This window comes from Enterobacter sp. ZOR0014, assembly GCF_000798855.1.
Taxonomy (GTDB): Bacteria; Pseudomonadota; Gammaproteobacteria; order Enterobacterales; family Enterobacteriaceae; genus Enterobacter; species Enterobacter kobei.
In genome coordinates this window covers 1-52444 of sequence record NZ_JTLF01000045.1, presented here as the reverse complement: position 1 = coordinate 52444, position 52444 = coordinate 1, and the positions used below count along the sequence as shown (strand labels likewise).

The 52444-nt window shown below is 54.6% G+C and carries 50 protein-coding genes and 1 other RNA gene; 23 read left to right on the top strand and 28 right to left on the bottom strand.

Annotated features, from left to right (window positions below; genetic code table 11):
* The 5 genes from acrB to L977_RS01925 form a co-directional block, all read left to right on the top strand.
* The coding region (gene acrB / locus L977_RS01945) for a multidrug efflux RND transporter permease subunit AcrB (protein ID WP_047624501.1) at positions 1–2963 on the top strand (2963 nt) is incomplete at its 5' end.
* 511 nt (positions 2964–3474) lie between these two features.
* The gene (gene tomB / locus L977_RS01940; RefSeq protein WP_008499288.1) at positions 3475–3849 is read left to right on the top strand and encodes an Hha toxicity modulator TomB; all 375 of its coding nucleotides are present in this window, start codon (positions 3475–3477) and stop codon (positions 3847–3849) included.
* 27 nt (positions 3850–3876) lie between these two features.
* A complete protein-coding gene (locus L977_RS01935) occupies positions 3877–4095 on the top strand; it encodes an HHA domain-containing protein (protein WP_014882802.1) in 219 nt (72 codons plus the stop codon).
* A 209-nt stretch (positions 4096–4304) separates the two neighbouring features.
* A complete protein-coding gene (maa, locus tag L977_RS01930) occupies positions 4305–4856 on the top strand; it encodes a maltose O-acetyltransferase (protein ID WP_014882801.1) in 552 nt (183 codons plus the stop codon).
* Positions 4857–4974: 118 nt separating this feature from the next.
* Positions 4975–5442: a YlaC family protein gene (locus L977_RS01925; RefSeq protein WP_014882800.1), complete on the top strand. Its 468-nt coding sequence runs from the start codon at positions 4975–4977 to the stop codon at positions 5440–5442.
* On the opposite strand, the gene pdxR is transcribed toward L977_RS01925, so the two are convergent.
* Positions 5414–6874 (bottom strand): MocR-like pyridoxine biosynthesis transcription factor PdxR, encoded by a 1461-nt coding sequence (gene pdxR / locus L977_RS01920; protein WP_047624497.1) that lies wholly within the window; start codon positions 6872–6874, stop codon positions 5414–5416. The two genes, L977_RS01925 and pdxR, sit on opposite strands and share 29 nt — an antisense overlap.
* Positions 6875–6975: 101 nt before the next feature.
* Here pdxR and L977_RS01915 point away from each other — a divergent pair, with 101 nt between their 5' ends.
* Positions 6976–7686 (top strand): GNAT family N-acetyltransferase, encoded by a 711-nt coding sequence (locus tag L977_RS01915; RefSeq protein ID WP_032637309.1) that lies wholly within the window; start codon positions 6976–6978, stop codon positions 7684–7686.
* Here L977_RS01915 and ykgO read toward each other — a convergent pair.
* Both ykgO and L977_RS01910 read right to left on the bottom strand, forming a co-directional pair.
* Entirely contained in the window at positions 7683–7823 is a 141-nt protein-coding gene (gene ykgO / locus L977_RS23055) for a type B 50S ribosomal protein L36 (protein WP_003859006.1), read from the bottom strand. The genes L977_RS01915 and ykgO overlap by 4 nt on opposite strands.
* Positions 7824–7825: 2 nt before the next feature.
* A complete protein-coding gene (locus L977_RS01910; RefSeq protein ID WP_010428154.1) occupies positions 7826–8086 on the bottom strand; it encodes a type B 50S ribosomal protein L31 in 261 nt (86 codons plus the stop codon).
* Between the two features lie 221 nt (positions 8087–8307).
* On the opposite strand from L977_RS01910, the gene L977_RS01905 reads away from it, so the two are divergent.
* Positions 8308–9873 carry an EAL domain-containing protein gene (locus L977_RS01905; protein ID WP_047624495.1) on the top strand — a complete coding sequence of 522 codons (1566 nt, stop codon included), beginning with the start codon at positions 8308–8310 and terminating at the stop codon, positions 9871–9873.
* Between the two features lie 37 nt (positions 9874–9910).
* Here L977_RS01905 and L977_RS01900 read toward each other — a convergent pair whose 3' ends face one another.
* The 3 genes from L977_RS01900 to yczE all read right to left on the bottom strand — a co-directional run bounded on the left by L977_RS01900 (position 9911) and on the right by yczE (position 14864).
* A complete protein-coding gene (locus L977_RS01900; protein WP_047624493.1) occupies positions 9911–13003 on the bottom strand; it encodes a beta-galactosidase in 3093 nt (1030 codons plus the stop codon).
* A 102-nt stretch (positions 13004–13105) separates the two neighbouring features.
* Positions 13106–14176: a LacI family DNA-binding transcriptional regulator gene (locus tag L977_RS01895; protein WP_047624491.1), complete on the bottom strand. Its 1071-nt coding sequence runs from the start codon at positions 14174–14176 to the stop codon at positions 13106–13108.
* Positions 14177–14252: 76 nt separating this feature from the next.
* Positions 14253–14864: a membrane protein YczE gene (gene yczE / locus L977_RS01890; RefSeq protein ID WP_047624489.1), complete on the bottom strand. Its 612-nt coding sequence runs from the start codon at positions 14862–14864 to the stop codon at positions 14253–14255.
* A gap of 87 nt (positions 14865–14951) precedes the next feature.
* Between yczE and yczR the strand changes: the two genes are divergently transcribed.
* Entirely contained in the window at positions 14952–16373 is a 1422-nt protein-coding gene (yczR, locus tag L977_RS01885) for a MocR-like transcription factor YczR (RefSeq protein WP_047624487.1), read from the top strand.
* A gap of 81 nt (positions 16374–16454) precedes the next feature.
* Here yczR and L977_RS01880 read toward each other — a convergent pair whose 3' ends face one another.
* The 3 genes from L977_RS01880 to ffs all read right to left on the bottom strand — a co-directional run bounded on the left by L977_RS01880 (position 16455) and on the right by ffs (position 17276).
* Entirely contained in the window at positions 16455–16670 is a 216-nt protein-coding gene (locus L977_RS01880; RefSeq protein ID WP_047624485.1) for a hypothetical protein, read from the bottom strand.
* A 35-nt stretch (positions 16671–16705) separates the two neighbouring features.
* On the bottom strand, positions 16706–16918 hold the full coding sequence (locus tag L977_RS01875) for a hypothetical protein (protein ID WP_052192598.1): 213 nt from the start codon (positions 16916–16918) through the stop codon (positions 16706–16708).
* A gap of 261 nt (positions 16919–17179) precedes the next feature.
* Positions 17180–17276, bottom strand: an RNA gene (gene ffs, locus L977_RS23480) — signal recognition particle sRNA small type.
* A 170-nt stretch (positions 17277–17446) separates the two neighbouring features.
* On the opposite strand from ffs, the gene L977_RS01870 reads away from it, so the two are divergent.
* Entirely contained in the window at positions 17447–17758 is a 312-nt protein-coding gene (locus L977_RS01870; RefSeq protein WP_014882790.1) for an MGMT family protein, read from the top strand.
* Positions 17759–17791: 33 nt separating this feature from the next.
* Here L977_RS01870 and L977_RS01865 read toward each other — a convergent pair whose 3' ends face one another.
* A complete protein-coding gene (locus tag L977_RS01865; protein ID WP_014882789.1) occupies positions 17792–18319 on the bottom strand; it encodes a YbaY family lipoprotein in 528 nt (175 codons plus the stop codon).
* 203 nt (positions 18320–18522) lie between these two features.
* Here L977_RS01865 and tesB point away from each other — a divergent pair, with 203 nt between their 5' ends.
* Positions 18523–19383: an acyl-CoA thioesterase II gene (gene tesB / locus L977_RS01860; protein WP_014882788.1), complete on the top strand. Its 861-nt coding sequence runs from the start codon at positions 18523–18525 to the stop codon at positions 19381–19383.
* A 95-nt stretch (positions 19384–19478) separates the two neighbouring features.
* Here tesB and amtB read toward each other — a convergent pair whose 3' ends face one another.
* From amtB to L977_RS01835, 5 genes are all read right to left on the bottom strand, one after another.
* Positions 19479–20765: an ammonium transporter AmtB gene (amtB, locus tag L977_RS01855; RefSeq protein ID WP_014882787.1), complete on the bottom strand. Its 1287-nt coding sequence runs from the start codon at positions 20763–20765 to the stop codon at positions 19479–19481.
* Positions 20766–20800: 35 nt separating this feature from the next.
* On the bottom strand, positions 20801–21139 hold the full coding sequence (glnK, locus tag L977_RS01850; protein WP_008503304.1) for a P-II family nitrogen regulator: 339 nt from the start codon (positions 21137–21139) through the stop codon (positions 20801–20803).
* A gap of 219 nt (positions 21140–21358) precedes the next feature.
* On the bottom strand, positions 21359–23140 hold the full coding sequence (locus tag L977_RS01845) for a SmdB family multidrug efflux ABC transporter permease/ATP-binding protein (RefSeq protein ID WP_014882786.1): 1782 nt from the start codon (positions 23138–23140) through the stop codon (positions 21359–21361).
* Positions 23133–24905 carry a SmdA family multidrug ABC transporter permease/ATP-binding protein gene (locus L977_RS01840; protein WP_045134720.1) on the bottom strand — a complete coding sequence of 591 codons (1773 nt, stop codon included), beginning with the start codon at positions 24903–24905 and terminating at the stop codon, positions 23133–23135. Before L977_RS01840 ends, L977_RS01845 begins: the two co-directional genes overlap by 8 nt.
* A gap of 30 nt (positions 24906–24935) precedes the next feature.
* Complete coding sequence (locus L977_RS01835) at positions 24936–25394, bottom strand: Lrp/AsnC family transcriptional regulator (protein WP_008503307.1); 459 nt, start codon at positions 25392–25394, stop codon at positions 24936–24938.
* A 115-nt stretch (positions 25395–25509) separates the two neighbouring features.
* Between L977_RS01835 and L977_RS01830 the strand changes: the two genes are divergently transcribed.
* Positions 25510–26556 carry a PLP-dependent cysteine synthase family protein gene (locus L977_RS01830; protein WP_047624482.1) on the top strand — a complete coding sequence of 349 codons (1047 nt, stop codon included), beginning with the start codon at positions 25510–25512 and terminating at the stop codon, positions 26554–26556.
* Positions 26557–26597: 41 nt separating this feature from the next.
* Here L977_RS01830 and cof read toward each other — a convergent pair whose 3' ends face one another.
* Positions 26598–27416 carry an HMP-PP phosphatase gene (gene cof / locus L977_RS01825; RefSeq protein ID WP_014882783.1) on the bottom strand — a complete coding sequence of 273 codons (819 nt, stop codon included), beginning with the start codon at positions 27414–27416 and terminating at the stop codon, positions 26598–26600.
* A 100-nt stretch (positions 27417–27516) separates the two neighbouring features.
* Here cof and L977_RS01820 point away from each other — a divergent pair, with 100 nt between their 5' ends.
* Both L977_RS01820 and queC read left to right on the top strand, forming a co-directional pair.
* The gene (locus L977_RS01820) at positions 27517–29217 is read left to right on the top strand and encodes an SgrR family transcriptional regulator (RefSeq protein WP_047624480.1); all 1701 of its coding nucleotides are present in this window, start codon (positions 27517–27519) and stop codon (positions 29215–29217) included.
* A gap of 66 nt (positions 29218–29283) precedes the next feature.
* Positions 29284–29979 (top strand): 7-cyano-7-deazaguanine synthase QueC, encoded by a 696-nt coding sequence (gene queC / locus L977_RS01815; protein WP_023332238.1) that lies wholly within the window; start codon positions 29284–29286, stop codon positions 29977–29979.
* Positions 29980–29981: 2 nt separating this feature from the next.
* Here the strand turns inward: queC and L977_RS01810 are convergent, their stop codons facing one another.
* The 11 genes from L977_RS01810 to bolA form a co-directional block, all read right to left on the bottom strand.
* Positions 29982–30311 carry an addiction module antidote protein gene (locus tag L977_RS01810; protein ID WP_032637333.1) on the bottom strand — a complete coding sequence of 110 codons (330 nt, stop codon included), beginning with the start codon at positions 30309–30311 and terminating at the stop codon, positions 29982–29984.
* Positions 30283–30648 carry a type II toxin-antitoxin system RelE/ParE family toxin gene (locus L977_RS01805; protein ID WP_023336820.1) on the bottom strand — a complete coding sequence of 122 codons (366 nt, stop codon included), beginning with the start codon at positions 30646–30648 and terminating at the stop codon, positions 30283–30285. Before L977_RS01805 ends, L977_RS01810 begins: the two co-directional genes overlap by 29 nt.
* A gap of 48 nt (positions 30649–30696) precedes the next feature.
* Positions 30697–31095 (bottom strand): YbgC/FadM family acyl-CoA thioesterase, encoded by a 399-nt coding sequence (locus L977_RS01800; protein ID WP_014882778.1) that lies wholly within the window; start codon positions 31093–31095, stop codon positions 30697–30699.
* Between the two features lie 99 nt (positions 31096–31194).
* A complete protein-coding gene (locus tag L977_RS01795) occupies positions 31195–31575 on the bottom strand; it encodes a helix-hairpin-helix domain-containing protein (RefSeq protein WP_047344471.1) in 381 nt (126 codons plus the stop codon).
* 148 nt (positions 31576–31723) lie between these two features.
* Complete coding sequence (ppiD, locus tag L977_RS01790; protein ID WP_047624475.1) at positions 31724–33595, bottom strand: peptidylprolyl isomerase; 1872 nt, start codon at positions 33593–33595, stop codon at positions 31724–31726.
* Between the two features lie 212 nt (positions 33596–33807).
* Complete coding sequence (gene hupB / locus L977_RS01785; protein WP_002444653.1) at positions 33808–34080, bottom strand: nucleoid-associated protein HU-beta; 273 nt, start codon at positions 34078–34080, stop codon at positions 33808–33810.
* 210 nt (positions 34081–34290) lie between these two features.
* Positions 34291–36645: an endopeptidase La gene (lon, locus tag L977_RS01780; protein WP_014882775.1), complete on the bottom strand. Its 2355-nt coding sequence runs from the start codon at positions 36643–36645 to the stop codon at positions 34291–34293.
* 183 nt (positions 36646–36828) lie between these two features.
* On the bottom strand, positions 36829–38103 hold the full coding sequence (gene clpX / locus L977_RS01775; RefSeq protein WP_014882774.1) for an ATP-dependent protease ATP-binding subunit ClpX: 1275 nt from the start codon (positions 38101–38103) through the stop codon (positions 36829–36831).
* A 126-nt stretch (positions 38104–38229) separates the two neighbouring features.
* On the bottom strand, positions 38230–38853 hold the full coding sequence (gene clpP, locus L977_RS01770; RefSeq protein ID WP_014069126.1) for an ATP-dependent Clp endopeptidase proteolytic subunit ClpP: 624 nt from the start codon (positions 38851–38853) through the stop codon (positions 38230–38232).
* 260 nt (positions 38854–39113) lie between these two features.
* The gene (gene tig, locus L977_RS01765) at positions 39114–40412 is read right to left on the bottom strand and encodes a trigger factor (RefSeq protein WP_014882773.1); all 1299 of its coding nucleotides are present in this window, start codon (positions 40410–40412) and stop codon (positions 39114–39116) included.
* Between the two features lie 330 nt (positions 40413–40742).
* Positions 40743–41060 carry a transcriptional regulator BolA gene (gene bolA / locus L977_RS01760; RefSeq protein ID WP_013095855.1) on the bottom strand — a complete coding sequence of 106 codons (318 nt, stop codon included), beginning with the start codon at positions 41058–41060 and terminating at the stop codon, positions 40743–40745.
* Between the two features lie 305 nt (positions 41061–41365).
* Between bolA and L977_RS01755 the strand changes: the two genes are divergently transcribed.
* The 8 genes from L977_RS01755 (at position 41366) to L977_RS01720 (ending at position 50238) form a co-directional block, all read left to right on the top strand.
* On the top strand, positions 41366–41944 hold the full coding sequence (locus L977_RS01755; protein ID WP_014882772.1) for a lipoprotein: 579 nt from the start codon (positions 41366–41368) through the stop codon (positions 41942–41944).
* Positions 41945–41989: 45 nt separating this feature from the next.
* Entirely contained in the window at positions 41990–43465 is a 1476-nt protein-coding gene (ampG, locus tag L977_RS01750) for a muropeptide MFS transporter AmpG (protein WP_047624466.1), read from the top strand.
* Positions 43466–43942: 477 nt separating this feature from the next.
* On the top strand, positions 43943–44890 hold the full coding sequence (gene cyoA, locus L977_RS01745; protein WP_014882770.1) for a cytochrome o ubiquinol oxidase subunit II: 948 nt from the start codon (positions 43943–43945) through the stop codon (positions 44888–44890).
* A gap of 16 nt (positions 44891–44906) precedes the next feature.
* Entirely contained in the window at positions 44907–46898 is a 1992-nt protein-coding gene (gene cyoB / locus L977_RS01740; RefSeq protein ID WP_014168864.1) for a cytochrome o ubiquinol oxidase subunit I, read from the top strand.
* On the top strand, positions 46888–47502 hold the full coding sequence (locus L977_RS01735; RefSeq protein ID WP_008503324.1) for a cytochrome o ubiquinol oxidase subunit III: 615 nt from the start codon (positions 46888–46890) through the stop codon (positions 47500–47502). The genes cyoB and L977_RS01735 overlap by 11 nt, the downstream gene beginning before the upstream one ends.
* Positions 47502–47828, top strand: a complete 327-nt coding sequence (locus L977_RS01730; protein WP_006176899.1) for a cytochrome o ubiquinol oxidase subunit IV — start codon at positions 47502–47504, stop codon at positions 47826–47828. Before L977_RS01735 ends, L977_RS01730 begins: the two co-directional genes overlap by 1 nt.
* Positions 47829–47839: 11 nt before the next feature.
* Entirely contained in the window at positions 47840–48727 is an 888-nt protein-coding gene (gene cyoE / locus L977_RS01725) for a heme o synthase (RefSeq protein WP_014882769.1), read from the top strand.
* Between the two features lie 149 nt (positions 48728–48876).
* Complete coding sequence (locus L977_RS01720) at positions 48877–50238, top strand: MFS transporter (protein WP_047624461.1); 1362 nt, start codon at positions 48877–48879, stop codon at positions 50236–50238.
* Between the two features lie 30 nt (positions 50239–50268).
* On the opposite strand, the gene L977_RS01715 is transcribed toward L977_RS01720, so the two are convergent.
* Entirely contained in the window at positions 50269–50760 is a 492-nt protein-coding gene (locus tag L977_RS01715; RefSeq protein WP_008503327.1) for a YajQ family cyclic di-GMP-binding protein, read from the bottom strand.
* A gap of 121 nt (positions 50761–50881) precedes the next feature.
* Here L977_RS01715 and panE point away from each other — a divergent pair, with 121 nt between their 5' ends.
* The gene (gene panE / locus L977_RS01710) at positions 50882–51793 is read left to right on the top strand and encodes a 2-dehydropantoate 2-reductase (RefSeq protein ID WP_047027720.1); all 912 of its coding nucleotides are present in this window, start codon (positions 50882–50884) and stop codon (positions 51791–51793) included.
* The gene (yajL, locus tag L977_RS01705; protein ID WP_014882765.1) at positions 51756–52349 is read left to right on the top strand and encodes a protein deglycase YajL; all 594 of its coding nucleotides are present in this window, start codon (positions 51756–51758) and stop codon (positions 52347–52349) included. The genes panE and yajL overlap by 38 nt, the downstream gene beginning before the upstream one ends.
* Positions 52350–52444 lie beyond the last annotated feature (95 nt).

Here is a 52444-nt window from a genome sequence, read left to right as displayed (position 1 = left end):
CCCAGGTTATCGAACAGAACATGAACGGTATCGATAACCTGATGTACATGTCCTCAAACAGTGACTCAACCGGTACAGTACAGATCACCCTGACCTTCGAGTCAGGTACCGATGCTGACATCGCACAGGTTCAGGTGCAGAACAAACTGCAGCTGGCAATGCCGCTGCTGCCGCAGGAAGTACAACAGCAGGGCGTGAGCGTCGAGAAATCGTCCAGTAGCTTCCTGATGGTTGTTGGCGTTATCAACACCAACGGCACCATGACGCAGGAGGATATTTCCGACTACGTGGGCGCCAACATGAAGGATGCCATCAGCCGTACTTCCGGTGTGGGTGACGTTCAGCTGTTCGGTTCTCAGTACGCGATGCGTATCTGGATGGATCCGAACAAACTGAACAACTTCCAGCTGACGCCGGTTGACGTGATTAACGCGATTAAAGCGCAGAACGCCCAGGTGGCAGCCGGTCAGTTAGGCGGTACACCACCTGTGAAAGGCCAGCAGCTTAACGCGTCCATTATCGCGCAAACCCGTCTGACCTCCGCCGATGAGTTCAGCAAAATCCTGCTGAAAGTGAATCAGGACGGTTCGCAGGTTCGCCTGCGCGACGTAGCGAAAGTGGAGCTGGGTGGCGAAAACTACGACATCATTGCGAAGTTTAACGGTAAACCGGCTTCCGGTCTGGGTATTAAACTGGCGACCGGCGCTAACGCCCTGGACACCGCCACGGCGATCCGCGCAGAGCTGAAGAAGATGGAACCGTTCTTCCCGTCAGGTCTGAAAATCGTCTACCCGTACGACACGACGCCGTTCGTAAAAATTTCGATTCATGAAGTGGTTAAAACGCTGGTAGAAGCGATTATCCTGGTCTTCCTGGTGATGTATCTGTTCCTGCAAAACTTCCGCGCGACGCTGATCCCAACCATCGCCGTGCCGGTCGTTCTGCTGGGGACCTTTGCCATCCTTGCGGCCTTTGGATTCTCGATAAATACCCTGACGATGTTCGGGATGGTGCTTGCCATCGGCCTGTTGGTGGATGACGCCATCGTGGTGGTAGAGAACGTCGAGCGTGTCATGGCGGAAGAGGGTTTACCGCCGAAGGAAGCAACCCGTAAATCCATGGGCCAGATCCAGGGCGCGCTGGTCGGTATCGCGATGGTACTGTCGGCGGTATTTATCCCGATGGCCTTCTTCGGCGGCTCTACCGGTGCGATTTACCGCCAGTTCTCGATTACCATCGTTTCCGCGATGGCGCTGTCGGTGCTGGTCGCATTGATCCTGACGCCTGCGCTGTGTGCCACCATGCTGAAGCCCATTCAGAAAGGCGGTCATGGCGAGCATAAAGGGTTCTTCGGCTGGTTTAACCGCATGTTTGACAAGAGCACGCACCACTACACCGACAGCGTGGGCAACATCCTGCGTAGCACCGGTCGTTATCTGCTGCTCTATATCATCATTGTCGTCGGCATGGCCTATCTGTTCGTTCGTCTGCCAAGCTCGTTCCTGCCTGATGAAGACCAGGGCGTGTTCCTGACGATGGCGCAGCTTCCGGCGGGTGCATCGCAGGAGCGTACCCAGAAAGTGCTGGATGAAGTGACGGACTACTACCTCACCAAAGAGAAAGCGAACGTTGAGTCCGTGTTTGCGGTTAACGGCTTTGGCTTTGCGGGTCGTGGTCAGAACACCGGTATCGCCTTCGTCTCTCTGAAAGACTGGGCGGATCGTCCGGGCGAAGAGAACAAAGTTGAGGCCATCACTGGCCGTGCAATGGGGACCTTCTCGCAGATTAAGGATGCGATGGTCTTCGCCTTTAACCTGCCAGCGATTGTTGAACTGGGTACCGCGACCGGTTTCGACTTCCAGCTGATCGACCAGGGCGGTCTGGGTCACGAAAAACTGACGCAGGCACGTAACCAACTGTTCGGCGAGGTGGCGAAACACCCTGACCTACTGGTTGGCGTGCGTCCAAACGGTCTGGAAGATACGCCGCAGTACAAGATCGATATCGACCAGGAGAAAGCACAGGCGCTGGGCGTGTCCATCAGCGACATCAATACCACACTGGGCGCGGCCTGGGGCGGTAGTTACGTGAACGACTTCATCGACCGTGGTCGTGTGAAGAAAGTGTACGTGATGTCAGAGGCGCAGTACCGTATGTTGCCGAACGATATTAATAACTGGTACGTTCGCGGCAGCAATGGTCAGATGGTTCCGTTCGCGGCGTTCTCAACGTCACGCTGGGAATATGGTTCACCACGTCTGGAACGTTACAACGGTCTGCCATCAATGGAGATCCTGGGTCAGGCCGCACCAGGCCGAAGCACCGGTGAAGCCATGAACCTGATGGAAGAGCTGGCGAGCAAATTGCCTTCGGGCATCGGCTATGACTGGACCGGTATGTCCTATCAGGAACGTCTGTCCGGTAACCAGGCCCCTGCCCTGTATGCCATTTCTTTGATTGTGGTATTCCTGTGTCTGGCGGCACTGTATGAGAGCTGGTCGATTCCGTTCTCCGTTATGCTGGTGGTTCCACTCGGGGTTATCGGTGCACTGCTGGCGGCGACGTTCCGTGGATTGACCAACGACGTGTACTTCCAGGTAGGCCTGCTGACAACCATTGGCTTGTCGGCGAAGAACGCGATACTTATCGTTGAATTCGCCAAAGACCTGATGGAGAAAGAAGGTAAAGGGCTTATCGAGGCGACGCTTGAAGCGGTACGTATGCGTCTGCGTCCTATTCTGATGACGTCACTGGCGTTTATCCTCGGCGTACTGCCGCTGGTTATCAGCTCTGGCGCGGGCTCCGGTGCGCAGAACGCGGTCGGTACTGGCGTGATGGGCGGTATGATCACCGCGACCGTGCTGGCTATCTTCTTCGTTCCGGTGTTCTTCGTGGTGGTTCGCCGCCGCTTCAGCCGCAAAAATGAAGATGTTGAGCACAGTCATTCGGTAGAACCGCACTGATACCGGTTTCACATCATAAAAAGGCCGCATTAGCGGCCTTTTTCATTTTAAGAAAAAATCATAAAATACGCTTATTGTGGTTTTATTTATTTTCTGCCAGCGTAACAGGACATATCATAAATAACGGATAACGTAATCCGAGAATACAGGATTTTTTTAAATTCATTTCTTCGGTCAGAGGGTTAGGAATATTCCTAATTAAAAGTTCGGAAAAACAGAACTCCGGATTTGAACTTTTTCTTCAGGCGCAAACCTAAGCTAATGAAACGTAAGGAAGCTAACAAAACAAGCGTTAATCTGGATAAAAATGTTCCGTTCCGGATGAACATTTGCGTAGAGTCTCGCAGCCTGCGGTTTTATTTGTAATTTTTCGTAATAGCGCGGTGAAATCCAGACAGGAGTGGCTTATAGTTAGGTTATCAGGAACACAGCACTCATGTAGCTAAGTCAGTTGTATCCATCCCGACAATGATGTTCGGTGAGTAATAAATCACTCAGAAGGGGATGCGCTATGGACGAGTACTCGCCAAAACGGCATGATATCGCGCAGTTGAAATTTCTCTGCGAATCCTTGTACCATGACTGCCTTGCCAATCTTGATGAAAGTAACCATGGCTGGGTAAACGATCCAACGTCTGCCATCAATTTACAGTTGAACGAGCTTATCGAGCATATCGCTACCTTCGCACTTAATTATAAAATTAAGTACAATGAAGATAATAAGCTCATTGAGCAAATCGATGAATACCTGGACGACACCTTTATGTTGTTCAGTAGTTACGGCATTAACGCTCAGGATTTGCAAAAATGGCGCAAATCGGGAAACCGACTATTCCGCTGTTTCGTCAACGTGAGCAGAGCTAACCCCGTTAGCCTTTCCTGTTAAAATTATTACAATTACTAAGGTGAATTTATGTCTGAAAAACCACTCACAAAGGTCGATTATTTGATGCGCTTACGTCGTTGTCAGTCAATTGACACCCTCGAACGTGTCATTGAAAAGAATAAATACGAGCTTTCTGATAATGAACTGGCGGTATTTTATTCAGCTGCTGACCATCGCCTCGCTGAGCTAACGATGAATAAGTTATATGACAAAATCCCCACATCCGTGTGGAAATTTGTTCGTTGATCTTTGAAGTGTGTCTGTAGAGTTTCTACGCCACGTTCTAAGCTGTATTTACCTGTCCCGTTATGCTCCCTGTGCGAAAGCCAGGTCTCCGTGTTAAACGCGCTCATCAGCAACAATGTTGTGACTCTGCTCACATCGGCTTTTCGGGAACGTTCCCCTCCTGGCCAGTTGCGATTACCCTTCAGGAATCACATCCAGAGAGGTTTACGATGAGCATTGAAAAACAGAAGATGATTTCAGGTGAACATTACCGCCCGGGTGATGAGACACTACGCGCCGACAGACTGCGGGCACGCCATCTCATCCATCGCTATAACCACACTGCGCCTGATGAAAAAACAGAACGCCAGACCATTCTGGCGGAACTGCTGGGGCAAAGTGAAGGGGCTTATATTGAGCCGAGTTTCCGCTGTGACTATGGATATAACATTTATCTGGGCAAAAACTTTTACGCGAACTTCGATTGCGTGATGCTGGATGTGTGTCCTGTTCATATTGGCGATAACTGTATGCTCGCGCCGGGTGTTCATATTTATACAGCAACCCATCCCCTGGATGCGGAGGAACGTAATAGCGGCGTCGAGTTTGGTAAGCCCGTCACTATTGGCAATAATGTCTGGATTGGCGGACGGGCGGTCATTAACCCAGGCGTTACCCTGGGTGACAACGTGGTCGTCGCTTCCGGTGCCGTCGTGACGAAAGACGTCCCGTCTAATGTCGTCGTTGGGGGTAACCCGGCGAAGATCATCAAAACGCTGTAAGATCCCGGGGGAGTCAACTGTTATGGTCTTTTAGCGCCTGACTGTTACTTTTTTCAGCGGGATGGCTCTCCTAAAATTGGCAGACACCCTGTATTGTCTACACGCATAAAGGCAAAAAATGACCGAGATACAGCGCCTGCTTACCGCCACCATCGACGATCTTAACCTCCGCGAAAAGCGCGATAATCGCCCGCGCTTTAGCATCAGCTTTATCCGCAAACATCCCGGACTGTTTGTCGCAATGTATGCCGCCTGGCTGGCAACGCTTATTGTGATGCTGAAGTCCGAGACGCTGGTGGACTCCGTCTGGCTACTGGTTGTGTTATTTGTCGTCTTTAACGCTTTTTTCTTTTTCGACGTGAATCCCCGCTACCGTTATGAAGATATCGACGTGCTCGATTTCCGGGTCTGCTACAACGGTGAATGGTACAACACGCGTTTCGTGCCTGCGGAGCTTATCGAGAGCATCATGCACTCTCCGGCCGTTGAAACCGTGCAAAAAGAGAAGCTGCAAAAAATGGTTTCCACCAAAGGTCAGCTCTCTTTCTATGATGTCTTTACTCTTTCCCGCCCTGCTGCTGCGTAATTAACGCCTGCAGGCGTCGGATACCCGGCACAAACTGCGAAGCAGAGGTATTGCCATAACCTAAAACCAGACCGGTTTGCCCCTGCTTCGCCTCCAGGTAGTACCCGCTCAGCGCAGCGGGTGCCAGCTGAAATGCCCTCGCCTTCTCCACCAGCCTCTGGTCATCAATACCGTTAATCGTCACCGTCAGGTGCATCCCGCCCTCTCCGGCAAGAATACGGTGAGGGGTGTGAAGCGCTGTGCTCAGCGCCTCGCGCAGCTGGCGGTAACGTTTATGATAAAGCCGCCGCATGGCAGCAAGATGACGGGCATAGTGACCTTCTTCAATGAACAGCGCGAGGGTGCGCTGCTCCGCACGATGCCCGCCGCGCAGCAGCGAGCCAATGGCAGCGCGCGACGCCTTCGCCAGTGCGGGCGGCAGCACCATAAACCCCATTCTGAGTGACGGAAACAACGTTTTGCTGAAGGTTCCGAGATACACAACAGGGGCGTTATTCACCATTCCCAGCATGGCCGGTACGGGCTCACCGGCATAACGGAACTCGCTGTCGTAATCATCTTCAATGATCCATGCGTTGTGCTGTCGGGCCAGCTCCAGCAACGCCAGCCGCCGCCGCGCGCTGAGCACGCTTCCGCAAGGGAACTGATGCGAGGGCGAAGTGAAAATCAGCGTGGGGGAAGGCGCACGCAGCCCTTCCCAGCACATTCCCTCATCATCCACCGGCATTCCCGTCATTGTCAGGCCGGTTTTGACAAAGGCACTTTTGGCCCCGGCATAGCCGGGGTTTTCCACCCAGGCAACATCGCCAGGTTCGCTCAATAGCATCGTGCACAGATTAACCCCTTCAAGCGCCCCTTCGGTTATCACTATCTGGCTGGCGTCGCAGTCAATGCCCCGGGAGAGCGCGAGGTGGCGAGCAATCGCCGCACGAAGCGACGGCTCTCCGGCCGGATCGCCATACCCTAGCAGAGCACTCCCCTCCTCGCGCAGGACGCGATCGTACAATCGCCGCCACAGCGGCAAAGGGAAATAGTTGATGGCGGGCGTTCCCGGCGTAAATGCCATGACCGGAGTATCACGCTGCACCGGCGCAGGCAGATGAGTGACCCGTTTTGCCAGCACAACCTCAGGCGCCGGCAATGTCCGGACGCGTGCGCGATGCGCAAATTGAGCAACCTTTGTCCCCTGCCGGTTACGCAGCAAATAGCCTTCAAGCGTGAGCTGATCCAGCGCCGCGTTAACGGTGTTCCGGGAAACCGCAAGCTGCTGCGCCAGCGTGCGCGAGCCGGATAGCTGGCTACCAGACTGAAGTTTCCCGCTGAGGATGGCCTCTCGCAAAGCCAGATAGAGCGCTCGCTGGAGTGTCTCGTCCCCACGCTTTTTCAGTGCAGCATGGAGCAAAGTATAAAATTCATCACCCGGTATATTCATCTCATCTCCTTGTGGTACCAACAAAACATAGCCGAGTGGTGCTTTTTAAGGAACCAGCAATTCACTAGTCTGAAGCTCTTTTCAACGTCACGGAAATGAAGATGAAGACATTCAATGAGTTTGGACAACCCGTGGGCGACGCCCTTATCGACTGGCAGCCTCGACCACATCCGTCCCGGGTGGTGCTGCAGGGGCGTTTTTGTCGGCTTGAACCGCTGCGCGTGGTGCATGCCGAGGCGCTCTTCTCCGCCTATTCCCTGGCCGAAGACACCCGTAGCTGGACGTGGCTGCTGCGCGAACCTGATGCCACGGCCGCCGAGTATGCCGAATGGGTGGCGAGCGTGAGTGATTTATCTGACCCGATGCACTTTGCCGTCATTGATAATCAGACCCAGTCTCCGGTCGGAACGCTGGCCCTGATGCGGATCGATCCGAAAAACGGCGTCGTGGAGGTAGGTCACGTTCATTTCTCACCCCTGTTGAGCCGCACGCCAATGTCGACAGAAGCGCAATACCTGCTGATGCGGTACGTGTTTGATACCCTGGGCTATCGGCGATACGAATGGAAGTGCAACAGCCTTAACGCGCCTTCACGCAAAGCCGCACTGCGCCTGGGTTTTCAGTTTGAAGGGCGGTTTCGCCAGGCGCTGGTCATAAAAGGCCGTAACCGGGATACCGACTGGTTTTCGATTCTCGACAAAGAGTGGCCGGCGCTGGCGAGCGCCTTTGAAGGCTGGCTTGCCACCGACAATTTTACCGCCGATGGCAAACAGAAAAGATCCCTGGAAAGCTGGCGAGAAATACGCGCCTAGCGTCTTTTCTTACGCCCCTGAACCGCCTTAAAGCGCGGATTGGATTTGCAAATCACGTATAAGCGTCCCTTGCGTTTGACTATCTGGCAATCCGGGTGACGCTGTTTCGCACTGCGCAATGAGTTAAGCACCTGCATCATTACCCCCGCTTCGCATTAAGAAAACCGCCAAAACGCTTACGGAAGCGCGCCGCGCTGCCATCCGTGGAGAACGTTTTTTGCTTACCGGTATAAAACGGGTGCGATTTCGAAGAAACCTCGATGGTGATGTATGGATACGTTTCACCGTCGAGTTCAATTTCGCGGTCAGTTTTAATGGTTGAGCCGACTTTAAAGTATTCATTGGCACTGGTGTCGTGGAATACCACAGTGCGATACGCTGGATGGATATCGGGTTTCATCATCAATCTCTCATGTTTTGTTATAACATAACAAAATAATATCCAGCCCTTGTTGAAAAAACAACCCCCCTTTTGCCACTGATATTTTACAGGTTTACCTGAGATAAAATAAAAACCAGGCCGCCCACGTGCTATAACTGTATCATTTCGCGGTAAAATCTTTCTCTTCAGGCAGGGAACTCAGCGTCCGGATTTCGACATATGAGAAAGGAAACGACAGCATGAATACCCGACATCTGGTCAGTCTGGTGACTGGCATACTTATCTTTTCTGTGCTGGTTCCCATTTGCCTGAGCATCTGGCTGGCGCATCGCCAGGCGGAAGAGAAATTTGTCGATGCGCTGGATAACTATGCTTTTCGTGTGCTGATACGAACCGACAGGGTCCTGGCTCAGGCAAAAGATGCGCTTAATCATCTGCAAACGTATGACGGCGTGCCGTGCAGCCCTTCGCATTTAAAAGAGATGCGCCGGGCCGCGTTTTCCTGGCGATATGTCCAGGAAGCGGTCTATACTGACAACCTGAAACCACGCTGCTCCTCGCTGGAGCAATCCAGCCATGCCTCCCCCTTCCCCCCACCAACGCGCATTACCCGGGATGGTTACAGCGCATGGCTGACCGCGCAAAACGATCTTGGATTTCACCGCTACATGGTTGTGCTGGGCAAAGGCCACTACCTTGTCATGATCGATCCTGACTCGCTGGTGGATGTGATCCCTTTCGGGGAAATAGCCATCGACGCCGCCCTGGTCGGAACCGCAACACACCGCATTTTTGCCAGCACTAATCCACTCGCGCCGCATATCCGCGAGATGATTCAGGAACGAGAGGGAGACCGCGTCCAGTACAACGGTTCCATGTACGTGATGAAGCCTGTCCCTGAGTTGGGCTTTACCGTCGTGACCTGGGCTCCGCTCAAACCTTTGGCTGATACCTGGCACAGGCAACTCCTTTTCTGGTTACCGTTTGGCATGTTGATAAGCTTGCTCGCCGCACTGTTTGTCTTGCGGATACTGCGTCGCATCCAGTCGCCCCGCAATCGCCTGCTTGACGCCATTAACAGCCGGGATTTTGTGGTTCACTATCAGCCCATCGTGGCGCTCTGTAGCGGGAAAGTGGTAGGGGCAGAGGCGCTGGCGCGCTGGCCTCAGCCAGATGGCAGCAGCCTCTCGCCGGATATTTTTGTTCCCCTTGCTGAACAAACCGGGCTCATCTCGCAGCTCACGCAGTTAGTCATTGAAAAAGTGTTTGAAGATATGGGCCACTGGTTGCAACACCACCCCGATCAGCATATCTCCATTAATCTCGCCCCTGCCGATTTGACCTCCGGCAAACTGCCACCGTTGCTGAGTCAGTTAATGAATAAATGGCAAATTCATCCCCGACAAATCGCTCTTGAGCTCACCGAACGCGGTTTTGCCGACCCTAAAATCAGCGCCCCGGCTATCGCCGCGCTACGTCATTCCGGTCACCCTGTCTATATTGATGACTTTGGCACGGGCTACTCCAGCCTGAGCTATTTGCAGGATCTGGACGTGGATACGCTCAAAATTGATAAATCGTTCGTGGATGCGCTGGAGTACAAAAACGTCACGCCGCACATTATTGAAATGGCGAAATCGCTGAAGCTGGCGATGGTGGCGGAGGGTGTCGAGACCGAAGGGCAGCTCGCGTGGCTGCACCGTCATGGGGTGCAGTATGGGCAGGGGTGGTTCTACAGTAAGGCGCTGCCAAAGACGGAATTTATTCTGTGGGCAGAAAATAACCTCGGGAAGTATTCTGACTAAGCCCCGCGGACACAAAATATGGCCGCGGGACTGCCCGTCAGACCGCCTTCTGACGCCAGCTGAAGCGATAACGAAGCTGGCGCGTCTGCAGGAGAAATTCCGGCGAGACGCTGGGGCTCCAGGAGTCATCGCCGCCCACGCCCATGTGGAACGCGTCGAGGTTGAGCCAACACCCCGGCTCTTCACGTAACAGGTGGTGATGGGTTGTCTCGCGCAACTGCTGCTGGCTGTAGCGGCTTATTGAGAAGTGGAACTGACCATTCAGCAGATGCGTTCCTGCCACAAGTTCGCGGGTATCGCAGCGCAAACCATTTTCCGTCGGGAAGATATACGGCGTGTGCATCGCCTCCAGGGGCAATGTCCAGCGCCCCTGCTGTGCCGCCAGCTTTCTGTCCGGGTAATTTTCGTGCGGCCCCAGCCCCAGCCAGTGAACGTTTTCCGGCGCTTCGGCGAGATGAACGCTCAGGCCAATCCGCGCGGGTTCCGGGATATCAGACGCCATATCGACCTGAATATCACCATGCAGAACGCCCTGCTCGTCCACCCGCCAGGTTTTACGGCTCAGGAACAGCGCTTTGCCCTGGTACTCCCAGACATGCAGGGTATTGACCACCACCTCGCGAGCATGCTGCTCTGCATCACAGGACAGTACGCGGGAGGTGAGATCGTACATACCCGCTGCTTTCCAGCGTTCAACCCACGCGTTCGGATCGATTTTCGTCGCTTCGCTCACGCCAATGTCATTATCCAACGGCGCGCGGCTGAAGCTATCCGTCACGGGTGAAATCAACAGTGCCACGCCATCTCGCCACCATTGGGTCAGGTTTCCGGAAGTGCAATCGAACTGCCAGCGCTGCTGCTGATGCGTTATCTCCAGCATGAGGTCATGTTGCGTCAACACGGGAGGTTCGCCCGCAGACACTGTCGGCGCAATAAAGAGAGGAACCGGGAGCGGCCACTGCTCCCACGCGCAGCGATGGCCAGCCGGTGACCACGGCGTTGCCCGCGGCTGGCGAACCTCAACATTCAGCCAAACCTCTCCCGGCCCGGCCTTCGGCGCAGGCAGATCGAGCTCCAGACGCTGGGTGCCCTCGGGAGCCATCGCGAGCGTGACCTCGCCCGCGGCCAGCACCTCTCCATCACGTGCAATCGTCCAGCTCAGCACCTCGTTATCGGTGTGGCGGAACAGGTAGCCGCTTTGCACCTCAATCACCAGCGGAGCAGTGCTCACCAGCGTAAAGGTAAAAAACTGCTGGGCGCGCTGCGCTTCGTACAGCGCCGGATGCGGGGTTCGGTCGGGGAATACCAGACCATTGAGGCAGAACTGCCGATCGTTCGGCTTATCGCCAAAGTCTCCGCCGTACGCCCAGAACGCGTTACCCTTTTCGTCTTGCTTCGTCAGGGCCTGATCGACCCAGTCCCAGACAAACCCGCCCTGCAGGCGAGGATGATTGCGAAACGCCTGCCAGTATTTCGCAAACCCACCAAAGCTGTTGCCCATCGCGTGGGCGTATTCGCAGAGGATCAGCGGACGCGTTTCATCCGGCATGCCGATCCATTTCTTGATTGACCATTTAGGTACTGCCGGGAAAGGCTGATCCTGATCGACCCGGGCGTACATCGGGCAGACAATATCGGTCGCTGCCGTATTCGCCCCGCCGCCTTCATACTGCACCGGGCGCGTCGGGTCGGTGGTTTTCAGCCAGCGGTACAGCGCATCGTGGTTCGCACCGTGGCCGGATTCATTGCCCAGCGACCAGATAATAATCGAAGGATGATTTCGGTCGCGCTGCACCATGCGGGTCACGCGCTCGCTCATGGCAGGTAGCCAGCGCGGATCGTCAGCGAGGCGGCTCATCGGCACCATACCGTGCGTTTCGATATTCGCTTCGTCAACGACGTACAGCCCATAACGATCGCAAAGCCGGTACCACAGCGGATGATTAGGATAGTGCGAGCAGCGCACGGCGTTGAAGTTGTGCTGCTTCATGATTTCGATATCGCGACGCATAGTTGCTTCATCCATCACCTGGCCGTTTTCAGGGTGGTGCTCATGTCGGTTAACGCCGCGGATCAGCAGCGGTTTACCGTTGAGCTTGAGCAGGCCATTGCTGACGTCAACGCGGCGGAAGCCAACGTCGCATGCCTCGACCTCGACCACCTCACCCTGCGGGTTGAGAAGCGCAATCGTCAGGCGATACAGTTCCGGCGTTTCAGCACTCCACAGCGCAGGGTGCTCGACGGGGATCGCCACCGTTAACCGCTCAGCCCAGCCGCCGCGCTCGTCCACAATGGCAGAGCCTGGCCGCTGGGTCGCGCTGGCACAGCGTTCACCGTTGCGCCACAGCGTTATCGTGACATCGCACTCCGCGTAGCGAGCGCCTGTCAGCGCGACCGCCACTTTCAGCACCGCGCGGTCAAGCTCAGCGTTCAGGTCCGTCAACACATGGTAATCGGCGATCTGCGTTTCGGGTTTATGCAGCAAAGTGACGTCGCGGAAAATGCCGCTCATCCGCCACATGTCCTGGTCTTCAAGATAACTGCCGTCGCACCAGCGCAGTACCATGACCGCCAGGCGGTTCTCCCCGGCGCGCAGCGCCGCCGAGAGATCGAATTCGGCGGGCAAGCGGCTGTCCTGGGAATAGCCTATCCACTGTCCGTTGCACCAAAGATGAAACGCCGAGTTCACGCCGTCAAAGATAATGCGGGTTTGCCCGCCGTGGAGCCAGGCGTCATCCACCTCAAATGTGAGCGAGTAACATCCGGTTGGGTTCTCTTGCGGAACAAAAGGCGGCGTGACGGGAATGGGATAGGTGACGTTGGTGTAGATGGGCGTGTCAAATCCCTGCATCTGCCAGTTAGACGGCACGGGCATCGCAACGGCGTCCGCGCAATCTTCCGTTACCCATGCCTCCGGGACTTGCTCGGGTGCAGGAAAATAATTAAACCGCCACGCCCCGTTAAGAGAACGTCTGCTGACTGACTCCTCGTCGTTCAGGGCCGAGGATTCATGGCGCCAGCTGTGTAACGGCGCATGAGCCGACAGCCGGTTCCACTGGGTAACGCCGGGGTTTTCCCAGTCCCGTCGGGCCAGAATGGCACCGAGCGTCGGTGATAAAGTGTTGGGCATACTAACCTCTTTGCGAAGCGCTCACAATTTTGGTTAACATGCCCTGGCACTGAGCGAGGGTAAAGCATTCCATCGCGGAGCAGCGAGTCAGATCACAAAGTTTTATTTACGCGCAAGCTGCTCTGCCAGGAGAACCAGGCGTCTGAGCTGCTCCGCCAGATCCTCTTGTTCGGCCTGCTGCGGATGGCGGCGCGCGGTGGAGTGACGGATCACCAGCGTAACCGGCAGCTGAACCTGCCAGCACGCATCGCCCTGGAGGGGGTCCAGCAGCCACGTCACGCTGCGTTCGCCCGCCTGGCGAAACGCCTGGCGAACGGTCGTCAGCGGCGGCGAAAACCAGGCACTGTCGGCCGTATCGTCAAACCCGACTACCGATAGCTGGCCAGGGATCGCTACCCCTTTTTCCGCGCAGGCGCGCATCACCCCAAGCGCCATTTGATCGTTCGCCACCAGAATCGCCTCCGGTAATACCGTACCCGACAGCAGCATATGCCCTTTTTCATAACCGCTGGCCGCGCTCCAGTCACCGTATTCCACGGCAACCGCGTCAAGGCCGGCCTGTGCCAGCGTCGCTTGCCATCCGGCCAGACGCGCACGCGCAGAGACCGAGCTTTCCGGTCCGCTCAACAAAGCAATATGCTGATGCCCCAGCGAAAGCAGATGCTCAACGCCCAGACGCGCCCCCTCCTCTGCGTTAAACACGAGGCTGTTTACCTGCGCTGAGGGCGATACATCCAGAAACAGCACCGGAACGGGCGATGCCAGCGCCCTGAGCTGTTCGGCGTGAGGATCGTCAAGCGGCACATTGACCAGCAGTGCTTCCACCCGCTGCGCCAGCAACGCCTGAAGCGCGGCCTGACACTGGTGCGGTTGCTCTACCATGGAAATGAGGACACTCGCCCCCTGTTCCGCTGCCCGGGATTTTACCGCCGAGACGATTTGTGAAGGCGCGTGCAGCGCCAGATCGGTCGTAATAAGACCCAGCGTACGGGTGCGTTTACCCGCCAGCTGTTGTGCCCGCAGGTTAGGCACATAGTGCAGTTCCGCCATTGCCTGCTGCACCTTTTCCCGCGTGCGGGCAGAGACATGCTCCGCGTCGTTAATCACGCGGGAAACGGTCTGATAAGAAACCCCCGCAAGGGAGGCGACATCATAAAGAGTGATTGCTTTCATGCATTCTGGCATCGCGATAGTCGAAGCGACTATTCTGCCACAGCGATGCCGTTAAAACATGTGAGCGCTTCGCAAATTAAACAACCCGTTCCGGCTGAGGAACGTTCTCATTGCGCGACTTCTGGCGGAACCAGGGCATACAGAGCTGAATAAGCGGACCAATGGTCAGGGCATACAGTACGGTTCCTACGCCAAACGTACCGCCAAGCACGCACCCAATCAGCAGGACGGACACTTCGATTGTGGTTCGCACGCTGCGAATGGACCAGCCCAGCCGGGCGTGAATACCTGTCATCAGACCATCGCGCGGGCCGGGCCCGAAACCGGCACCAATGTACATACTGGTGGCAATCGCGTTCATCACAATGCCCGATACCAGGAAAGCGATTCGCACAGGTAACGAACTCAGCTCGGGGATGAGCGCCATGCTGGCGTCTGCCGCCAGACCGATACAAATCACGTTACTGATCGTGCCGAGTCCGGGCATCTGGCTCAGGGGGATCCACAGCAGCAGCACCGCAGCGCCGGTCAAAATGATCACCGTCCCGATACTCATCCCCAGCTGTAGCCCGACGCCAAGGTGAAATACATCCCACGGATCAACCCCCAGATCCGAGCGAATAAACATCGTGGTAGAGAGGCCATACAGACCCAAACCGACATAAAGTTGTAGCAGACGACGTACCATTTTTTATCTTCTCCCGATAACCAGGCTTTCATCCTGACCTAAAATGGCACTATGGTTAATGTCCAGTTTTCAAATAGTGGACTGCATATGTCATCACGCCGCTTTGGAAGTCAGTCTCTGGTACGCCTTTTAGGCCACTGGCAGCAAGCCTCATCACGCACCCCGCTCTGGCGCCAGCTGGCTGACGCGTTGCGTCTGTTAATCCTTGATGGCCGACTGGCATTAAATACGCGACTGCCGGGTGAGCGTGAGCTGGCTACGGCGCTGGACGTGAGCCGGACCACCGTCAGCAGCGCCCTCGCCCATCTGCGCGAGGAGGGATATCTTGAAAGCCGCCACGGCAGCGGGTCGCGCGTGATCCTCCCGGATACGCGCGCCGTTCCTACCCTTTCAGCGGCGAGTGCCGCACTGGATCTCTCCACTGCCGCCCTCAATGCCGGGCCAGAGATCCACCAGGCTTATACCCACGCGCTGACGGCTATTACCCAGCACCTCTCGCTGACGGGCTACGACCAGCTTGGGCTGCCTGCGCTTCGGGAAGCTATAGCGGCACGCTATACCGAACGGGGTCTTCCCACCCGCGCAGACGAAGTCATGGTGGTCAACGGTGCCGTCAGCGGTTTTGCGCTGATATTGCGGATGTTAACCGGGCCGGGAGATCGCGTCGTGGTCGATCACCCTACCTATCCGCTGGCGATTGCCGCCATTCAGGGGGCGCAGTGCCGGCCCGTTGGGGTGTCGCTGCCGGATACAGGCTGGGACACGGATGGTTTTGCCGCCACGCTTGCCCAGACTGCACCGCGCCTGGCTTACCTGATGCCTGATTTTCACAACCCAACCGGGCGTTGTATGGATATCGCCACCCGTCAGGCGATCGCCGATATTGCCGCACAAACCCGCACGACGCTGGTTGTAGATGAAACGATGGTCGATCTCTGGTTTGACTCGCCCCCACCGCCACCGCTGGCATCATTTAACCGGGAGGCAACCGTCATGACATTAGGCTCCGCCGGAAAAAGCTTCTGGGGCGGGCTGCGTCTCGGCTGGATCCGCGCCTCTTCACGTACCATCGCCACCCTCGCCCAGACGCGGGATACGCTTGATCTGGGCTCGCCGCTGCTTGAGCAACTGGCGACGCTGTGGCTTATCAACAATAGCGAACGTTTTCTGCCCGCTCGCCGCAAGATGCTTGCGGAACGGCGCGATCGATGCAATGAACTGCTGCGTGAACATTTTCCCGAGTGGCGATTCCATGAGGCGGAAGGCGGACTTTCTTACTGGATCGAACTTCCCGGCATGCTGGCGACACAGCTTGCCGCGCGGGCAGAAATCATCGGGATTAACCTGGGAACGGGCACACGGTTTGGCTTATCGGGGGCGTTTGACCGCTTTTTGCGCATGCCCTTCTCGCTGGAGCCAGCGGAAATGGAAGCGGCGTTACTGCGGATTAAACCCTTATGGCGTGCATTACATTCAAATGAGCCAGCCATCAAACGCAGTCTGGTTTAAGAATAAAAAGTTTGAAGGGGATCATAAAATAAAAACTGCTGACTGTAATATATGCAGTCAGCAGTTTTCACTGGACAACAATTAATGTTGCGGAGGAATAGGGAAACCTTTCAGCGAAATAACGAAGTTATCACCTTCTTTCTTTATTTTTGCACCGGTATCACACCAGTCAGACGCAATACGAAAGAACTCATCGCTTCCAACATTCCAGCCAAGACGTACATGCTTCACATAGCCTGAGCGCAAGAGATCGCAGGCCTCGTTGTAGTCACTGGCAGTTGACAGTTGTTGTTTCATTTTCTCTTCTTCAGAAGTTTACGTAGTGCTTTGATTTATTTAGGAGTAAAAGGAGAAACACTCTCTTCTTCCGTATGCTGATTATCAATATCTTCTTCCGATACTCCCGCCTCTTCTACTGCTTCAAACGCCAGCAGCAGCAGTTTCTCTGTGGTCACGCTTAAATTCTCGTTATTCACTTCCGCATAGTGGCGAAGCCTTTCTTTTAGCGCGTCGTCAATTTTAACATTTAAAACCGCAGTAGCCATGTTTGTCACTTCCCTTCGGAATAAGTACTTTATGTAATACACGAAGTTAACACTGTTATCCAGATTTATATTTTTTTGAATTTTGGTGTTAAATAGACGTCCAATTATAAAATGCCAGTCTATTATTACAGGTTTATGACAATAATATTTCAGCACGATGAAATATATATTACAGCGTATAGGCGTTATAGTATTGTGGAATAATGACTACAGAGAGAGGTAACGCAGGAAGGTTTGTACGAGGCCGTAAATGGGTGGGGGCCCTGCCAGCTACATCCCGGCACCCACGTCGTCTGCCCTGGCTGCTTCCTTCCGGACCTGACCTGGTGAACAGAGTAGCGTTGCGGGAGAACCAACAGAGCCCCCATTGAGAGCGTTGATAACCAACGCGCTGGCGCATTATCCCTGTGCGAAGACCCAATTGCAAGCGACCCGGAACCGGATGCTGGTTTATTGCGCAAACAGACGCAGCAATCAGGGCAATCTTCGTTTACCATGGCTGTTCAGATGATCCCCGCAGGTGCAGGTATGGACGAACACGACTCCTTTCCCCAGCGCGTATGGCAAATTGTGGCCTCAATCCCGGAAGGCTACGTCACAACCTATGGTGATGTCGCACAGCTGGCCGGTTCACCGCGCGCGGCGCGACAGGTAGGCGGCGTTCTTAAACGGCTGCCGGAAGGAAGCACGCTGCCCTGGCATCGCGTGGTGAATCGTCATGGTGCCATCTCGCTGACCGGACCGGATCTCCAGCGTCAGCGCCAGGCATTACTGTCAGAGGGTGTGCAGGTATCGGGATCGGGACAGATTGATTTGCAAAAGTACCGGTGGGTGTACTAACCCCTCCCCCGAAGGAGAGGGTAATAGCAACAATTACATCTGGGTCGGTGGGGTTGGCAGGGACGGCTGATTGGTCTGTGGAGCAACCGGCACTTCGGTTTGCTGTACGGGAACCAGATTCAGGTCGACTTTAGTCCCACCGTGGTTAATGGCTTCCTGAACCGTATCGGTAATAAAGACCAGCTTATCGTTGATCGTTACCGCGGCACTCAGCAGGATACGAGCATTCGGCTGTACGTCTGACGGGTTATATGGCAGCACGAAGCTAAATGGCGCCTGCTTACCTTCAGTACGAACCGCACGCTGAGCCAGGACTTTCGACGGCGCGTCGGCCAGAGAAGCATCAGACAGCGTTACCGTTAATACCGCATCCGGCGGCAAAGCGACTCTCTGTTTGATCCAGATGGTACCGGAAACATTAGGCTGCTGAATGGATTGCTGTGAAAGGGTATTAATCCCGTTCGGATCGGCTGCAGGTACCGGCACCTGGGCGCTCTTACCGGCACAGGCGGACAACGCCACCGCAATAGCTACACCACTTAGCATAGGCACGAGTTTCATTGAAGTCTCCTTATCATCAATGCACCAGCGGGATCGATCCCATCCGATGTCGTTTCAATCACATAACGTATTCAAGTGTGGCACAGATCACCGATTAATGCCTGAAAACGTGCCGATATTAAGATTATTCTACCCATCGGACCACTTACATTTCTGCGTTATACTCTGCCTATCTTTCGCTACGGCGTTTATTGAGGACAACTATGAGTCAGGCACTGAACAATCTGCTGACATTACTGAATCTGGAAAAAATTGAGGAAGGACTCTTTCGCGGACAGAGTGAAGATTTAGGCTTGCGCCAGGTCTTCGGTGGGCAAGTCGTTGGACAAGCGCTGTACGCGGCAAAGGAGACCGTCCCGGCAGACCGTCTGGTGCATTCGTTCCACAGCTATTTCTTACGCCCTGGCGATAGCGCAAAACCGATTGTGTATGATGTTGAAGTTCTGCGTGACGGTAATAGTTTCAGTGCCCGCCGCGTAGCGGCCATTCAGAACGGTAAGCCCATCTTCTACATGACCGCCTCGTTCCAGGCACCGGAACCGGGATACGAGCATCAGAAAACGATGCCGCCGGCACCGTCGCCAGACACGCTCAAATCAGAGACCGATATCGCCCGTGCGCTGGCGCATTTGCTTCCGCCACAGGTCAAAGAGAAATTTCTGTGCGATAAACCGCTGGAGATCCGCCCCGTCGAGTTCCATAACCCGATGAAGGGTCACACCGCCGAGCCGAAACGTCAGGTCTGGATCCGCGCCAACGGTACCGTGCCGGAAGATTTCCGCGTGCATCAGTATCTGCTCGGGTATGCGTCAGATTTTAACTTTCTGCCGGTGGCGCTGCAGCCGCACGGCGTCGGGTTCCTCGAAAAAGGGATGCAGGTCGCGACCATCGACCACTCCATGTGGTTCCACCGTCCCTTCAACATGAATGAGTGGCTGCTTTACAGCGTGGAGAGTACGTCGGCATCGAGCGCTCGCGGGTTTGTGCGTGGAGAGTTTTATACGCAGGACGGCGTGCTGGTCGCTTCAACGGTGCAGGAAGGGGTAATGCGTAATCGCGGTTAATAACGTGCGGCCTGATGCCCTCACCCTGGCCCTCTCCCACAGGGAGAGGGAATAAACATTAAAAACGGCAATCGAGATTGCCGTTTTGCTGTTGGTTATGCGTTATACGCATTCTCGCCGTGGCTGTTCACATCCAGACCTTCGCGCTCCTGCTCTTCCGGTACGCGCAGACCCACAGTCATGTCCGCCAGCTTGTAGCCAATAAAAGCGACAACGGCAGACCACACCACGGTGATAGCAATACTTTCCAGCTGCACCAGTACCTGATGAACCATAGTGACACCTTCTGCATAGCCCACGCCACCCAGCGATTTCGCGGCGAAGATACCGGTCATGATACAGCCGACGATGCCGCACACACCGTGCACCCCAAATACATCGCAAGGGTCATCAACGCGCAGCACGCGTTTCAGTGCCGTAACGCCCCACAGACCTGCAAGACCTGCAACCAAACCTACCAGCAGCGCACCACCGACACCCACATAACCACAGGCAGGCGTGATACCGACCAGGCCCGCGATTGCGCCAGAACAGGCACCCAGCAGGGAAGGTTTACCGCGCACCGCCCACTCACCGAAGACCCAGGAGAGGATCGCACCGGCTGTGGCCACGACGGTGTTCACGAAGGCCAGCGCGGCGATTTCGTTTGCTGCGCTTGCAGACCCGGCGTTGAAGCCAAACCAGCCAAAGTAGAGGATCGCGGTACCGGTAAAGACCATCGGCAGGTTGTGCGGTTTGAACGCTTCTTTACCGAAGCCCACGCGTTTACCGATCAGGTATGCGCCAACCAGACCCGCTACCGCGGCGTTGATATGTACGACGGTACCGCCCGCGAAGTCCAGCGCGCCGTGCGTTGCCAGCAGACCGCCGCCCCAGACCATGTGCGCAATCGGCACATAGGAGAGCGTCAGCCAGACCACCACAAAGATCAGAACGGCAGAGAAACGTATACGCTCGGCCAGTGCGCCTACAATCAGCCCGACGGTGATGCAGGCGAACGAGCCCTGGAACGCAACGTGAATATACTGGTAGAAACTGCCCATCAGCGCGGTCAGCTCAATATTTTTCAGCATCACCCAGTCAAAGTTACCGAAGAAGGCGTTGCCGGTGCCAAAGGCCAGCGAGTAACCGTAAACCACCCACAGCACGCAGACCAGTGCGAAGGTCACGGCTACCTGGGTCAGCATGGAGAGAACGTTTTTGCCACGGATCAGACCGCCGTAGAACAGGGCAATCCCCGGAATTGACATGAACAGCACCAGCGCGGTGCTGATCATCATAAAGGCGTTATCGGCTTTATCTGCCACCGCAGGGGCAGCCAGCGCGAGGCCCGGCAGCAGTGCCAGCGAACCCAGACCCGTTTTAAGTGTTGCTATCTTCATTTTCTCGATCCCTATCACTGTGTGCCAGGAGTTACTTACAGTGCCGCTTCGTCAGATTCGCCGGTACGAATGCGAATGACGCGCTGCAGTTCGGCAACGAAAATTTTGCCGTCGCCAATTTTGCCTGTGTAGGCCGCTTTGCTAATGACATCAATGACTTCATCAAGCTGATCGTCAGCAATCGCGACATCAATTTTTACTTTTGGCAGAAAGTTAACGCTGTATTCCGCCCCGCGGTAAAGCTCGGCATGACCCTTCTGACGACCAAAGCCTTTCACTTCGGTGACAGTCAGTCCCTGAATACCCATGGAAGACAACGCTTCACGCACGTCTTCGAGTTTGAATGGTTTGATTACAACCGTAACCAGCTTCATAGATCCCCTCCAGTCAGAATTCGGTAATGGCCGCAGCTTACGCAGAAGGTATTGCAAGGGGTGTGCCAGAAATAAAACCAGAAGGAACTGCGGTGCAAAGAGCGCTACACGGCCTTGATAAACGAACCGGTGAAAAAAAACGCACCATGCCGGTGCAGGGTGCGTTTCCGTTTTGCACCAACAGGAATGACTGTTAGCGCGTCGCCTCATTTTGGTGCATCAGGCGCTCAGCGATTCTTCCTCACGCACGCTGGCGGCCAGCTCTTCGCCTGCCAGCTGAAGCTGATACATCTGCCAGTAACGTCCTTTGGCTTCCAGCAGTTCACGGTGCGTACCCCGTTCAACGGCCTGGCCGCGATGTAGCACCAGAATGGTATCGGCATCAACGATGGTGGAAAGACGGTGGGCAATCACCACCAGCGTCGTATGGTCACGCACGGCCGACAGCGCCTGCTGGATGGCCTGCTCGGTACCGGAGTCAATACTGGCTGTCGCTTCATCCAGAATCAGAACCTGCGGCGTTTCAATCAACACCCGCGCCAGGGCGAGGAGCTGTTTTTGCCCGACGGAGAGATTGTTCCCCTGCTCGCCCAGCTTCGTATTGATCCCCTCACTAAACCCGCGCGCCAGATCCGCCAGCTGCACTTTTTCCAGTACCTCCCAGACCTGCTCCTGCGTGTAGTCCCGCCCCAGGGTCACGTTCGCATAGAAGGTATCGGCCAGGACGACCGGATCCTGCTGCACCATCGCGACGCCTTTACGCAACACGTTGTGGCTAAGAGACGCGAGCGGACGTCCGTCGATCCGGATTTCACCGTGCGTAACCGGGTAGTAACCCATTAACAGGCTGGCGAGGGTGCTCTTACCGCTTCCCGTATGGCCCACCAGCGCCACGAAACCACGCGACGGAACATCAAGTGAGATATCCTGCAACACCAGCCGGTCTTCGCGATAGGCAAACGAGACATTATCAAAATCAATGGCACCGCTTTGCAAAGGTCGCTCATCGTTGCCGTAGGCCTGTCGCGGCCGGTCCATCAGCTCGAACACACGCTCACCGGCGACCACCGCCTGTTGCAGCATAGACTGCTGGGTGGTGAGTTCGATCAGCGGTTCGTTAAGGCGCCCCAGATAGCTAATAAAGGCGTACAGCACCCCCACTTCAATCGTACCGTTAGCGCTCAGCCCAAACAGCATCAGGAGACCGCAAAGCACCAGCGCAGAGAAAAGGCTCAGCAGCGGACGCAGCAGAAAACCGTCAAGCCGCAGCGTCTGCATGCGTGCCATATAGTGCGAGCGGCTGGCTTCGCCCATCCGTTCACCAAAGCGCGCCTGCTGGCGGAACTGCTGGATAACGCTCATGCCGTTGATGACTTCGTTGAAGCCATCGTTGATGTCGGCCAGATAGGCTCGTACCCGACGCACGATTGGCGTGCTGTAGCGCTGGTAGATGACCATGACGATCAGCACCGCCGGGAAGATCGTGATCGCCACCAGCGCCATGCGCCAGTCGAGACTGAACATTGCCACCAGCATCGCACCAATCAGCGCCGCGCTGCGGAGCACCGTCGCCACCACGGTGACGTACAGATCGCGGATCACCTCGGTATCGTTGGTTACCCGGGAGATAACCTGCCCGACCGGCTGAATATCAAACTCGCTGAGCGGCTGGCGAAGCGCGGCGTCCATTACATCCGTACGCAGCTGCTGAACGACACCGACGGCTGCGCGGTTAAACAGCAGCGACTGCGCATAGTGCAGCCCTGCAGCCGTCAGCTGTAACCCAACGTAAGCGACGCCTAAACCCGCCACCAGCCCCAGGGGCAGGTAGCTTTTGGCGACCATATTGTCGATAAAGTAACTGATGAGCAGCGGCCCGCTCACTTCTGCAATCGCCGCTATCCAGAGTAAAAGCACGGCCACGGACAGCGGTTTACGCCACGGCGAGCCGTAGGCCAGCAGACGTTTGAGCGTCGGCCACATCGTTCCGAGCTTACGCATTAGCGGCCTCCTCATTCTGTTCGGGGGCATCGTCCAGCGCCGCTTCAAGCTGTTGATAGCGATACATATCGCGATACCAGCCCGGTTGCTCAACAAGATTTTCATGCTGCCCGCGCTGGGCAATGTGCCCGTGCTGCAATACCAGAATTTCGCTGGCTTCGGTCAGCGCCGACAAACGGTGAGCGCTGATAATCACCGTGCGACCGTCACCCCACTGACGCAGGTTATGCAGGATCTGGTGCTCGGTACGGCCATCCACAGCGGAGAGCGCATCATCCAGGATCAGGATTTCGGCATTCAGCAGCAGCGCACGGGCAATCGAAATACGCTGTTTCTGCCCGCCGGACAGCATGACGCCACGCTCTCCGACTTCCGTTTCGTACCCCTGCGGCAGACGCAAAATATCATCATGCACGCTGGCTAAACGCGCCACATGCTCGATCTCCTCCTGCGTCGCCGCAGGGCATCCGAGGGCGATGTTATTCGCCACGGTGTCCGAAAATAAAAACGGCGTCTGGCTGACCACCGCCAGGCGGCCACGCCACTCATCCAGCAGCAGGTTCTTCAGGGGGATATCATGGAAACGAATATCCCCTTCGGTGACGTCAAAGTGGCGCTGGAGCAGAGAGAGGACGGTACTTTTTCCGGCCCCCGTCGGACCACAAATACCCAACATCTGGCCGGGCTGAAGCGTAAAGCTAACGTTCTCCAGTACCGGATGCGCCGTCTGCGGATAGACAAATTGACGGACGTCGACCTTCATTACGCCACGCCCTTCCGGGACCGCTTCGCTGCCGTCAGTCACCACCGGCGCTTCGGCCAGCATGGCGCGAATGCGGCTGTAGGCGGCGCTGCCCCGCTCCACAATGTTGAACATCCAGGCTAAAGCCAGCATCGGCCAGATCATCAGCCCGAGATACATCGCAAAACTGGTCAATTGTCCCAGGGTTAACGTCCCCTGTACCACCATCCAGCTACCGCCTCCGATAGCCAGCAGGTTAGCCATGCCAATCGCAACATAGATTGTCGGGTCAAAACGGGCGTCAATGCGCGCGACGCGCATGTTCTTCGCCCCCGTGTCTGCCGCATCGGCGGCAAACAGCGCGGACTGCCGGTCCTCCAGACCAAAGGCTTTGATCATGCGAATGCTGGTCATGCTCTCCTGAGTGCGATCGTTCAGTGACGAAAATGCCGCCTGCGCCAGTTTGAAGCGCTCGTGCAGCTGTTCGCCGTAGCGATTGATCGCCAATGCCATCAGCGGCATCGGCAGCAGCGCCAGAAGGGTCAACTGCCAGCTGATCTGCGTGGACATGACAATCAATACCGCACAGCCCATCACCAGCGAGTCCACCAGCGTTAATACCCCTTCTCCGGCGGCGAAGACCACGCGATCGACATCGTTCGTGGCACGGGCGATGAGGTCCCCGGTGCGATGGCGCAGATAAAATTCGGGATGCTGTCGGCTCAGCTGGCGGTAAAAATCTTCACGCAGCTCAACGGCCAACTGATAGGACGCACCAAACAGCAGCACGCGCCAGACGTAGCGCAGGAGATAAACAATGACGGCCGTCAGCACCAGCGTGCCGACCCACATCAACACCCGTGCGGTGGTGTAATGCTGTTCGGTGACGCCATCCACGACGTACCCCACCACTTTCGGCGGGATCAGCTGCAGAATGGCAATGATAATAAGCAGGGCCACTGCACCGAGGTAGCGTTGCCACTCCCGACGAAAGTACCAGCTTAATTGGGCAAATAATCGCACGCGGTTTGTTCCTGAAGGTTTTTTACGAAGTTATTCAATGGGTAAAGCTGTGGTGTACTTAATCTGTTCCATGGCGAAGCTTGAGGTGACGTCTGATAAGCCCGGGACGCTGTTCACCAGCCGCTTGTAGAAGTCATCATAGCGCTTCATGTCTGCCACCTGGACGCGCATCAGGTAATCGTACTCGCCGGCCATTCGCCAGAAACCGAGCACCTCGGGCATCTCAGAGACCTGAGTAACAAAGCGGCAATACCACTCGCTGCTGTGGTGCTGGGTTTTAATCAGCACAAATGCCGTCAACCCAAGCCCCAGTTTTTCGGGATCGAGCAGCGCGACGCGCCCCAGCAAAATGCCATCATCTTCGAGCTTCTTAAGGCGCTTCCAGCACGGTGTGGTGGTCAGATTAACGGCATCTGCCAGCGCCTGCAAAGAGAGGGTACAGTCACTTTGCAGCAAGGAAAGGAGCTTACGGTCAATTTTATCTAGCATACCCACCTCACAGAGAAAATTTTTCTCCCTTCATTCTATTTTAAAGGCCAGATAGCAACAATTTTTTCTGTGCTTTTCGCTATGCTGGGCACAAAATGACAAACGGATAATTACGATGAATAGCACCTGGGTTAAACATGCCATCAGCGAAATCAATGCCGACTACCAGCGTTCGGCGGATACCCACCTGATCCGCCTTTCCCTGCCGGGATTTGACGGTATTCAGCTCTATCTGAAGGATGAAAGCACCCATCCGACCGGCAGCCTGAAGCATCGCCTGGCGCGTTCACTGTTTTTATACGGTTTATGTAACGGCTGGATCAAAGAAGGCACTCCCATTATTGAATCCTCATCCGGTTCAACCGCCGTGTCCGAAGCCTATTTTGCCCGCCTGCTGGGCCTGCCGTTTATCGCGGTGATGCCCTCCTGCACTGCAAAACGCAAAATCGAGCAGATCGAATTTTACGGCGGTCGCTGCCACTTCGTTGAGAGTGCCTGCGAAATCTACGCCGCCTCTGAAATGCTGGCCCGTGAGCTCAACGGCCACTATATGGACCAGTTTACCTTCGCCGAACGCGCAACGGACTGGCGCGGCAATAACAACATCGCTGACAGTATTTTCCGCCAGATGACCCACGAGCCGCACCCCGTGCCGTCGTACATTGTGATGAGCGCCGGTACCGGTGGCACCTCAGCCACCATAGGACGCTACATTCGCTGTCAGGGCTACGATACCCAACTGATGGTGGTTGACCCGCAAAACTCGGTGTTCCTCGACTACTGGCAGAGCCGCGATGCCGATCTTCGCAGCCCGTCAGGCAGTAAAATTGAAGGAATTGGCCGCCCGCGCGTGGAACCGTCATTCATCCCGGATGTAGTGGATGAAATGCTTCGCGTGCCGGATGCCGCCAGCGTGGCAACCGCACACTGGCTGGAAACCCAGCTTGGCCGCAAAGTCGGGGCATCGACAGGCACCAATATGTGGGGCGCACTGCAGCTGGCGGCACGCATGCGTGAGGAAGGGCGTACCGGCTCCATCGTCACGCTGCTGTGCGACAGCGGCGAGCGCTACCTTGAGACCTACTACAATGCAGAATGGGTACAGGCTAACATCGGCGACATCACGCAGTGGAAAGTGCAGATTGCACAGCTGCTGAAATAAAAAAAAGCCAGACCGACGTCTGGCTTGCTGGAAGGCGCTCGCTATTCGGGGGAATAAGGGAGGTTGTTGTTGTCCAGCCAATGAGTCAAAAAATGGGACACCGCTTCGTTACCGCAGTGTCCGATAACGGGCAGATGAGGAAGCTCGGCAATCAGCTGCGGCATCGCATTCCCCATAATCAAGCCGCGCCCCACGCTGCCCAGCATCTCTCGGTCATTCATGGCGTCGCCAAATGCCATACAATCCTGCAGCGTTAAGCCCAGATGGTCGCTCAGTACCGCCAGGGCGGAACCTTTGTTACAGCCCACGGGTAATACTTCCAGACAATCTACCGCCGAGAAGGTCAGATGCGCCCGGTTGCCGAGCGCCTCATTTAACTGGATGCGCAGGCGTCGCAGATCGTCGTGATCGCCACAGAAGCAGATCTTGGTCACCGCGTGGGCGGGGATCCGGCGCAGATCGATAAGCTGATATTTAAAACCGCTATAGACATGCGCATGCAGTAACTCGGGGATTTCGCTTCCGGTAAACCAGCCTTGATCGTTAAAAACGTGGACACTGGCCTGTGTGTCCCAGGTGCTGTGCAGGACGATATCCGCCACTTCCGGGTTAAGATCCTGGCGGTGCAGTACCTCACCTTCGACGGTGTGAATGCGCGTTCCGTTTCCGGTGATCAGAAAAGCATCAAGAGAAAACGCGCCCAGTAAATGGCGCATCTCCAGAACATGTCGGCCGGTGGCAAATGTCAGAGTGACATCTCGCTCGCGCAGGCGCTTGAGTGCACTCAGCGTTTTCTCTCCCAGACGGTGATCCGGCATTAACAGCGTACCGTCCATATCAAATGCAGCGAGGCGGGCCATGATGACTCCTGAAATGTGATGCGATTAGCTTGTGCATCAGTATCAGGTGAGATATACGGAAGTAATAGTGAATAGATGATAATTATTGTTCCGGGTTTCTATGCGTCAGCTTAACCGTCTTAACCAGTATCACCGTTTATGGCAGCCGTCCGAAGGTGCGACGCAGCAGGTCACTATCAGCGAGCTGGCAGCCCGCTGTTTTTGTAGCGAGCGGCATGTCCGAACGCTGCTGCGTCAGGCTCAGGAGGCGGGCTGGCTGAGCTGGCGCGCGCAGTCTGGTCGCGGCAAGCGCGGCGAACTGACGTTCCATGCCACCCCGGAGTCCCTGCGCAATATGATGATGGAAGAAGCGCTGAAGAGCGGACAGCAGCATAACGCGCTTGAGCTGGCCCAGCTTGCGCCTGACGAGCTGCGTTCGTTACTGCATCCGTTTTTGGGTGGGCAATGGCAAAACGACACGCCGACGCTGCGCATCCCCTACTATCGCTCGCTGGAGCCGCTTCAGCCGGGATTTTTACCGGGCCGGGCCGAACAACATCTGGCAGGACAGGTGTTCTCAGGCTTGACGCGATTTAACGGTAACAGCAGTGAACCCACCGGCGATCTGGCGCATCATTGGGAGGTCTCTGCTGACGGGCTGCGCTGGCATTTCTATATTCGCTCCACGCTGCACTGGCATGACGGCGATAAAATAGAAACGGCGCAACTCCAGCGAAGCCTGACGGCGTTGTTAGCGCAGCCCATCATGCGAACGCTTTTTCAGAGCGTCTTGTCTGTCGAAACCACACATCCGCAATGTCTGACGTTTGTTTTACATCAACCGGACTACTGGCTGGCGCACAGACTGGCAACCTACTGTAGCCGTCTGGCGCATCCCGATCGCCCGGTCGTCGGCAGTGGTCCCTTCCGGTTGACCCTCTTTGAGCCCGACCTGGTACGCCTGGAAAGCCATGAGCAGTACCACCTGAGCCATCCGCTGCTTAAGGCCATCGAGTACTGGATCACTCCCCAGCTTTTTGATTACAGGCTGGGTACCAGCTGTCGCCACCCGGTGCAAATCGCCATTGGCGAGGCCGGTGAGCTCGAAAGCCTGCGGCTGGTGAGCAGCAGCACCAGCCTGGGCTTCTGTTATCTCACGCTGAAACAGAGCGCGCGGCTGAGTGAGATCCAGGCAAAGCGGCTGATTAATATCATTCATCTCTCCAGGCTTCTGCACACGCTTCCGCTCAACGAAGGGCTCATCACGCCAACTCATGAACTGCTTCCCGGCTGGACAATCCCGGAATGGCCTGATTTGACGGACATTGCCCTCCCTGAGGCGTTGACGCTGGTTTATCATCTGCCCGTTGAGCTTCACACCATGGCCAGCCAGCTGAAGGAGTACCTCGCCCTGCAGGGTTGTGAATTGACCGTCATCTTTCACGACGCGAAGACGTGGGATGGATGCCAGCAGCTTGCCGATGCAGACATCATGATGGGAGATAAGCTGATTGGCGAAGCGCCAGCGTATACGCTTGAGCAGTGGCTCCGCTGTGATGCGCTGTGGCCGCATGTGTTAAGCGCACCGGCTTACGCTCATTTGCAAGCCACGCTGGATGCGGTGCAGGCCCAAGCCGAGTCCCGGGACCGACACGCGGGGCTGCAAGCCATTTTCAGCCGCTTAATGGAGAACGCGGTGTTGACGCCGCTCTTTAATTATCAGTATCAAATCAGCGCGCCGCCAGGCGTAAACGGGATACGCCTTAACACCCGCGGCTGGTTTGATTTTACCGAAGCCTGGCTGCCTGCCCCCAAATCGTGAAGAAGCTGGTCGCCGCCGTAGCCAGGCGGTAACATAACGTTTTTACCGTAACTGTTGAGATGATTTATGAAACGTGCCGTCGTCGTGTTCAGCGGAGGACAAGACTCTACTACTTGCCTGGTTCAGGCCCTTCATCAGTATGATGAAGTTCACTGTGTGACCTTCGATTATGGTCAGCGCCACCGCGCTGAAATCGACGTTGCCCGTGAACTGGCCCTCAAACTGGGGGCACGCGCGCACAAGGTGCTGGACGTTACGCTGTTAAATGAACTGGCTGTCAGTAGCCTCACCCGCGACAGCATTCCTGTACCGGATTATGAACCCGATGCCAGCGGCATTCCGAATACCTTCGTACCGGGCCGCAATATTCTGTTTCTGACCCTGACGGCGATCTACGCCTACCAGGTGAAAGCCGAAGCGGTAATCACTGGCGTATGCGAAACAGACTTCTCCGGCTACCCGGACTGCCGTGACGAATTCGTGAAAGCATTAAACCACGCCGTCAATCTGGGCATGGCGAAAGAGACGCGCTTTGAGACGCCGTTGATGTGGCTGGATAAAGCCGAAACCTGGGCCCTGGCGGACTACTGGGGCAAGCTGGATCTGGTTCGCAGTGAAACCCTCACCTGCTATAACGGCATCAAAGGCGACGGTTGCGGCCAGTGCGCGGCCTGTAATCTTCGCGCTAACGGGCTGAACCACTATCTGGCCGATAAAGTTGGCGTGATGGCCGCAATGAAGCAAAAGACCGGGCTTAAATAACGCTACTTAACCGTGCTGTCGAACAGTTTTACGCCGGCAGCACGGGTCACTTTCATTAGCGTCGTTAGCGTTGGGTTGCCGTTGTCAGATAAGGTTCGGTATAACTGTTGGCGGGACAGACCGGATTTGGCAGCAATTTCACCTATGCCACCGCGGGCTTCGATAACACGTCTTAGCGCGATTAGGTATGCAGGGATTCCCTGGTCTTCATAAATCTCATCCAACGCAACCTGCAGATATAGCTGAGCGTAGGAAGGGTTTTCGCGAAGCATTTTTACGACAGCTTCATCGTGACTGACGGAGCTAGAGAATTTTCGTTCGCTTTTGCTCATCGGATTTCTCCTTTTGATGGTCATTCCAGTAATCAATTGCCAGTTTCACATCGGTCCTTTGACTCTTTTTGTCACCCCCAATCAGCAACAATAGGATCTCCCGATGTTGTACTGCAAAATAGATTCGATATCCGGGACCACAATCAATTTTCAATTCCCAGATACCATCTCTGAGATACCGGTAATCGCCGAAGTTCCCTTTCTCTGCACGGTCAATTCGCAAAAGAATCCGAAACACTAATTCCGGATCCTTTCGCTTCATCTTCGCTACCCACTCCTCAAATGGCACTTTTCCGTCACGGGTACGGTAGCGTTCAACAACGTAGTCCCTGTCCATGATTCTATCCCTGGAAAAACGTTTTGTCTTTTATAAAAGACAAAATTTCTAAACGATCATCAACTCCAGCTTCTCCCGCAATGCCCCTTCCAGCGGCAGAGCCTTCTGGGTTTTCAGATCGATACAGACAAAGGTGATCAGTGCATCAGCCACCACCTGCCCTTCAGGATCGAGCGTCACCACCTGGCTTAATACACCACTCTTGCCGTTGAGCTGTTGCACCTGACTGGTCACCGTGAGCACATCGCCCAGCACGGCCGGGCGGCGGTAGTTGATGTTGATATTGACGACCACGAACGCGATGTTATGCGCGGTCAACCACTGAAAGCTTTCGCTGTTTTCCAGCCCGTCCCAGCGCGCTTCTTCAAGGAACTCAAGATAGCGGGCGTTGTTAACGTGCTGGTAAACATCAAGGTGGTAACCGCGTACTTTGATTTTTGTCTGCATAGCGCAATAGCCTTTACTGTTGTTATAGGATCAGAGGTCATAACTGGTATGACCTCTTTATCCTGGCAAATTATCGCCGCAGTGCAAGTAATTGTGAGATTACAACGTCAGGTGTGAGAGGTTACGCTCCACCAGCGCGCTGCCCATGCCCGGCACCTGTTTGAGGTCGTCGACAGTTTTGAAAGGACCATACTCTTCGCGGTAGCTGACGATGGCCTGTGCTTTTTTCAGGCCGACACCGTTCATTGCGCGGGCGAGATCTTCCGCAGAGGCCGAATTGATACTGACCCGCGTACCGTCATCATCCGCCGTTTTACCGGCATCAGCCGCTTTGGATTGCCCTTGCACTGACGCTGAGGCGTCAGACTTGCTCTGCACCGTCTGTGCTTTGGCTGCGGGCGTCGCGGCCAGCGCGCTCGTGGTCATCCCGGTGGTGGCAATAGCCAGCGCAATTAACAGTGATTTGATTCCACATTTCATGCTGTTTTCTCCTTGTTTGTTGACAGCCACGTCACGATAGCCGCCCGGAAAAACAGCTACAAACAGCAGATTGCAGAAATGGAAAAGGCCGCGAAAGCGGCCTTTAGTTTTTGCAGAGCGTTACGAAAATCTGCGAGCAGAGACGTAATTATTGCTGCTGAGTCATCACATCGCCCAGCTTGATTTTGGCATCTTTACGCAGGTTGCTCATCATGGCTTCGAAAGCAATCTGAGCATTGTTCTGGGTAATGCCCTGAACCATCGCCTTCTTCTGCGCTTCTGGCAGGGTACCGGCTTTTACTTCGTCCAGCGCCAGCAGAACAACGTTACCCTGCATATCGGTGGTGGTGCCGAAGCTTGGTTTGTCCTTCGCAGGCAGAGTCAGGCCAAACGCAGCCTGGCTGATGGGGTCCTGACCGGTACGGCTCAGCGTTTTCGCTTCACCGAAGCTCAGGCCTGCCGCTTTCAGCGCATCGTCTTTGCCCGCTTTCAGATCAGCTAGAATCTTCTCAGCATCCAGTTTCGCCTGCTGTTCCGCTTTGTTGTGCTTAACCTGAGCGGCAACCTGATCCTTCACTTCTGCCAGCGGTTTGACCGCTTCCGGCTTGTGCTCGCTGACGCGCAGCACGAACGCACTGTCACCGTCGACGGTAATGATGTCAGAGTTGCTGCCTGGCGTGCCGTTCTCGCCCACCAGACCACCGTTAAAGATGGCGTCTGAAACCGGTTTAAAGTTCAGCTCTTCCGGCAGGTTATCACGACCAAACCAGCCCGTCTCAACCGCTTTCACCCCAGCAGCCTGCTCTGCACCCGCCAGCGATTCGTTGTCGTTGCTGGCGGCATCGCTCACCTTCTGTTGAAGTGCGTAGTAGGCATCCAGCGCTTTTTCCTGTTTCACTTTCGCCGCGATATCATCACGAACGTCAGCCAGCGGCTTGGTTTTCGCCGCGGTGATATCGTCCAGACGCGCGACCAGGAAACCAACGGAAGACTTAATGACACCAGAAAGCTGGCCTTTCTCTTTCAGACCCGCATTTTTCAGTTCGTCCGGCGTGGTTGCGTCTTCCAGCCAGCCCATATCACCGCCGTTTTTGGCAGAGATAATATCGGTGGATTTTGCTTTCGCGAGGGTGGCGAAATCAGCCCCTTTATTCAGCTCATCCAGTACCGCTTTGGCGTCAGCCTCGGTTTTAGTCTGAATCACGCTGTAGCGGTTACGCTGCGGCTGAGTGAACTGATCCTGATGCTGATCGTAGTAAGACTGAATTTCTGTATCAGACGCCGTTTCCTGCAGCCCGGCAGCATCCAGCTTGATGTAGCTCACGCGGAACTGCTCTGGAGAAACGAAGGTATTTTTGTTCTGCTCGTACCAGGCGTTCAGTTCCGCGTCGCTGACCTGCTGTTTGGCCGCCAGGGCGTTAACATCAATGGTCGCTTCACGGACAACGCGCTGCTGCGCCACCAGCGCGGCCAGCTCTTCCGTCTCACCTTTGAGCATGAAATCGGTGCCCACAACGGCATTGATAAGCTGCTGAGTGGTCAGCTGGTTACGCAGCGCCTGAGCGTACTGGTCGGCCGTCATGCCCATCTGGTTGACGATGCTATTGTAACGGGCGTTGTCGAACTTACCGTTTGACTGGAATGCCTGAGTGGCGAAGATCGCCTTTTTCACCTGCTCATCGCTGATGCCAAGGCCCAGCTTTTTGGCATACTGATCCAGTAACGCTTCGTCGATAAGACGGTTCAGCGTCTGTTGGCGCAGGGTCTTCATATACCCTTCATTCGCCGCCAGTTCAGAGAATTGGTCGCCCAGCTGTTGCTGCATACGGTTACGTTCACCGGCAAAAGCATTCTCGAACTGACCACGGCTGATCTCCTGGCCATTCACTTTTGCGGCATAGTTCGCGCCACCGCCAATAAGGTAACTGCTCACGCCGGTCAATATGAACGACACGATAATGATACCGAAAATAATCTTGAGCACGAGACTGTTAGCAGCCGTGCGTAAGCTGTCCATCATGGTGTAACAACACTCCGCTGTAGGTGACTGGTTACCTGACGCTGACGGAAAATCCTGCCCGTCGCGCGTAAAGGCGTATTGTGACAAGAAAACGGGGCGATTGTCAGCCCACAACTCGCATAAACTCGCACAAATCAGGTCTGGACAAACAAAAAAGGCACATCAAATGATGCGCCCTTGTACTTTCCGGCTTCCCTGAAACGGGAAAGCAATCAATTTACTGCGTCTTTCAGCGCTTTACCTGCACGGAAACCCGGCACTTTAGCAGCAGCAATGGTGATCTCTTTACCGGTCTGAGGGTTGCGGCCAGTACGGGCAGCACGCTCTTTAACAGCAAAAGTACCGAAGCCTACCAGTGCAACGTCGTCTCCAGCCTGCAGAGATTCAGTAACAGAAGCAATTAATGCATCTAACGCACGTCCAGCTGCAGCTTTAGAAATATCAGCACCAGCAGCAATTTTGTCAATCAGTTGAGATTTATTCACTGTTCTCTTCCTCTCTTTATAATTTATATCGCGCCTGAGTCCTTCACAACGCGACCGCGCAGCAGTTATATCAGGCCTGCCATGACCTTACAACACCCGTTGTTGATGGCTGACCTAATCAGCAATCTAAATTAGCTATACAAAAAAAGGCTGGCAAGTGCGAAATGCCTTACCAGCCTTGTTTTTATTGACGCTCTTTGCGCGAGGTCACTATTTTGCGGTTACAACCTGCATTCCGGACGGCTCATTCTGCAATGCGAGAGTAAGAACTTCCTCAATTCGCTTAACAGGATGAATCTGCAGATCGGCAATTACGTTGTCCGGAATCTCTTCCAGATCGCGTTTATTCTCGTAAGGAATCAATACGGTTTTGATCCCACCACGGTGCGCCGCCAGCAGTTTTTCTTTTAACCCGCCGATAGGCAGAACCTGACCACGCAGGGTGATTTCACCGGTCATTGCCACATCAGCGCGTACCGGGTTGCCTGTCAGACAGGAGACCAGCGCCGTACACATGGCAATACCCGCGCTTGGACCATCTTTCGGCGTCGCCCCTTCCGGGACGTGAACGTGGATGTCGCGTTTTTCGTAGAAATCCGGGTTAATCCCCAGTTTTTCCGCGCGCGCGCGCACCACGGTCAGCGCCGCCTGAATGGACTCCTGCATCACTTCACCCAGCGAGCCGGTGTAGGTCAGCTTGCCTTTACCCGGTACACAGGCGGTTTCGATGGTCAGCAGATCGCCGCCCACTTCCGTCCATGCCAGACCGGTCACCTGGCCTACGCGGTTTTCATTATCCGCACGACCGTAGTCGAAGCGCTGAACGCCCAGGTAGGCATGCAGATTGTCGCCGTTGATCACAATGTGTTTCAGGCTCTTATCCAGCAGCAGCTGTTTCACCGCCTTGCGGCACAGTTTAGAGATTTCACGCTCAAGGCTACGCACGCCCGCTTCACGGGTGTAATAGCGAATGATGCCGATAATCGCGCTGTCCTCGACGGTCAGCTCGTTGGCTTTCAGTGCGTTACGCTCAATCTGTTTCGGCAGCAGGTGCTGTTTCGCGATATTCAGCTTCTCGTCTTCGGTGTAACCGGAGAGGCGGATCACTTCCATACGGTCCAGCAGCGGGGCCGGAATGTTCATGGAGTTGGAGGTTGCCACGAACATCACATCGCTCAGGTCGTAGTCCACTTCCAGGTAGTGATCGCTGAACGCCACGTTCTGTTCTGGATCAAGCACTTCCAGCAGCGCAGAGGCCGGATCGCCACGCATGTCCGAAGACATTTTGTCGATCTCATCAAGCAGGAACAGCGGGTTTTTAACGCCCACTTTCGCCATTTTCTGGATCAGTTTACCCGGCATAGAACCGATGTAGGTACGACGGTGACCGCGGATTTCCGCTTCATCGCGTACGCCACCCAGCGCCATACGGATATACTTACGTCCGGTCGCCTTGGCGATGGACTGTCCCAGAGAGGTTTTACCCACCCCCGGCGGTCCTACCAGACACAGAATTGGCCCTTTAATTTTGTTTACACGGCTTTGTACCGCGAGGTACTCAAGAATGCGGTCTTTCACGCGTTCCAGGCCGTAGTGGTCGGTATCCAGGATCTCCTGCGCCTGACGCAGGTCTTTTTTGACCTTGCTGCGGGCGTTCCACGGAACCTGCACCATCCACTCAATGTAGCCGCGTACGACGGTTGCTTCAGCCGACATTGGAGACATCATTTTCAGCTTCTGCAATTCTGCTTCGGCTTTCTCTTTCGCCTCTTTCGGCATCTTCGCCGCGTCGATTTTACGCTTCAGCGCTTCGTTTTCGTCCGGCGCGTCGTCCATCTCGCCGAGCTCTTTCTGAATCGCTTTCATTTGCTCATTCAGATAGTACTCACGCTGAGATTTCTCCATCTGCTTTTTGACGCGGTTGCGAATACGTTTCTCAACCTGCAGCAGATCGATTTCAGACTCCATCATCGCCATCAGGTATTCCAGACGTTCGTTAACGTCGGACATTTCCAGCACGGACTGTTTGTCAGCCAGCTTCAGCGGCATGTGTGCTGCGATGGTGTCCGCCAGACGCGCAGGATCGTCGATGCTGTTCAGCGACGTCAGCACTTCTGGTGGGATTTTTTTATTCAGCTTGATATAGCCTTCAAACTGGCTAATTGCGGTGCGCACCAGCACTTCCTGCTCGCGCTCATCAAGCTCAGGCGAATCAAGGTACTCTGCCTTGGCAGAGAAGTGTTCGCCGTCATCTGACAGAGTGGTAATACGCGCACGCTGCAGCCCTTCGACCAGCACCTTCACAGTGCCGTCAGGCAGCTTCAGCATCTGCAAAATAGAGGCCACGGTCCCGACGGTGAAAAGATCGTTTACACCCGGCTCATCCGTCGATGCTTCTTTCTGTGCCACCAGCATGATTTTTTTATCATGATCCATGGCGGCTTCGAGGCAACGGATAGATTTTTCCCGCCCTACAAACAAGGGTATGACCATGTGCGGATAAACCACCACATCGCGCAACGGCAATACGGGGATTTCAATGCGTTCAGAACGCTCAGGATTCATAGAGCTCTCTCTTAGTTTAGTGTCCGCCAGGTAAGCTGGTCATGTCACTGTACTTCACATAACCATTAACATGTATCCAGTATATGGGGATGTTTCCCACACATTCAACGCTATGAATACGGAAAAAGTAAAGGGGAGATAAAATCCCCCCTTTTTAATTAACTGCTTGTATGATTTGGTGAATTATTCGCCAGATGCCTGCTGGGCTTCCGGTTTACCGTAAATCAGCAGCGGCTTGGTTTGGCCGCTGATTACGGACTCGTCGATAACCACTTTCTCAACATCTTCCATCGACGGCAGATCGTACATGGTGTCGAGCAGCGCCGCTTCAACGATTGAACGCAGACCACGCGCACCGGTTTTACGGATCATCGCTTTCTTAGCAATCGCATCAAGCGCTTCGTCACGGAATTCCAGGTCAACCCCTTCCAGATTGAACAGCGCCTGGTACTGCTTGGTCAGCGCATTTTTCGGCTCTTTCAGGATCTGAATCAGCGCCTCTTCACTCAGCTCATTCAGCGTTGCCACAACGGGCAGACGGCCAATGAACTCAGGAATCAGACCGAATTTGATCAGATCTTCAGGTTCAACCTGCGAAAGCAGTTCGCCTTCGTTCGGTTTTTCGGACGAGGCTTTTACCGTTGCGCCGAAACCAATGCCGGAGCCGGTTTCAACACGGTGGGAAATGACTTTATCCAGACCGGCAAACGCACCGCCACAGATGAACAGGATCTTGGAAGTATCAACCTGCAGGAACTCCTGCTGAGGATGCTTACGCCCCCCCTGCGGTGGAACGGCGGCAACCGTACCTTCGATCAGCTTCAGCAGCGCCTGCTGCACGCCTTCACCCGACACGTCGCGGGTGATGGACGGGTTGTCTGATTTACGGGAGATCTTGTCGATCTCATCAATATAAACAATGCCGCGCTGTGCTTTCTGTACGTCGTAATCGCACTTCTGCAGCAGTTTCTGAATGATGTTCTCAACGTCTTCACCCACATAACCGGCTTCGGTCAGGGTGGTGGCATCGGCCATGGTAAACGGAACATCCAGCAGGCGCGCCAGGGTTTCCGCCAGCAACGTTTTACCGGAACCCGTCGGTCCGATCAGCAGGATGTTACTTTTACCCAGTTCTACGCCATTACTGGTGTCGCCGTTACGCAGACGTTTGTAGTGGTTATATACCGCTACCGCCAGCACTTTCTTCGCCTGCTCTTGTCCGATGACATAGTCGTCAAGGTGATGACGAATTTCATGCGGCGTTGGCAATGCGCTACGCTCACGGTGCGGCGCAACTTCTTTAATCTCTTCGCGAATGATGTCGTTACATAAATCAACACATTCGTCGCAGATATACACGGACGGCCCGGCAATCAGTTTACGCACTTCATGCTGGCTTTTGCCGCAAAAAGAGCAGTACAGCAGTTTGCCCGAACCATCTTTGCGTTTATCTGTCATGAGTCCAAACCTCTTTTTAAGTTCTTTGTGCCGCACATGACGACGCAAATGCCATTCTAAGACGCGTACTGCTTAAAGCAGCGTGCCGCCCTACCTTAGTATAGCGGCACACTCGCGTCGCGGGCATCAATTACGATGGGTCAATACGGAGTCGACTAAGCCGTACTCAACTGCCTCTGGAGCAGAGAGGAAGCGATCGCGCTCGGTATCGCGCTCGATCTGCTCGAGAGATTGACCTGTATGCTGCGCCATAAGTTCATTCATGCGCGCTTTTACTTTCAGAATTTCGCGGGCGTGGATTTCGATATCCGTCGCCTGCCCCTGGTAACCACCCAGCGGCTGGTGAATCATCACACGGGAGTTAGGCAGGCAGAAACGCTTACCTTTCGCCCCTGCGGTTAACAGGAAGGCACCCATGGATGCAGCCTGACCCATACAGATCGTGCTGACATCTGGCTTGATGAATTGCATGGTGTCATAAATGGACATACCCGCCGTAATCACACCGCCTGGCGAGTTGATGTACAGGTAAATGTCTTTTTCCGGGTTTTCCGCTTCCAGGAACAGCATCTGCGCTACGATCAGGTTAGCCATATGGTCTTCTACCTGGCCGGTCAGAAAGATAACGCGTTCCTTGAGCAGACGGGAATAGATATCGAAAGAACGCTCACCACGTGAGGTCTGTTCAATAACCATTGGCACCAGCGCCATATGGGGTGCAAAGTTATCTCGTTCGCCACTGTATGACATTTCCGTCTCCTGGTTCAAAATTGAAAACACCTGCTGTACTGATTGTAACCTTATGGACGGATTATCAGCCAGTCTCAATCATCGTGATTACATACTTATGGGGTTCGCCACGCCCTATTTCAAGCATAACAACCTTTTGTTGTAACGCTAACACTGAAAGGGCGTTTTAGCACCCTTCCAGGACTAAAGCTGCGATAAAAAAAACCCGTCGCCGGAGGGCAACGGGTTTTTTGGTCAAACTTTAAACCGTTAGGGCGTTATTACGCCTGCTGGTTCATCAGTTCGTTGAAAGAGGTCGCTTTTTCGGTCACTTTCGCTTTCGCCAGAACCGCTTCAACAGCCTGCTCTTCCAGTGCGACGTTGCGCATGTTGTCCATCAGCTCTTTGTTCTTACCGTAGAACTCGATCACTTCTGATGGATCTTCGTATGCGGAAGCCATCTCTTCGATCAGGCCTTTCACGCGCTCTTCGTCAGCTTTCAGCTCGTGGGTACGAATCACTTCGCCCAGCAGCAGGCCAACAACAACGCGACGTTTCGCTTGCTCTTCAAACAGCTCGCGTGGCAGTTCCATCGCTTGCTGCTGGTTGCCACCGAAACGCTGTGCAGCCTGACGGCGCAGCACGTCGATTTCGCTGTCGATCAGGGCTGCAGGAACGTCGATGTCGTTCGCTTTCACCAGACCTTCAATCGCCTGAGATTTCACACGGTTACGCACAGCACCGTTCAGCTCGCGCTCCATGTTTTTACGCACTTCGGTACGCAGACCAGCAACTGAACCATCTTCCACGCCGAAACGCTTGATGAATTCTTCAGTCAGTTCTGGCAGTTCGCGCTCTTCCACTTTCTTCAGGTTGATCACGAACTTCGCTGCTTTACCTTTCAGGTTTTCAGCGTGGTATTCTTCAGGGAAGGTCACGTCGATAGTGAACTCTTCGCCAGCCTTGTGGCCTTTGATACCGTCTTCGAAGCCTGGGATCATACGACCCTGACCCATTGCCAGTACGAAGTCAGACGCTTTGCCGCCTTCGAACTCTTCGCCGTCTACAGAACCGGTGAAGTCGATGGTCACACGGTCTTCCGCGTCAACAGCGCCTTCTTTCTCTTTCCAGTTCGCCTGCTGCTTGCGCAGGGTGTCCAGCATGCCGTCAACATCTTCGTCAGTCACGGAGACAATCGGTTTTTCAACTTCGATAGATTCCAGACCTTTCAGCTCAACTTCCGGGTACACTTCGAACTCTACGGAGTAAGTGAAGTCTTCGCCCAGTTTGTATTCGCCTGGAACGTAGTTTGGCGCGCCGGCCGGATTGATTTTTTCTTTGATGATCGCATCAATAAAGTTGCGGCTCATCAGTTCACCCAGCACATCCTGACGCACAGAGGCGCCATAACGCTGAGCAACAACATTCATTGGAACTTTGCCCTTACGGAAGCCGTCAATACGTACTTTTTTTGCTACGTTGACCAGCTCGCTTTTCACAGCAGTTTCGATGCTGTCAGCAGCGATAGTAATCGTTACACGGCGGCCAAGGCCTTGAGTGGTTTCAACTGAAACTTGCATCTTGTTACCTCAAAAAAATCACAGTGCTCGGTCAACTCTGAATCTGTCTGTTATACCGGGATGCTCTCTTAGTGCAGATTCACATTCCCTGTCGCCAGAATCATCCCGAAGACATTCAATAAGACGCGGCATTATAGCGGCATCACTTAGGTGAGTCGAGAACGGTTGGGGCATGTTGCTGCGGCTTTTTTCACACTTTAAGGCTATTTTTAGCCTTAAAATCGCTCCATCCGCTCAAAACTCAGACAAAACAAAACGGCCCGGAGGCCGTTTTGAGGAAATCTGTAAGCAACATACTGGAAAAGCTCCAGCCGTTGCAAATCCGATTTATCAGGCGATGGTGCCTGCACCGCGACACGGCGGTGATGCGAAAACCGTATCCTGCAAGCCTTCCCATTCCTTAATGGTGTAGGTATGCAGTGCCAGCGCATGCACGGTGGTGGAGAGTTCTTCCGTCAAGGTGCTGTAGATCAAGCGGTGTCGGTTCAGGAAACGTTCTCCCGTGAAGCGATCGCTAACCAGAACCACTTTAAAGTGGCTTTCAGAACCTGCCGGCACGTTATGACGATAGCTCTCGTCGACGACTTCGAGGAACACAGGGTTGAACGCTGCCCTTAATTTATCTTCTATCTGCTCACGTATCATCATGAAATTACTCCTCCGACAACGCCAGGATGTCACCCATCCCTTTAAATGTTAGCCGCTTTTACCGTTTCCATTACACCTTGACAACAAATATTTAGCTTTCGTCTGATTTTCTCATTCAAACGAATGAAGTTCACTGCGAGACTCATACCTTTCATCATTCGCGAGAGGGGAAATTGGGTAAGCTGGTCAGTTTTCGGACAAGGCGATGAATTTACATGCGTTGACCACTTCCCCTCGCCGTTGGCGATGTTATGATGACGGCAATTTTTCTCTTTATATGCTTACGATTCGTTGAGAACCCGAAAATGTTAAAAAAACTCTTCTTTCCGTTGGTAGCCCTTTTTATGCTTGCAGGCTGTGCAACCCCGCCTACCACCATTGATGTCTCACCAAAAATTACGCTGCCTCAGCAGGATCCAAGCCTGATGGGCGTCACCGTGAGCATTAACGGTGCCGATCAGCGTCAGGACCAGGCTCTAGCAAAAGTGACCCGCGATAACCAGCAGGTAACCCTGACCGCGTCCCGCGACCTGCGTTTCCTGCTGCAGGAAGTGCTCGAGAAGCAAATGACCGCTCGCGGCTATATGATTGGCCCAAGCGGTGCGGTTGATCTGCAGATCATCGTTAACAACCTGTACGCAGACGTGTCTCAGGGCAACGTGCGTTACAACATCGCGACCAAAGCGGATATCGCCATCATTGCTACCGCGAAAAACGGTAATAAGATGACCAAAAACTACCGTGCGAGCTACTCTGTCGAAGGCGCGTTCCAGGCATCGAATAAAAATATTGCTGATGCGGTTAACAGCGTGCTGACGGATACCATTTCCGACATGGCGCAGGACACCAGCATCCACGACTTCATCAAGCAGAACGCACGTTAATCCTGCCGACTGACCCGGTGCTTCACCGGGTCAGTTCATAAGAACATGTCCAGCCATTACTTACGCATTTTCCAGCAACCGAAATCAGCGATTCTGCTGATCCTCGGCTTTGCCTCGGGTTTACCTCTCGCGCTCACCTCCGGCACGCTTCAGGCGTGGATGACGGTCGAGAATATCGACCTTAAAACCATCGGTTTCTTCTCGCTTGTCGGTCAGGCCTATGTCTTTAAGTTCCTGTGGTCTCCGGTCATGGATCGCTACACGCCACCTTTCCTGGGACGTCGTCGCGGCTGGTTAGTGATGACGCAAGTCTTGCTGCTGCTGGCCATTGCGGCGATGGGTTTTCTTGAGCCCACCACACAGCTTCGCTGGATGGCCGCGCTTGCGGTCGTGATTGCCTTCTGTTCCGCCTCCCAGGATATTGTCTTTGACGCCTGGAAGACGGACGTTTTGCCTGCGGAAGAGCGCGGCGCCGGTGCCGCAATCAGCGTGCTGGGCTATCGCCTCGGGATGCTGGTCTCCGGGGGACTGGCACTGTGGCTGGCTGACCGTTACCTCGGCTGGCAGGGTATGTACTGGCTGATGGCCGCCCTGCTTATCCCGTGCATTATCGCGACGATCTTTGCTCCCGAACCGAGCGATGTCATTCCGGTCCCCCGCTCGCTGGAGCAGGCCGTGGCCGAACCGCTGCGCGACTTTTTTGGTCGCAACAATGCCTGGCTGATCCTGCTGCTCATCGTCCTTTATAAGCTGGGGGATGCGTTCGCCATGAGCCTGACCACCACCTTCCTGATACGCGGTGTCGGTTTTGATGCCGGTGAAGTGGGTGTGGTAAACAAAACGCTGGGACTATTTGCGACGATTATGGGCGCGCTGTATGGCGGCGTGCTGATGCAGCGCCTGACCCTGTTTCGCGCGCTGCTGATTTTCGGCATCCTTCAGGGAGCCTCTAACGCGGGCTACTGGCTGCTGTCGATTACCGACAAACATATGATCAGCATGGCCGCGGCGGTGTTCTTCGAGAACCTCTGCGGCGGCATGGGCACCGCGGCATTTGTTGCCCTGTTGATGACGCTTTGCAATAAATCATTTTCCGCTACGCAGTTTGCGCTGCTCTCGGCGCTCTCTGCCGTGGGTCGCGTGTACGTTGGACCGATTGCGGGCTGGTTCGTGGAAGCCCACGGCTGGCCAACGTTTTATCTCTTCTCTGTCGTGGCTGCCGTGCCGGGAATTTTATTGCTGCTGGTCTGCCGTCAGACGCTGGAATATACGCAGCGGACCGAACACTTTATGCCGCGCACCGAATATCATACCGCCTACCGTTTTGCGTTACGTCTGTTAATGGTGGGCTGCGTTGCTCTGGCACTCTGGCTTGTGGTGCTGATTATTAACGCCAGCACGTCACTGGCACTCCCGTTCGAAGCGCTTCTGCTGGACGCTGGCGCCCTGCTGGCTATTGCCGGGATCCTGACCGGGGGTCTGCTCGATTTCATGGCGTTGCGTAAAACGCAGATGACCTGAAGAAAAATGCGAAAGGTTATTTCCCGTTGTAATCACTAACCGAAATTATAACGGCGAAATAGCCAGCTGCCCCCCAAAAAAATATTTGTTGTTTTGTGCGGGATAGGATTTGGAAATTATTGGCTCCTGTTCCAAAACGCTATTTTTCATTAAACGATTCAGCATCCGATAGTTTGATTTTTCGTTTTTTAGATGTCTTTTTATTGATAATTAATTGTTAATTTTTTGTTTTTTTTAACAATGGTTATACCAATTGCCCCTTTTAGGGTATGCTTGGGGGTCCTTTCGTTATAAAGCCCACGCCATGCGGCTTCTGTCTTAAAAACCGACATAATTTGCAACACTTGTGACACGTGCGGCAGAACCCGGTAACACCTTCCTGACACAGGCCTAATGATGTTTACAGTAATGTAACCTTCCCGTAAAATGCCCGCACACTTTAAACGCCACCAGACTCCGTGGAATTGAGGTCGTTAAATGAGACTCGGGAAATACAATAAAAGTTTGGGATGGTTGTCATTATTCGCGGGCACTGTATTACTCAGTGGCTGCGATTCTGCACTACTAGACCCCAAAGGACAGATTGGACTGGAACAACGTTCACTGATACTGACGGCTTTTGGCCTGATGTTGATTGTGGTTATTCCTGCCATTTTGATGGCTGTTGGTTTCGCCTGGAAGTATCGTGCGAGCAATAAAGATGCGAAGTATAGCCCTAACTGGTCACACTCCAATAAAGTGGAAGCTGTGGTCTGGACGGTACCTATTCTGATCATCCTGTTCCTTGCCGTACTGACCTGGAAAACCACTCACGCACTTGAGCCAAGCAAACCACTGGTTCACGATGAGAAACCTATTACCATTGAAGTGGTCTCCATGGACTGGAAATGGTTCTTCATCTATCCAGAGCAGGGTATTGCTACCGTGAATGAAATCGCCTTCCCGGCGAACACTCCGGTTCAGTTCAAAGTGACCTCCAACTCCGTAATGAACTCCTTCTTCATCCCACGTCTGGGTAGCCAGATCTACGCGATGGCCGGTATGCAGACTAACCTGCATCTGATCGCGAATGAAGCAGGCACCTATGATGGTATCTCCGCCAGCTATAGCGGCCCGGGCTTCTCAGGTATGAAGTTCAAAGCTATTGCAACGCCAGACCGTGCCGCTTTCGACCAGTGGGTTGAAAAAGCGAAGCAGTCTCCAAACACCATGTCTGACATGGCGGCGTTCGAAAAAGTGGCTGCACCTAGCGAATACAACAAGGTGGAGTACTTCTCTAATGTGAAACCTGATTTGTTCAAAGATGTCATTGGCAAATTTATGGATCACGGCAAGAGCATGGACATGACCCAGCCTGAAGGCGAGCACAGCGCGCATGAAGGTATGGAAGGCATGGACATGAGCCACGCGGAAACCGCTCACTAAGGGGCCGAGGAAGAAAATGTTCGGAAAATTGACACTGGATGCAGTGCCCTACCATGAACCGATTATCGTGGTTACGGTGGCTGCAATTATCATTGGTGGCGCGGCCTTACTGGCCCTGATCACTTACTTCGGTAAGTGGAGCTACCTGTGGAACGAGTGGCTGACTTCGGTTGACCACAAAAAACTCGGTATCATGTACTGCATCGTCGGTATCGTCATGTTAATTCGTGGCTTTGCGGATGCGATCATGATGCGTAGCCAGCAGGCACTCGCTTCTGCGGGTGAAGCCGGCTTCCTGCCGCCGCACCACTACGATCAGATCTTTACCGCCCACGGCGTTATCATGATCTTCTTCGTAGCGATGCCGCTGGTTATCGGTCTGATGAACGTGGTCGTTCCGCTGCAAATCGGCGCGCGCGACGTGGCGTTCCCGTTCCTGAACAACCTGAGCTTCTGGTTCACGGTTGTCGGCGTTATCCTGGTTAACCTGTCACTGGGTGTGGGCGAATTCGCGCAGACCGGCTGGCTGGCATACCCGCCGCTATCAGGAATTGAGTACAGTCCGGGCGTTGGCGTTGACTACTGGATCTGGGCGCTTCAGCTCTCCGGTGTCGGTACCACCCTGACCGGTATCAACTTCTTCGTGACCATTATCAAGATGCGTGCCCCTGGCATGACCATGTTCAAGATGCCGGTATTTACCTGGGCATCTCTGTGCGCCAACATCCTGATTATTGCCTCTTTCCCAATTCTGACCGTCACCATCGCGCTGCTGACCCTGGACCGCTACCTGGGCACCCATTTCTTCACGAATGATATGGGTGGCAACATGATGATGTACATCAACCTGATTTGGGCCTGGGGTCACCCGGAAGTGTACATCCTGGTTCTGCCTGTCTTCGGTGTGTTCTCCGAAATCGCGGCAACCTTCTCGCGTAAACGTCTGTTTGGTTACACCTCTCTGGTGTGGGCAACCGTGTGTATTACCGTTCTGTCGTTCATCGTTTGGCTGCACCACTTCTTCACCATGGGTGCGGGCGCGAACGTAAACGCCTTCTTCGGTATCACTACTATGATTATCGCCATCCCGACCGGGGTGAAGATCTTCAACTGGCTGTTCACCATGTACCAGGGCCGTATCGTGTTCCACTCAGCGATGCTGTGGACCATCGGCTTCATCGTGACCTTCTCCGTAGGTGGGATGACCGGTGTACTGCTGGCGGTACCAGGTGCTGACTTCGTTCTGCACAACAGTCTGTTCCTGATTGCGCACTTCCATAACGTTATCATCGGTGGCGTGGTCTTCGGCTGCTTCGCTGGCGTAACCTACTGGTGGCCAAAAGCGTTCGGCTTCACGCTGAACGAGAAATGGGGTAAACGCGCGTTCTGGTTCTGGATCATCGGCTTCTTCGTGGCATTTATGCCGCTGTACGTGCTGGGCTTCATGGGTATGACCCGTCGTCTGAGCCAGCAGATCGATCCGCAGTTCCACCCAATGCTGATGGTTGCTGCGGGCGGTGCGGTGCTGATTGCCTGCGGTATCGCGTCTCAGCTGATTCAGTTCTACGTGTCTATTCGCGACCGCGATCAGAACCGTGACCTGACCGGTGACCCATGGGGTGGCCGTACGCTGGAGTGGGCGACCTCTTCTCCACCGCCTTTCTATAACTTTGCCATCGTGCCGCAGGTTCATGAACGCGACGCATTCTGGGAAATGAAAGAAAAAGGTGAAGCGTACAAGCAACCTGCTCATTACGAAGAGATCCATATGCCGAAAAACAGCGGTGCGGGCATTGTCATTGCCGCCTTCGCTACGGTATTTGGTTTCGCAATGATCTGGCACATCTGGTGGATGGCGATTGTTGGCTTCGCTGGCATCGTAATCAGCTGGATTGTGAAGAGCTTTGACGAGGACGTGGACTACTACGTACCAGTCCGTGAAGTTGAAAAGCTGGAAAATCAGCATTTCGACGAGATTTCTAAAGCGGGGCTGAAAAATGGCAACTGATACTCTGGCGCACTCAACTGCCCACGCGCATGAACATGCGCACCACGATACAGGACCGACCAAAGTCTTCGGTTTCTGGATCTACCTGATGAGCGACTGCATTCTGTTCTGCTGTCTGTTCGCGACCTATGCCGTTCTGGTGAACGGCACAGCGGGCGGCCCGACCGGCAAGGACATCTTTGAACTGCCGTTCGTTCTGGTTGAAACCGCACTGCTGTTATTCAGCTCTATCACCTACGGCATGGCGGCTATCGCCATGTACAAAAACAACAAGAGCCAGGTTGTCTCCTGGCTGGCGTTGACCTGGCTGTTTGGTGCTGGATTTATCGGGATGGAAATCTATGAATTCCATCACCTGATTATGGAAGGCTTTGGCCCGGATCGCAGTGGCTTCCTGTCCGCGTTCTTCGCGCTGGTCGGTACCCACGGTCTGCACGTGACCTCGGGTCTGATCTGGATGGCAGTACTGATGTTCCAGATCTCCCGTCGCGGCCTGACCAGCACTAACCGTACCCGTATCCTGTGCCTGAGCCTGTTCTGGCACTTCCTGGACGTGGTTTGGATCTGTGTGTTCTCTGTTGTCTATCTGATGGGGGCGATGTAATGAGTCATTCTAACGATCATGGCGCTTCCCATGGCAGCGTAAAAACCTACATGACAGGTTTCATCCTGTCGATCATCCTGACGGTGATCCCGTTCTGGATGGTGATGAGCGGTTCTGCGTCTAAACCGGTTATCCTGGGAGCAATCCTGGTGACCGCGGTGATTCAGATTCTGGTGCATCTGGTTTGCTTCCTGCACATGAACACCAAGTCCGATGAAGGCTGGAACATGACGGCCTTTATCTTTACCGTGATTATCATCGCTATCCTGGTAGTCGGTTCCATCTGGATTATGTGGAACCTCAACTACAACATGATGGTTCACTAAGAGCGGCGAGTATGTTTAAGCAATACCTGCAAGTAACGAAACCAGGCATCATCTTTGGCAACCTGATCTCCGTGATCGGAGGGTTCCTGCTGGCCTCTAAAGGCAGCATTGATTACGCCCTCTTTATTTACACGCTGGTCGGTGTGTCACTGGTTGTTGCGTCCGGTTGTGTATTTAACAACTACATCGACATGGATATCGACAAGAAGATGGAAAGGACCAAAAATCGGGTGCTGGTGAAAGGCCTGATCGCCCCTTCCGTCTCGCTGGTGTACGCCACCTTGCTGGGTATTGCTGGCTTTATGCTGCTGTGGTTTGGTGCTAACCCACTGGCCTGCTGGCTGGGGGTGATGGGGTTCGTGGTCTATGTGGGCGTCTACAGCCTGTATATGAAACGTCACTCCGTCTACGGCACGCTGATTGGTTCTCTCTCCGGCGCTGCGCCGCCGGTGATTGGCTACTGCGCCGTCACGAACGAGTTCGACAGCGGTGCGCTGATCCTGCTGGCTATCTTTAGCCTGTGGCAGATGCCGCACTCCTATGCCATCGCGATTTTCCGCTTTAAGGATTATCAGGCAGCGAACATCCCGGTTCTGCCGGTCGTGAAGGGCATTTCGGTTGCCAAGAACCACATCACGCTTTACATCATCGCCTTTGCCGTGGCAACGCTGATGCTCTCTCTGGGTGGTTACGCCGGGTATAAATATCTGGCGGTAGCGGCTGCGGTGAGCGTCTGGTGGCTTGGCATGGCGCTGCGCGGATACAAAGTGGAAGATGACAAAGTCTGGGCACGTAAGCTGTTTGTGTTCTCCATTGTCGCCATCACTTCTCTGTCCGTGATGATGTCCGTGGATTTCATGGTGCCAGATTCGCACAACCTGCTGACTTACGTCTGGTAAGCGACAACAGGTCAATAAAAGGGTGCTTCGGCACCCTTTTTTATTCACAAAATCAATTAATAACGCATGTAATATTTGTTAAATAAGCCCTTATTTACCCCGCCCCTTCCCCGCACTACACTATGGCCTGCTTTTGAACTGAGGTGGTAATGAACGATTATAAAATGACGCCAGGCGAGCTACGCGCGACCTGGGGCTTAGGGACTGTCTTCTCGCTACGGATGCTCGGCATGTTTATGGTCCTGCCTGTTCTGACCACCTACGGCATGGCGCTGCAGGGGGCGAGCGAGGCATTGATTGGCCTGGCCATTGGCATTTACGGTCTGGCCCAGGCGGTCTTCCAGATCCCGTTTGGCCTGCTCTCTGACCGGGTTGGCCGCAAGCCGCTGATTGTCGGTGGCCTGCTTATTTTTGTTCTGGGCAGTGTGATTGCCGCCCTCTCCCACTCCATCTGGGGGATTATTCTTGGCCGCGCCCTTCAGGGCTCCGGCGCGATTGCCGCCGCCGTGATGGCGCTGTTGTCCGATCTCACCCGCGAACAGAACCGGACTAAAGCGATGGCGTTCATCGGCGTTAGCTTTGGCGTCACCTTCGCCATTGCGATGGTACTGGGCCCGATAATCACCCATGCGCTTGGCCTGCACGCGCTGTTCTGGATGATTGCCGTGCTGGCAACCCTCGGTATTGCCTTAACCCTGTGGGTCGTCCCGGACAGCAAAAACCACGTCCTCAACCGTGAATCGGGAATGGTAAAGGGCTGCTTCAGCAAAGTGCTGGTTGAGCCACGCCTGGTGAAGCTTAACTTCGGCATTATGTGTCTGCACATCCTCCTGATGTCGACCTTTGTCGCCCTTCCCGGCCAGCTGGCCGCTGCGGGCTTCCCGGCAGCCGAGCACTGGAAAATCTATCTGGTCACGATGCTGATTTCCTTTGTCTCCGTCGTGCCATTCATCATCTACGCTGAAGTGAAGCGCAAGATGAAGCGCGTCTTTATTGGCTGCGTAGCACTGTTGCTGATAGCTGAGATTGTGCTCTGGGGTGCCGGCCCGCACTTCTGGGAGCTGATTGCCGGCGTGCAGCTGTTCTTCCTGGCGTTTAACCTGATGGAAGCCCTGCTGCCGTCGCTGATCAGCAAAGAGTCCCCTGCCGGTTACAAAGGCACGGCGATGGGCATCTACTCCACCAGCCAGTTCCTCGGCGTGGCCATTGGCGGCTCGCTTGGCGGCTGGGTGGACGGTCTGTTTGACTCTCAAACCGTGTTTCTCGCGGGCGCACTGCTGGCGACAGTCTGGCTGCTGGTCGCCAGTACCATGAAAGAGCCGCGCTACGTGAGCAGCCTGCGGGTAGAAATCCCGGATAATGTTCAGATTAGCGACGCGCTGAAACAGCGTCTGGAAGCAAAAGAGGGTGTGACGGAGGTCCTGATTGTCCCGGAAGAGCGCAGCGCTTACGTCAAGATAGACAGCAAAATGACCAACCGCTTCGAAGTGGAGCAGGCCCTGAAAGCATGAAAAAGCCCGGTTGAACCGGGCTTTTTGCTATTAATCGCGGAAGTTTTTAAACTGGAACGGTTGTCCCAGATCGCCGCCACGCACCAGCGCCATCACGGACTGCAGGTCATCGCGGGACTTGCCGGTGACGCGAATCTCTTCACCCTGGATCTGCGCCTGCACCTTCAGCTTGCTGTCTTTAATGAGCTTCACGATCTTCTTCTGCACCGCGCTCTCAATGCCCTGCTTCAGTTTAGCTTCAACGAACCAGGTTTTACCGCTGTGCACAAACTCTTCCGGCACATCCAGAGAGGTCCCTTCAATGCCGCGTTTTAACAGCTTGGCGCGCAAAATGTCGAGCAGCTGATTCACCTGGAAATCAGACTCGCTCAGCACCTTAATGGTCTTATTTGCGTCGTTCAGCTCAAACGACGCCTCAACGCCACGAAAATCGAAACGTGACTCAACTTCGCGGGTTGCGTTCTCAACGCCGTTGCGAACTTCCTGGATATCAACTTCGGAAACAATATCGAAAGATGGCATCTTTTCTTCTCCCTTCACTTTTGTTGCGTTGCATAATACCCGCTACGAGGCATAACTCAACAGAAGCTTAGCTGTATAATTAAGCTGTAACACCTGGCGCAGTTGCAGGTGAGGAGGAACAATGAAAATTACAGTGCTCGGATGCGGAGCGCTTGGTCAGCTATGGCTGACCGCGCTGTGCAAGCACGGACATGAGGTTCAGGGCTGGCTGCGCGTGCCCCAGCCCTATTGCAGTGTAAACCTGATTGGTGAAGACGGAAGCATCTTTAACGAATCCCTCACCGCGAACGATCCCGATTTCCTGGCGCAAAGTGACCTGTTACTGGTAACGCTTAAAGCGTGGCAGGTCTCAGACGCGGTGAAGACGCTGGCTGCGCAACTCCCCTCCACTTCCCCTATACTGCTGCTGCATAACGGCATGGGGACCATTGATGAGCTGAAAAGCGTCCCGCAGCCCCTGCTGATGGCGACAACCACGCACGCAGCCCGTCGCGACGGCAACATCATCGTGCACGTCGCCAGCGGCGTGACCCATATGGGACCGGCCAGAACACAGGATGGCGACTACAGTTATCTTGCCGATGTGCTGCAGAAGGTGTTGCCGGACGTCGCCTGGCATAACACTATTCGCCCTCAACTCTGGCGCAAGCTGGCCGTGAACTGCGTGATCAATCCGCTGACGGCACTGTGGAACTGCCCGAACGGGGAGCTGAAAAACCATCCGCAGGAGGTTGCATCACTGTGTGCTGAAGTCGCGTCGGTCATTGAGCGGGAAGGCTTGCATACCTCGGCAGAGGATTTGCGCGGTTATGTCGAGCAGGTTATTGAGAGTACGGCAGAAAATATCTCCTCAATGTTGCAGGATGTCCGGGCATTACGCCACACAGAAATCGACTACATTACCGGCTATCTGCTAAAACGTGCCCGAGCACATGGCATCGCCGTGCCGGAAAACGCCCGTTTGTATGACCTGGTTAAACGTAAGGAGAGTGAATATGAGCGCGTCGGCACTGATCTGCCTCGCCCCTGGTAGCGAAGAGACAGAAGCGGTCACCACCATTGATTTGATGGTGCGCGGCGGTATTGAGGTGACGGTCGCCAGCGTTGCCAGCGATGGCAGTCTGGCGGTGACCTGCTCGCGCGGCGTGAAACTGCTTGCGGATGCGCCGCTTGTGCAGGTGGCCGACGGGGATTACGACATCATCGTCCTGCCCGGTGGCCTGAAGGGTGCGGAATATTTTCGCGACAGCCCGCTGCTGGTCGAGACCGTGCGTCAGTTCCATTTATCGGGTCGTATCGTCGCCGCCATCTGTGCCGCCGCCGGAACAGTGCTGGTTCCGCACGATATTTTCCCTATCGGCAATATGACCGGCTACCCCGGTCTGAAGCAGACCATCCCGGAAGACCAGTGGGTGGACAAACGCGTCGTGTGGGATCCACGCGTCAACCTGCTGACCAGCCAGGGCCCCGGCACCGCGATTGATTTTGGTTTGAAGATTATTGACCTGCTGGTCGGGCGCGAAAAAGCGTACGAGGTGGCGTCATCGCTGGTGATGCCGGCGGGAATTTATAACTACTATGAAGAGTAGTGCGTAAAAAAGCCGGGTGGCGCCAGGTTAAAGCAAAACGGCAACCAAAGGTTGTAATGCCGATCAGTTAAGGATCGGTTGACCGATCCCGTGGC

Excerpts from the sequence above, each read along its gene's own strand:
- tesB (WP_014882788.1), top strand. The coding sequence starts at position 18,523 with ATGAGTCAGGCACTGAACAATCTGCTGACATTACTGAATCTGGAAAAA.
- bolA (WP_013095855.1), bottom strand. The coding sequence starts at position 41,060 with ATGATGATACGTGAGCAGATAGAAGATAAATTAAGGGCAGCGTTCAAC.
- L977_RS01895 (WP_047624491.1), bottom strand. The coding sequence starts at position 14,176 with ATGAAAGCAATCACTCTTTATGATGTCGCCTCCCTTGCGGGGGTTTCT.
- L977_RS01735 (WP_008503324.1), top strand. The coding sequence starts at position 46,888 with ATGGCAACTGATACTCTGGCGCACTCAACTGCCCACGCGCATGAACAT.
- L977_RS01910 (WP_010428154.1), bottom strand. The coding sequence starts at position 8,086 with ATGAAACCCGATATCCATCCAGCGTATCGCACTGTGGTATTCCACGAC.
- L977_RS01830 (WP_047624482.1), top strand. The coding sequence starts at position 25,510 with ATGAATAGCACCTGGGTTAAACATGCCATCAGCGAAATCAATGCCGAC.
- L977_RS01880 (WP_047624485.1), bottom strand. The coding sequence starts at position 16,670 with ATGAAACAACAACTGTCAACTGCCAGTGACTACAACGAGGCCTGCGAT.
- L977_RS01905 (WP_047624495.1), top strand. The coding sequence starts at position 8,308 with ATGAATACCCGACATCTGGTCAGTCTGGTGACTGGCATACTTATCTTT.
- L977_RS01925 (WP_014882800.1), top strand. The coding sequence starts at position 4,975 with ATGACCGAGATACAGCGCCTGCTTACCGCCACCATCGACGATCTTAAC.
- amtB (WP_014882787.1), bottom strand. The coding sequence starts at position 20,765 with ATGAAGATAGCAACACTTAAAACGGGTCTGGGTTCGCTGGCACTGCTG.
- L977_RS01755 (WP_014882772.1), top strand. The coding sequence starts at position 41,366 with ATGTTAAAAAAACTCTTCTTTCCGTTGGTAGCCCTTTTTATGCTTGCA.
- L977_RS01835 (WP_008503307.1), bottom strand. The coding sequence starts at position 25,394 with ATGCTAGATAAAATTGACCGTAAGCTCCTTTCCTTGCTGCAAAGTGAC.
- cof (WP_014882783.1), bottom strand. The coding sequence starts at position 27,416 with ATGGCCCGCCTCGCTGCATTTGATATGGACGGTACGCTGTTAATGCCG.
- L977_RS01805 (WP_023336820.1), bottom strand. The coding sequence starts at position 30,648 with ATGGACAGGGACTACGTTGTTGAACGCTACCGTACCCGTGACGGAAAA.
- L977_RS01915 (WP_032637309.1), top strand. The coding sequence starts at position 6,976 with ATGAAGACATTCAATGAGTTTGGACAACCCGTGGGCGACGCCCTTATC.
- ppiD (WP_047624475.1), bottom strand. The coding sequence starts at position 33,595 with ATGATGGACAGCTTACGCACGGCTGCTAACAGTCTCGTGCTCAAGATT.
- L977_RS01795 (WP_047344471.1), bottom strand. The coding sequence starts at position 31,575 with ATGAAATGTGGAATCAAATCACTGTTAATTGCGCTGGCTATTGCCACC.
- L977_RS01820 (WP_047624480.1), top strand. The coding sequence starts at position 27,517 with ATGCGTCAGCTTAACCGTCTTAACCAGTATCACCGTTTATGGCAGCCG.
- L977_RS01865 (WP_014882789.1), bottom strand. The coding sequence starts at position 18,319 with ATGAAACTCGTGCCTATGCTAAGTGGTGTAGCTATTGCGGTGGCGTTG.
- cyoA (WP_014882770.1), top strand. The coding sequence starts at position 43,943 with ATGAGACTCGGGAAATACAATAAAAGTTTGGGATGGTTGTCATTATTC.
- L977_RS01875 (WP_052192598.1), bottom strand. The coding sequence starts at position 16,918 with ATGGCTACTGCGGTTTTAAATGTTAAAATTGACGACGCGCTAAAAGAA.
- L977_RS01870 (WP_014882790.1), top strand. The coding sequence starts at position 17,447 with ATGGACGAACACGACTCCTTTCCCCAGCGCGTATGGCAAATTGTGGCC.
- ykgO (WP_003859006.1), bottom strand. The coding sequence starts at position 7,823 with ATGCAGGTGCTTAACTCATTGCGCAGTGCGAAACAGCGTCACCCGGAT.
- L977_RS01810 (WP_032637333.1), bottom strand. The coding sequence starts at position 30,311 with ATGAGCAAAAGCGAACGAAAATTCTCTAGCTCCGTCAGTCACGATGAA.
- tomB (WP_008499288.1), top strand. The coding sequence starts at position 3,475 with ATGGACGAGTACTCGCCAAAACGGCATGATATCGCGCAGTTGAAATTT.
- yczR (WP_047624487.1), top strand. The coding sequence starts at position 14,952 with ATGTCATCACGCCGCTTTGGAAGTCAGTCTCTGGTACGCCTTTTAGGC.
- L977_RS01900 (WP_047624493.1), bottom strand. The coding sequence starts at position 13,003 with ATGCCCAACACTTTATCACCGACGCTCGGTGCCATTCTGGCCCGACGG.
- pdxR (WP_047624497.1), bottom strand. The coding sequence starts at position 6,874 with ATGAATATACCGGGTGATGAATTTTATACTTTGCTCCATGCTGCACTG.
- L977_RS01800 (WP_014882778.1), bottom strand. The coding sequence starts at position 31,095 with ATGCAGACAAAAATCAAAGTACGCGGTTACCACCTTGATGTTTACCAG.
- cyoB (WP_014168864.1), top strand. The coding sequence starts at position 44,907 with ATGTTCGGAAAATTGACACTGGATGCAGTGCCCTACCATGAACCGATT.
- clpX (WP_014882774.1), bottom strand. The coding sequence starts at position 38,103 with ATGACAGATAAACGCAAAGATGGTTCGGGCAAACTGCTGTACTGCTCT.
- cyoE (WP_014882769.1), top strand. The coding sequence starts at position 47,840 with ATGTTTAAGCAATACCTGCAAGTAACGAAACCAGGCATCATCTTTGGC.
- yajL (WP_014882765.1), top strand. The coding sequence starts at position 51,756 with ATGAGCGCGTCGGCACTGATCTGCCTCGCCCCTGGTAGCGAAGAGACA.
- panE (WP_047027720.1), top strand. The coding sequence starts at position 50,882 with ATGAAAATTACAGTGCTCGGATGCGGAGCGCTTGGTCAGCTATGGCTG.
- L977_RS01935 (WP_014882802.1), top strand. The coding sequence starts at position 3,877 with ATGTCTGAAAAACCACTCACAAAGGTCGATTATTTGATGCGCTTACGT.
- L977_RS01730 (WP_006176899.1), top strand. The coding sequence starts at position 47,502 with ATGAGTCATTCTAACGATCATGGCGCTTCCCATGGCAGCGTAAAAACC.
- L977_RS01715 (WP_008503327.1), bottom strand. The coding sequence starts at position 50,760 with ATGCCATCTTTCGATATTGTTTCCGAAGTTGATATCCAGGAAGTTCGC.
- maa (WP_014882801.1), top strand. The coding sequence starts at position 4,305 with ATGAGCATTGAAAAACAGAAGATGATTTCAGGTGAACATTACCGCCCG.
- lon (WP_014882775.1), bottom strand. The coding sequence starts at position 36,645 with ATGAATCCTGAGCGTTCTGAACGCATTGAAATCCCCGTATTGCCGTTG.
- queC (WP_023332238.1), top strand. The coding sequence starts at position 29,284 with ATGAAACGTGCCGTCGTCGTGTTCAGCGGAGGACAAGACTCTACTACT.
- clpP (WP_014069126.1), bottom strand. The coding sequence starts at position 38,853 with ATGTCATACAGTGGCGAACGAGATAACTTTGCACCCCATATGGCGCTG.
- L977_RS01720 (WP_047624461.1), top strand. The coding sequence starts at position 48,877 with ATGAACGATTATAAAATGACGCCAGGCGAGCTACGCGCGACCTGGGGC.
- ampG (WP_047624466.1), top strand. The coding sequence starts at position 41,990 with ATGTCCAGCCATTACTTACGCATTTTCCAGCAACCGAAATCAGCGATT.
- L977_RS01845 (WP_014882786.1), bottom strand. The coding sequence starts at position 23,140 with ATGCGTAAGCTCGGAACGATGTGGCCGACGCTCAAACGTCTGCTGGCC.
- glnK (WP_008503304.1), bottom strand. The coding sequence starts at position 21,139 with ATGAAGCTGGTTACGGTTGTAATCAAACCATTCAAACTCGAAGACGTG.
- tig (WP_014882773.1), bottom strand. The coding sequence starts at position 40,412 with ATGCAAGTTTCAGTTGAAACCACTCAAGGCCTTGGCCGCCGTGTAACG.
- yczE (WP_047624489.1), bottom strand. The coding sequence starts at position 14,864 with ATGGTACGTCGTCTGCTACAACTTTATGTCGGTTTGGGTCTGTATGGC.